Source organism: Daejeonella sp., from assembly GCF_044348475.1.
Classification (GTDB): Bacteria; Bacteroidota; Bacteroidia; order Sphingobacteriales; family Sphingobacteriaceae; genus Daejeonella.
In genome coordinates, this window is sequence record NZ_JBIKSU010000014.1 from 1 (window position 1) to 52249 (window position 52249).

The following is a 52249-nucleotide window of genomic DNA, read 5'->3' on the forward strand; positions in this document are numbered from 1 at the left end:
TTTATGTTGGAACTAAAAACTTAATGAGAAATGTACCTGTAAACAAGGTTAAAGCATTTGAACATGAGTTTATCCAGCAATTAGATCAGCGCTACCCTGAAGTATTACAGGGGCTAAAAGCAGGTAAATTGGATGACACCATTACAACAGCTCTTGAAACAGTAGCTAAGGAGTTGGGTGATAAATATTAATTGAGATATCAGACATTAGATTTGAGATTTGAGAAAAGACATTGGTCTTATATCTCAAGGCTCACATCTTGCATCTAATAACAATGGCTAATTTAAAAGAAGTAAGAAATCGTATAGCATCTGTCTCTTCAACTCAGCAGATTACCAAGGCCATGAAAATGGTTTCTGCAGCAAAGTTGAAAAGAGCTACCAGTGCAATTGTTCAGTTGCGTCCTTATGCAAATAAGATGAGAGAAATCTTGTCGAATTTATCTGCAAGTATGGATGGATCTAACTCTCCTTTTACTCAGGAACGCGAGCCGAATAAAGTGTTGATCATTGCCGTTTCTTCAAATCGGGGTCTTGCAGGTGCATTCAACATGAATGTGATCAAGACTACAAATAATTTGATCGCCGAGAAGTACGCTGAACAATACCGTAAAGGGAATGTCCAGATCGTAGCTATTGGTAAGAAGGTTCAGGATTTTTACGAGAAGCGTAAATACAATGTGATAGGGAATAACAATGAACTATACGCCAATCTGAGCTTCGAAAACACTTCGAAAATTACCGAAACCGTTATGGCTGGCTTTGCTAAGGGTGAATATGACAGGGTTGAACTGGTATATAATCAATTTAGAAATGCCGCTGTTCAGATCCTGACTACAGAACAACTATTGCCAGTTCCAAAGTCAGATAATCTGAATGTGAGCAGTACGCAAACTGATTATATTTTAGAGCCTACTCAGGAAGAAATCGTAGAACAATTGATCCCTAAGTCAATAAAAACTCAGGTATTTAAGGCTGTTTTAGACTCACATGCTTCAGAGCATGGTGCTCGTATGACGGCTATGGATAAAGCAACTGAGAATGCAGGTGATCTGTTGAAAGCTCTTAAACTTTCATACAACCAGGCAAGACAGGCTGCAATTACAACCGAGCTTACTGAGATTGTGAGTGGTGCGGCAGCGTTATCTAATGGATAATTAATTTTGAACTGAAAAATAGATTTGTAAATTTATACCTTCTCAATAAACAGAAATGGAAGATTCATTAAATAAAAATAACGCAACTGCTGAAGCTAACAATCCTGCTCATTACAGTACTATTATAGTAGGTATAGTAATTGGTTTGATTGGTATATTTCTACGTTTCACAGGTTCATGGCCTATGATTAGTACTGTATCCAATGTTTTATGGGTATTAGGAGCAGTAATCTGCCTGAGAGCAGTGGTTAAAATATTGAAATAAGTAATTTATTATATCAATGAAGGCTCATAACCACTTGATGGTTATGAGCTTTTTTTTAGAATGTCATTTTTTTACGATCAATTGCTGAAGCTTTTGATCTGTCTGTAATTTCCTTAATGCAGCTTCGTAAGCAAGCCAGTAGATTTCTTCAGTTTTTTTCACATCAAACACACTAGTTGCACCCATACCATGAGGTTCAATTATTACATCGCAATATTCTGCTTTTACGGCCATATCCGAATTGATAGACATAATTATCGATCGTTCAATGAGCCTACGATAGCTTTCTATAGTATCAGTATCAGGAAGATGGTTACAAGATGATCCGATAATAAAGTCGCAATCCGACCTGAGCGGTTCTACCGGAAAATTATTTAGGATACCCCCATCTATGTAAATTTTCCCATCAATTTCAATCGGTTTAAAAAACACAGGTATAGCACTAGAAGCTAAAATGGGATTAATTAATTCGCCAGAACTGAAGTACTTTACTTTACATTCATTGAAATTGGTAGCGGTAATAATCATGGGTGTTTTCAGGCCCTCAAATGAATTATGAGGGATATATTCCAAAAGAAGAGCTCTGATTTTATCCAATGACATGAGCCCTTTAGCTCTAAAAGCTGGTCTGATATACTTATAAAGGTGGGTCTTCATAAAAACCTTTAGAATTTCGGCAGGTTCCATTCCCTGAGCAAACAATGCACCCACTATTGAGCCAGCGCTCGTTCCACTAATCCTATTGAATTTGATTCCGGCCTCAGATAGAGCTTGTAAAACACCTAAATGGGCAATTCCACGGATGCCTCCGCCAGATAATACTAGTCCGATTTTCATACGTATTGATTACAGGCTTGTGAGATAATAAGATTAATTCCTTGGTTTATAGTTGGAATCTGTCAATATTTTTTGCGAGTCTTTTTCAAGCATCAATTGTTGAAGACTAATCTCCGGATTTTTTTCCATGTATTTTCTGACAATCTGCCAACCGGTCCAAATCCCTAATTTAGGGGCAGATGACGAATTTTCGCCTACTCCAGGTGTGAAAGGGGCCTCAGCCAGATATTTCTGGATCTTCATGTAATCTGACTCAAACAAAAGTTCGTTTTGCAGCAAATATGCCCAAATGCTAGCCTCATTTTCACTACACCATTCCAACTGTTCTTTGGTATAGCCGATCTTCAGTGAGTCATTTGTTTGAGGCATTACTGCATCCATCAGATAAAGAATCTTGCCATTGTAGATCATTTTAGATAATAGATTTCGGTCGCTGTCCTGATCTGGAAACATCTCTTCACGGATAAACGATTCAATAACCCTCGGACTAATATTTTGAGGATTAAATCTTCTGGCAATATAACCAGGTATACTTTGCCTCAAGGCAGGGTAGAAGCGCGATCCGCTTTCGCCTAGAAACATGTCAAGCCCTATTCCAATATAGTCGTTGCCAATGGGAGTTTGTACCGCAAATCCAGACAAGAAACTGATCAATCGCGGTAATTTTTGCTTTGGATAATAGTATCGAATGTATTTAAAAGCCCTATTGATTTCTTCTTCCTGCTGTTTGAGGTTAGGAAAGGTTTTATCGACAGTCGATTTAAGTTCTAAGTAGTCTTTATTTTGAATTATTGACTTTAGATTAGTGTAATAAACAGTGTCATTTACCAAACCTACACTGATTATTTTTTCCATGTAGTCATCAAAGAACCAGGTATATTTTTTTCTCAGAGCAGGAACCTTTTCTGAAATTTCATCGGGTTGAATACTGCCAAGCTCTTGATCAAATCGTTCAATCTTCATATTCAGCTTAATGTTGCTGATATCTGGAGCCTTTTTGTCATTACAAGACAGGAAGATCAGGCATATTAAAAAAAACAGGTAAATTTGCTTGGGTCTCATAGGTACAGATTAACTGCTAAATTATGAAAATGCCTAGTAAATTAGGTATTAAGCTTTTAAATAGGTAATTGAGCCTTTGATGTTAAAGAATTAGAGAATGAAAATAGCCCTTGCGCAACTTAATTACATTATTGGTGATTTTGATTACAATACAAACAAGATAATTGATGCTATTCAGTCTGCAAAACTGCAGGGTGCCGATTTGGTTGTGTTTGCCGAATTGTCTGTTTGTGGCTATTCGCCACGTGATTTTCTGGAATTTACTGAGTTTATTGATCGGTGTGAATTATCTGCACAAAAAATTGCGGCCGCATGTAAGGGTATTGCCTGTATCATTGGTTTACCAACAAAGAATCCAACCATTAAGGGTAAGGATCTCTATAACTCGGCTTATTTTATTGAGGATACTCAAATAAAATCTATTGTCAATAAAGCATTACTACCTAATTACGATGTTTTTGATGAGTATCGCTATTTTGAGCCGGCAGTAAATTTTGCTTGTATTGAGTTTATGGGGCATCGAATAGCCCTAACAATCTGCGAAGATATGTGGAATATCAACGATAATCCGATGTATGTTATTTCGCCAATGGATATGCTAATTAATGAGAATCCCGATCTGATGATCAATATTGCAGCATCTCCTTTTGCGTATAATCATGATGAAGAAAGGGTGCAGATATTAGGAGATAATTGCAGAAAGTATCGCCTACCACTCTTTTATGTTAATCAGGTTGGGGCTCAAACCGAAATTATTTTTGATGGGGGCTCATTGGTCTTTGATCAGGATGGTTCTTTGCTTGATGAATTTCCTTATTTCTCTGAAAGCCTAAAAATTTATTCGTTTGAATACGGAAGAATAATTGGCCATAAACCAATAGCTCATGATTCTCAAAACGATATTCAGCAAATACATGATGCATTGATTCTTGGGATACGGGATTATTTTGAAAAATCTGGATTCAGCAAAGCTATTCTAGGGTTATCAGGAGGCATTGACTCTGCACTCGTTTGTGCACTTGCTGCCAAAGCACTGGGCCCTGATAATGTGATGGCAGTATTGATGCCTTCAGAATATTCAAGTGATCATTCCATTCAGGATGCATTAGATCTGGTTAGTAATTTGGGATGTAAACATGAAATAATACCAATTAAAGAAGCCGCCGCCGCATTCGAGAATATGATGAAACCTGCATTTAAAGATCTTCCATTTAATGTGGCAGAAGAAAATATTCAGGCTAGGAGCAGAGCAATTATTGTGATGGCGATGTCGAATAAATTTGGTTATATACTTCTCAATACATCTAATAAAAGTGAGTGTGCTGTTGGGTATGGAACCTTATATGGTGATATGGCGGGTGCCATTGGCGTGCTTGGCGATTTATATAAAACACAGGTTTACAAGCTTGCTCATTATATGAACCGGGAAAGGACAATTATTCCTGAGAATAGCATCGTTAAACCTCCCTCTGCAGAGCTTAGGCCAGGGCAGAAAGATTCTGATTCCTTGCCAGAATACGATATACTTGATGGGGTATTGTATCAGTACATTGAGCTTAAAAAGAGCGCTGCAGAACTAATTGCAATGGGATATGATGAGGCTTTAGTAAAACGTATTTTGCGTATGGTTAATGTTGCCGAATTCAAACGAAATCAAGCACCGCCAATATTAAGGGTATCTCCAAAGGCCTTCGGAATTGGAAGAAGGATGCCTATTGTGGGGAAATATTTGAGTTAGCAGGTATCTGTTATCAGTTGTCTGTTATCAGTTATCTGTTGTCAGTTATCTGTTATCAGTTATCTGTTATCAGTTGTCTGTTATCAGTTATCGGCTAGTTAGTACTCAATACTCTCTACTCAATACTATTTAGTTGGTTAGTTAGTTAGTTAGTAGTTAGTTGGTTAGTTAGTAGTTATCAGTTGTCTGTTATCTGTTATCTGATGTTGGTTGGTTAGTTAGAATTGCTTTATACTACCTCATTTCAATTGATTGCTCTTCTCTACTTTTTGCTTTCAGCTTTCCCCTTTTTGCTTTCAACTTTCCCCTTTCAACTTTCTCCTTTCCCCTTTCAGCTTTCCCCTTTCAACTTATAACCTACAACCTATAACTTACGACCTACAACCTATAACTTACGACTTACAACCTAAACTTAAAAATCCCTATCATTAGAAATAATGCAAACAGAGCACTTCCTGCAGTTCCGGCTTTTGCGATATAATCGCCATGCTTTACATAGAATGTAATTTCCGCATTCAAATTAATATCCTGTTTCAAAACGCTGGGCATCCACCATTTTGTACGTTGTATAATGGTACCGCGCTGATCAATAAAAGCTGATATTCCTGTATTGGCAGAGCGAGCTACCCATCTTCTTGTTTCAATTGCTCTGAGTTTGGCATATTGCAAATGCTGGTCTTTACCTGAGGTATTACCCCACCAGCCATCATTGGTAATAATTGCGATGAACTGTGCATCTTTCTTAATGTAATCAGCAACATATTCTCCCCAGATTGATTCATAACAAATTACAGGGGCTAATCCAATTCCGCTTTGTGAATAGAATACAGATGGTTCACTCTGTTTACCATAACTTCCCGATGATCCACCAAAGGCTGCGAATGCAGGCTTTAAAAATGCCATTGAATTTGAGAATGGAGTTTGTTCTACTCCCGGAACGAGTTTCGATTTATGATAGAATTGAAGTTTTGCAGAATTCTCAATCAGCACAGCTGCATTGAAAACATCATAATAGATATTTGATCTACTGTCATATCTAGCAGTTGCTGTTATTGCTGTATCATAAATGGCAAAACTTTCTATTCCTGTTACGAGGTTTCCGTTTTTATAATTCTTTAAGAATTTCTGTATTTGGATAAAATTCTCATCTCCTCTGAAACTTCTTTCTTCTGTGCCTCTTGAAATGGCAGTTTCAGGCCAAATAAAAAATTCCGTATTGGTCTGACCTATTGATTCTGATAGCTTAATCAGTTTTGCTACTTGATCAGAAGCAGATAATTTTCCGAATTTCTCATAAGGATCAATATTAGGCTGAACTGCAACTATATTCGCAGGATTGGCCTTTTCCTCATAATTAACGTAGATGAGAATGGAGCATAGTATTGGAATCAACACCAATGCAGCGGTTGAAATCTGAAGTTTGATCTGTTGTGTTTTTGTTGACTTACTTTTTATAGCAAGCAGTGTTTCAAAAACAAAAATATTACATAATAAGACCCACAGTGTTCCACCATATACTCCAGTATATTCATACCATTGAATGAGATAGTGCGCTTCTGCAAAGCCATTTCCAAGATTCATCCAGGGGAATGCCAAATCCCATGTTTGATGCAGGTATTCATACCCTATCCAGAAACAGATTAGTCCGGCATAACTCCATATTTTGCTTGTTATCAGTCTCAGGCGGTAGTAAAGCCAAAAGGCAAGGGTCATCAGCACTGCGCCAAGACAAAAAGGGATCTGTGCAATAATAATTGCCAGCCATGCAGGCATTACTGCGTTTAGAGAGTTGAAAACCCAATATATACAGGTAGTATTCCAAATAAAAAAACAAATAATAGCAATTCTCCAGATTAGTCGGCCTTTCTTTTTTTCTTTTGATTGAATAATGTTTTCTGCGGCCTGAAGTAGCGGCACTAATGCCACAAGCAGGATAAGGGCAGTGAATGGGATTGGCGGCCATGCCAGCCACAGCAGAAATGCGCTAAGTAATGCGAGCTGGTAATTTTTTTTCATTTATAATTGAGATAAAATATCTGCTTTTTTACGTTCGTATTCGTCCTGACTGATGAGTTGCTTCTCAAATAAAATTTTTAATTTTTTTAATTTTTGAGTAAGATCATCTTCCATATCTTTTATTGTACTTTTTACTGTTGAATCTTCATCTTTAACTTCAATGTAAGAGGCATAATCATCACTTAAATTTTCATTTTGTAATGCAGTTTCTGGCCCTGAAGGAATTAATTTATGCTTTTCAAGTTGCTCATTGCAGTATTGAAATAGTTTTCTTGCCTGAACTTTGGGTATATAATCAATGCTTATATTTTCACCTCTTTGAGGGATGGTGATAAACTTTGATCCAAAAAATTCTTCTTTAAAAGATACTTCTTTGACCTCTGCCCAAGTAAATGTGATATAATTGGTGGTAAGTCCAAGGTTTTCTGGAATACAGAATACAATCCGTTTATTGGTTACCGCAATACAATCTGGAATGAGAGTTACAGCTGGTCTTTTCTGAATAGCCAGATAAATTACAGCCTCGCCCGAGGTAAGCATATCGCTTAATTTCCCTAAAACCTTTTCAGCAGTTTTTGGATCCTGATCATCAGATAAATAGTGTTCGCTTAACATAATTTTATTTTTTAATGGTTCTATTTGCCTGCAACGCAAATTACTATTTCACCTTTTAAGGTATGAATTTCATAATGCATTTTTATTTCGTTTAAAGTTCCCCTGACTGTTTCTTCAAACATCTTAGTCAGTTCTCTTGATACGGAAGCCTGCCGATCTGTACCCAGATATTGCCCTAGCTCATCCAGGGTTTTCAGCAATCGATGCGGAGATTCATAAAAAATCATGGTACGTGTTTCGTTTGCAAGCTCCTTCATGCGTGTTTGTCTACCTTTCTTAACCGGTAAAAAACCTTCAAAAGTAAATCTGTCGGCAGCTAATCCTGAATTGACCAATGCCGGTACAAATGCCGTAGCTCCTGGAAGGCATTCTAATGGTATTTCATTTCGGATGGCTTCACGCACAAGTAAAAATCCGGGATCTGAAATGGCTGGTGTTCCTGCATCAGAGATCAGGGCTATTTGTTTGCCTTCTTTTAAAAAGCGAATAACCTCGGTAACTGATTTATGCTCATTGTGCTGATGATGAGAAAAAAGCTTTTTATCAATGCCAAAATGTTTCAGTAAAGGTGCACTGGTGCGGGTATCTTCTGCAAGAATGAGGTCTACCTCTTTCAAAATGCGGATAGCCCTGAAGCTCATGTCCTCAAGATTTCCAATCGGTGTTGGTACAAGGTAGAGTTTACCGCTCATGGTTTCTTATTTTATTTGGGCAAAAATTGAGGAAAAACTCCAAAATCAAAGCCCAAACTCCAAACTGTTTATATCTTTGTCTAAATTTATTAAAGATGCTGCAAGTTAGTTATATCCGTGAAAATAGGGATGAAGTTTTAAATCGTTTATCGGTAAAGAATTTTAAACATCCTGAGCTGGTTGATAATATCATTAAATTAGATGATGACCGCCGGCAAACACAGACGCAATTAGACTCTATTGCTGCTGAGGCCAATGCATCTGCAAAAAAAATTGGCGATTTGATGCGCCAGGGTCTCAAAGATGAAGCAGAAAGCATAAAATTACAGTCAAATACCAATAAGGAGCAGTCTAAAATTCTGAGTGATAAGTTAAGCGCTATTGAAATTCTATTGCAGAATGAGCTCGTCTTGCTTCCCAATTTACCTCATATTTCAGTTCCCAAAGGCAAAACCCCAGAAGAAAATGTGGTGGCTTTAGAAAACGGAAAGATTCCTAAGCTGATGCAAAATGCGCTGCCCCATTGGGAGCTGGCAACAAAATATGATATTATTGATTTTGAACTTGGAAACAAGATAGCCGGTGCCGGATTTCCTGTTTATAAAGGTAAAGGCGCTAAACTTCAGCGTGCGCTGATCAATTTCTTTATGGATCGTGCCGGCGTAGCTGGATACCGTGAAATGCAGCCACCTATCGTGGTAAATGAAGCCTCAGGTTTTGGAACCGGACAGCTTCCAGATAAGGAAGGGCAGATGTACCATATTGGCATTGATAATCTATACCTGATTCCAACTGCAGAGGTTCCGATTACTAATTTATATCGTGATGTGATTTTGAAGGAAGATGAGTTGCCGGTAAAAAACTGTGCATATACTCCTTGTTTTCGCAGAGAAGCAGGTTCATACGGTGCGCATGTTCGTGGTTTGAATAGATTGCATCAGTTTGATAAAGTTGAGATCGTGCAGGTTGTTCATCCATCTCATTCTTATCAGGTTCTTGAAGATATGAGTGCGTATGTTCAGTCACTCCTACAGGCCTTAGAACTTCCTTACCGTGTATTAAGTTTATGCGGAGGCGATATGGGATTTACTTCAGCTAAAACGTATGATATGGAAGTATGGTGTGCCGCACAGGCTCGTTGGCTTGAAGTATCCTCAGTGTCAAATTTTGAAACCTATCAGAGTAACCGCCTGAAACTACGTTTCAAAAGCAAGGAAGGCAAGTCTCAGCTTGCACATACTTTAAATGGGAGTGCGCTTGCATTACCCAGGATAGTAGCTTCTTTACTGGAAAACAATCAGACAGAAAATGGGATTAGAATTCCAGCAGCATTGGTTCCATATACGGGTTTTGAGTGGATCAACTAGTGTGATCATGTTTGTCTTCTGAATAACGGTCTGGATAATAATAAAAAGAGAATTGATTTTTCAATTTCTGCTATCATATTTGGTTAGGTCAGGTTGTTGTTTCATATCATTTTTTTTCATTTTAGAGGTTACAATTTTCATCCATTGGGTAAATAATATATTCTGCGCATTTTAATTTTGCGTTTCTGAATTTCAGCACATTATTATTTCCAATTCTTTATTTTTTCGAAATCTCATAGTCGATTATTGCTTTATATAGTGATTATAAATAGATTTTGAACCGAATCGTATTTTGGTATATATTTTTCTATCTTAGAAATTAATTGTTTAGAGTTATGAATATTAAGAAAATACTGATCGCAAACAGAGGGGAGATTGCGATCAGAATTAGCCGAGCGTGTAATGAGCTGAATATCCGGACAGCAGCAATTTATACCTACGAAGATCGTTATTCACTTCACCGTTATAAGGCCGATGAGGCCTATCAGATTGGTGAGGATAATAACCCTTTAAAGCCATATCTTGATATTCAGGCCATCATAAAAATGGCTAAATACTGCAAAGCAGACGCTATTCATCCTGGATATGGCTTTTTATCTGAAAATCCGGAGTTCGCACGTCAATGTGCCGAGAATGGCATCGTATTTATCGGTCCCAGACCTGACGTTATGATTGCGTTGGGAGATAAGATTCAAGCAAAAACAGTCGCAAAACAAGCTCAGATTCCTATTATAGAAAGTAATGTGCCTGATCTTAATACGCTTGAAATAGCACTTTCTGAGGCACAAAGAATTGGTTTCCCCATGATATTAAAGGCTGCTTCGGGTGGTGGTGGTCGTGGTATGCGTGTGGTTAGAACCGATGAAGAGCTTAGAAAAGTATTTCCTGAAGCCAAGAGTGAGGCTAAAAATGCATTTGGTGACGATACGGTATTTCTTGAAAAATTCATTGAGCGTCCGCGCCATATTGAGGTACAGATTGTAGCGGATAACCATCAGCAGGTGATGCACCTTTATGAACGCGATTGTTCAGTGCAGCGGCGTTTTCAAAAGGTAGTGGAAGTTGCGCCTTCTCTTAATTTGAAAGATCAGACTCGCGAAAAACTATATCATTATGCGGTTAGCATTGCAAAAGCTGTTAATTATAATAATGTCGGTACTGTGGAGTTCCTGGTTGATTCTGATGAGCGTATTTATTTTATAGAAGTTAATCCTAGAATTCAGGTTGAACATACGGTTACAGAAATGATAACTGGAATTGACCTCATAAAAACTCAGATCTATATTGCTGATGGGTACAAGCTTTCTGACCCTGAAATTGGTCTTTCTGATCAGTCGAAGGTGATGAAAAATGGCTTTGCCATGCAATGCAGAATTACCACCGAAGATCCATCTAATGACTTTAAGCCTGATTATGGCACATTAATTACCTATAGAAATGCTACCGGATTTGGTGTGCGTCTGGATGAGGGAAGTACTTATCCGGGAATGAAGATCAGCCCGTTTTTCGACTCTATGCTTGTGAAGGTTAGTACTCAGGGGGCAACTTTACTCGATGCGGCACGTAAGATGAATCGCGCCTTACGTGAGTTCAGGATTAGAGGGGTAAAAAATAATATTCAGTTTCTGGAGAATCTTATTAATCATCCTGTTTTTGTTGAAGGAAAAGCTACAGTTAATTTTATACAGGAGTATCCTGAGTTATTTGCTATTACAAAAGGTTTGGATCGCGGTACTCGTGTTTTATCATTTCTTGGTGATATTTCATTGAATGGAAATCCGGATGTTAAGAACTTTGATCCTGAAATTCGACTTGAGAAACCCATTGTGCCCGAGTTTGACCATACATCTAGCTATCCTAGAGGAACAAAGGATATGCTGAATGATATGGGTGCAGAGGCCTTTTGTACCTGGTTAAAGAATGAAAAGAAGATTTATTATACTGATACCACGTTTAGGGATGGCCACCAATCATTGCTGGCAACACGCATGCGTACTTATGATATGCTTAAGGTTGCTGAAGCTTATGCCAAAGATCATCCTCAAACATTCAGTATGGAGGCATGGGGTGGTGCTACATTTGATGTTTGTTTAAGGTTTCTGCATGAAGATCCATGGGTTAGATTACAGAAATTAAGGGCTGCCATGCCTAATATTCTTATTCAGATGCTGATAAGAGGGTGTAATGGAGTTGGATATTCTGCCTATCCCGATAATCTGGTTGAGTCATTTGTTCAAAAGAGCTGGGAGAATGGTGTGGATGTATTCCGCATCTTTGACTCATTAAACTGGATGGAAAATATAGCCCCATGTATTGATATGGTGCGTAAAACCGGAGGAATTGCCGAGGGTTCTTTATGTTATACCGGCGATATTCTCGATCCAAAGCGAACTAAATATAATCTTGATTATTACTTGCGCATGGCAAAAGATCTTGAAAATGCAGGATCTCATATTTTAGGCGTTAAGGACATGTCAGGGCTTTTAAAACCCCATGCAGCCAAATTGCTGATTGAAGCATTAAAAGACACTGTAAAGATTCCTATACATCTTCATACTCATGATACTTCCTCCCTTCAGTCGGCAACTTACCTCATGGCTATTGAAGCTGGTGTGGATGTGATTGATTGCGCGCTTGGTTCCATGTCGGGAATGACTTCTCAGCCGAATTTTAATTCTATAGTGGAGATGATGCGTTTTCATGAACGTGAGAATCCATATAATGTAAAATCACTGAATCAGTTTAGCAATTATTGGGAAACGGTTCGTGATTATTATCATCCTTTTGAGTCAGGTATGAAATCAAGTTCTGCAGAAGTTTTTCAGCATGAAATACCTGGTGGACAGTATTCAAACCTTAAGCCGCAGGCGATCGCACTTGGGCTTGGAGATCAGTTTGAAGAGATAAAAGAACGCTATGCTGATGTGAATGAGCTGTTTGGAGATATCGTAAAGGTAACTCCTAGTTCAAAAGTTGTTGGCGATATGGCCCAGTATATGGTAGCAAACAACATAAGCAAGGAGGATATATTTACCAAAGGCGATCATATATCTTTCCCGGAATCGGTAGTTTCTTATTTTATGGGTGAGATAGGTCAGCCAGAAGGAGGGTTCCCCCAAGAGCTTCAGCGGATAGTATTGAAAGGTAAAACTGCCATGACTGAACGTGCCGGTAAGAGTTTGCCAGCGCTTGATTTGGATCAGGACTTCAAGGATTTTAAGAAACAGTTCGGTGATGATCTTCCTTATACAACTTATTTATCATATAAGTTTTATCCAAAGGTGACAGAGGATTATCTGCATATGTTCCGTAAATATGGAGATGTTGATGTGGTCCCAACCAAATATTTCTTTTTTGGTATGAAACAGGGTGAGGAAACCACCATTGAGATCGCTCCCGGTAAAACATTACTGGTGAGGCTTCAGTCTATGGGGCCTGCTGATGATAAAGGTATGCGAACTGCTTTCTTTAAGCTGAATGGACAGACCCGTAATATTGAGGTTCAGGATAGGTCTATCAAAGTAACCCGTCAAGAAAATCGTAAGGCCGATAAGGCAAGTGCGCATCATATTGGCTCTCCTTTGCAGGGCATGCTTTCAAAGGTTTTTGTCAAGCAGGGCGATGAAGTGAAAAAAAATCAGCCATTGTTTATGGTTGAAGCTATGAAAATGGAAACCAATATTGCTGCGAGTGCGGATGGTATTGTAGGTGATATTATATTATCTCCTGGAACATTGGTTAATACAGATGATCTGGTACTGGAGTTTAGATAGTGAGTATAAAAGTTTCAAAAAAATATTCATAATCGGACAGAATGATTTTTTTAAAGAAAGCAGCACTGAATGATTTGTTTAAAGAAAGCAGCACACGCGACACGCGTGCGCTAACGGGCTCTTGAAAGCAGCTAAAAACCACCCCTCGCAGCGCTTAAAGGATATCGGTTCGCTTGCCAGAATGTGATTAATAATGGAGTTACTCATAAATTATAATCTATAACCCTTTGCGTCTTGGCGTCTTTGCGAGCTCTTCTATTTTAATTTCATGGGATTCTGTCATTGTATTTAAAGATTTTCTCGCAAAGACGCAGAGACGCGGTTGTATGACGGATAAGGAAATTGCAGGTTAGTTTATAGCAAAATTTTCTTAGCCGACCAGTGTCCACCGCAGGCGGGGGAATAAAAGGGGGTGGTTTTTGATATTACATTAAAATCCCTGCATTTTTACCCCTGTCGTTTTCCAACGATCTGGCTCAGGTATTCAAATACTAGCTGCCCCATGGTGGTACAAGTTTTAAATGCCGGGTTTTTATGGTAAGAGGAAAGCTCTTTGCCTAATTGCCTGACTTTTTCATCCGGTGCAATGGTATCAATGTCCATTACCCTAAAAAGTTCTTCGATACGGTAATTCCCTGTACGAAAACGGTTTGCGATCAGGCTTCTTTCTTCCTCCTGATACTGCCTCATGGTGGTTAAGTCCATATGTTGCATTCCAAGCTGTACCAGAGCCAGGTTCTCTTTGAAATAATGTGGCAGGTACATTTTCAGTCTACCTTCATACGATTGCTGGTCAAAGTCGATGGCCCGAAAGCGGTATTGATTTCCTTCAATATCTGGAGTGATATCGACAACAAAATTATAAGAACGCATATCTCCAAGTAACCTAACAAAACAGCGTTCATTGAATTTCACAAACTCCTTACAAATTCGAATCTGATTAAATTTGGAAGTACCTAAGCGTCTGCTGATAAATTCATCGCCAGGTAAACCAGGAATATGTTCTTCGATCAGGGTATTGCCATCCGTTAAATAACTGATCCTGTTGGGTGAGAGAATATGCTCCAGCTCCAGTCCGTAAACCCGCGAAGCATCGGCCACTTTGACGTAAAAATGATCATAATTATCATTCAGGCGGTTGATGATGCGAACCCGAAATGGCCTGGTATTGGCAAAGGTGCAATAGTCGATACGCGCTACCGAAAGGTGTTCCATAACCGCGGTATCACCATCTGTATTCATCAGTGCATAGATGTAAGTAAGATTTGGGAAAAGTTCCTTCATTTCACTTTCATCATAATAGACGGTATACCAAAGCGTATCGCGACCTTCTTTATCTCTTAATGGAGTTTTCAGGTTAAAACGCATCAAGTCTGAATACTGTACCGGAAGCTTCACCTCACGGTCGAATTTTAAAAGATAATCACGAAGCTCAGGCCTTATGGCATAATGCTGTTTCTTTTTAGAGGGAACAACATCTCTTGGCTCTTTTTGGTGTGAATGCATTTTATTCGGTTGTCAGTTGTCAGTTATCTGTTATCAGTTGTCAGTTATCTGTTATCAGTTGTCTGTTATCAGTTATCTGTTATCTGTTATCACCCGATAGCTATCGGGTTAACAGTTTGGGTACGGCAGCCAGACAACACATTTCAGTTATCAGTTTAAGTACTCTAGTCATATCTCATGCCTCCTAAAATAAAGGTATAAAAAAAGGCCCTCTCAGGCCTCAATTTCTATTCTTCAACAACTTCGCTGTGGGTGTATACTACCTCTTCTTTCTCTTCTTTGAAATATCTTTTTTGATACAATAAAATCATAATCACTCCAATGGATATCGCAGAGTCGGCTAGGTTAAATACGGGTCTGAAAAAAATAAGTTCTTGCCCGCCCCAAAATGGAAACCATGAAGGGTATGCCCCTTGGATTATGGGAACATAGAACATGTCAACTACTTTACCATGAAACAGGCTAGAATAGCCGCCTTCAACAGGAAATAATTTTGCGGGTTCATAATAAGAACTTTCGTTAAATAGTACGCCATAAAAGGTTGAATCGATGATATTTCCCATTGCACCAGCAAAGATGAGTGATAAATTCATGATCAGCCCGCGGTGGTATTTATGTTTAATCATATATACCAATCCGTAACCTATTCCTAAAACAGCCACAATCCGGAATAAGGTTAATACCAGTTTTCCGGTTTCGCCGCCAAACTCCATGCCGAATGCCATTCCATTATTTTCAGTAAAATGAATGATCGCCCAGTTGCCAATAATTTTATACTCCTGCCCTAAAGACATGTTCAGCTTGATCCAGAATTTTAAAACCTGGTCAGCAATTAATATGAAGAAAATCGCAAAAAAGGGCTTAGTATAAGCTTTCATTTAGGCCTGTTTCATTTTAGCTTCCATACTTAATGTTGCATGAGGAACTGCACGCAAACGTTCTTTCGGTATTAATTTTCCGGTTTCTCTGCAAATACCGTAGGTCTTATTTTCAATACGCACCAAGGCATTCTCTAGGTTATCTATGAATTTGCGCTGACGGGCAGCCAGCTGATTGATTGATTCCTTTTCAAGGGTAGCTGATCCATCTTCAAGAGTCTTGTAAGTACCTGCGGTATCATCAGTTCCGTTCATATTTGGATTACTTAATGATTGGCTTAAAGCAGCTAATTCTTCTCTTGAACTACGTAATTTATCGGTAATAAGGGTTTTGAATTCCTGCAATTCTGCATCAGAATATCTTGTTTTTACGTGCTTATCCATTTCTATCCTTTATTTATTAGTATCATTAAATTATGCTCATCAATACTTACCAATTCTCCCTCATTTAGCTCATTTACAAGCTCTAAGGAGTTGGCCAGGATTTCGGCGCAAATATATGATAAATTATTTTTTAGGGCTTCCGAAATATACGGATGGTCTTTAACCTGTACCCTAATCTTATCTGTAACCTCAAAACCCTGATCTTTTCGCATGTTCTGGATGCGGTTAACCAGCTCTCTTGAAATACCCTCTTGCTTTAAATCTTCGGTAATGGTAATATCTAGTGCTACAGTTAAGGCTCCAAGATTTGCAACCTGCCATCCTGGAACATCCTCAGCTAAGATTTCTACATCTTCAACAAGAACCTGATAAGCAGTGTCGCGGATATTTATTTTGCCCTCGTTTTCAAACCGGCTAATTTCCTGTTGGGTTAAGGTGTTTAATGCTTCTGCCACAATTTTCATATCCTTACCAACTTTTGGGCCTAAAGCTTTAAAGTTTGGCTTTATTTTTTTGCTGATAATGCCAGAGGTATCTGTAATGTACTCAATATCTTTAATGTTTGTTTCTGAAAGGATCAGATCTTTTATTTTTTCAACCCTTGCTTTGAAAGTTTTATCCAAAACTGGTATAAGTGCTTTACCTAATGGCTGTCTTACATTAATACCAACTTTTTTTCGCAGCGAAAGGATTAGTGAAGAAATATCCTGAGCAAGCCCCATGCGTTCTTCCAAGGCTTTGTCTACCAAGCCTTCATTGTATTCCGGAAAATTGGCCAGGTGTACAGAAAGAGCCTGTTCTTTACCAGTAGCATTGTTTAGGTCAATGTATAAGCGATCACTGAAAAATGGCGCAACCGGTGACATAAGCTTTGCAATGGTATTCAAACATGTGTAAAGTGTTTGATAAGCTGATATTTTATCTTCAGAATATTCACCCTTCCAGAAACGGCGACGGCATAAGCGAACATACCAGTTGCTCAAGTGCTCATCCACAAAGTTCTGGATAGCACGAGTGGCGCGGGTTGGTTCAAAGTCGGCATAGTGTTTATCAACTTCCAGAATTAATGAATTTAATAATGAAATAATCCAACGATCAATTTCTGGGCGGTCTTTGACATTCTCTTCCTGATACCTAAAGCCGTCTATATTTGCATAAAGCACAAAAAATGCATAGGTGTTATGTAATGTTCCAAAGAACTTGCGGCGTACCTCATCAATTCCTTCGATATTGAATTTTAAATTATCCCATGGCGATGCATTGCTGATCATGTACCAGCGAGTAGGATCTGCGCCGTATTTTTCAATGGTTTCAAATGGATCAACTGCATTGCCCAAACGTTTCGACATTTTATTGCCGCTTTTGTCTAATACCAGCCCGTTAGATACCACATTTTTAAAGGACACGCTATCATTGAGCATTACACCAATGGCATGCAGGGTAAAAAACCATCCGCGAGTTTGATCTACTCCTTCGGCAATGAAATCGGCAGGATATATTGATCCAGCTTCAGAATCAGACCCCGAATGAGTGTTCCAATAATCTAAAAAATCTTTTGCACTAATGTTTCCATTTTTACCTTCTTCGGTTGGGGGAAGACCCCATTGCGCATAAGGCATAGCACCTGAATCGAACCAGACATCAATGAGGTCGGGTTCACGAAACATTTTTTTGCCGGATGGAGAAAGTAAAACCACATCATCCACAAAAGGGCGATGCATATCATTAATCACAAATGTAGGATCCATAAAACCAGCATCTGCAGATTTCTTGATCTCGGCTCTCAATTCATTAACTGACCCGATACATTTTTCTTCTGAACCATCTTCAGTACGCCAGATTGGCAAAGGAGTACCCCAGTATCGTGATCTGGATAAATTCCAGTCAACCAGATTTTCTAGCCAGTTTCCAAAACGCCCGGTACCCGTTGATTCAGGCTTCCAGTTGATGGTTTTATTGAGTGCAACTAGGCGTTCTTTAACAGCTGTAGTTTTGATAAACCAGCTATCTAGCGGATAATATAAAACAGGTTTATCTGTTCTCCAGCAATGCGGGTAACTGTGTTCGTATTTCTTAACATCAAAGGCTTTGTTCTCTTCCTTTAATTTGATGGCGATTAACACATCAGTAGGCCTGAAATCAGGATCTTTACGTTCTTCATCGCTATAATATTCTTCTTTTACGTATTTACCGGCAAAGTCACTGACCTCTTGAACAAATTTCCCCTTTCTGTCAACCAGCGGGAATTCGTTGCCTTTTTCATCCCTGATCATAACCGATGGTACATTGTTTTCGCGGCAGGCCCTAAAATCGTCGGCGCCAAAAACAGATGCGGTATGTACGATACCGGTACCATCTTCTGTGGTTACAAAATCGGCAGGAATAACGCGGAATGCATTCTTTTCAAGATCAGCATTGGTTACATAGGGCATTAGCTGATGGTAATGCAGATCAATAAGGTCTGATCCCTTGAATTCGGCCTCCATTTGCCATGGAATCAGTTTGTCGCCTTCCTTGTAATCTGAAAACTGGATGGTTTTTGCCTCTTCTTTAAAATATTTTGAAACAAGATCCTTTGCTAGAACCACACTCACGGGCCTGAACGTATACGGATTAAATGTTTTAATTTTTACATACTTGATGGATGCACCAACAGCCAGCGCACAGTTTGATGGTAAGGTCCATGGTGTAGTGGTCCAGGCCAGAATAGTGGTATCTTCAGTTTCTTTGTCAAAAAGAATCTTCATTAATGGATGGTCCTGATCCTTTTTTATGTGGAACTGGGCAACTATGGAGGTATCTTTTAGCATTTGATACGTCCCGGGCTGGTTTAGCTCATGTGAGCTTAGTCCGGTTCCTGCTGCAGGAGAATAAGGCTGAACAGTATATCCTTTGTATAAAAGTCCTTTTTCATGAAACTGCTTCAAGATCCACCAGAGGGTTTCTATATACTCATTTTCATAGGTGATATATGGATTCTCTAGGTCAACCCAATAGCCCATTTTCTCGGTCAGGTCGTTCCATACATCGGTATATTTCATAACCTCGGTACGGCAGGCAGCATTATATTCTTCAACGGTAATGCTTTTACCGATATCGTCTTTGGTAATACCCAGCTTCTTTTCTACAGCCAGTTCAATAGGTAGCCCATGCGTATCCCATCCTCCTTTACGATTTACTCGAAAGCCTTTGAGGGTTTTATAACGACAAAAAATATCCTTAATGGAGCGGGCCATAACATGATGGATTCCCGGCATCCCGTTCGCAGATGGTGGCCCCTCATAAAATATATAAGGTTTAGAAGCAGGCCGGTTAGAAATACTTTTTTCAAATACCTGGTTTTTTTTCCAGTATTCTAATATCTCTTTACCGGTTTTTGATAGATCAAGTTGCTTATATTCTTTGTACATCAGTGCTTTAACTCCCAAATTTAAGGATGCAAAGTTAAGAATTTTAAGTCTTATAATGCAGTTTTTTGGAATCATTCATCCGCGAAAATTTGCCAAACAAGTAAGGCCCGTATTTTGTGTAAATTAGCCTCTAAGTTTTTAGATTATGAGAAATATATATATGCGCCGTGGCATCTGGCTGCTATTTTTAGGGATAGCCTTAAATTTATTGGGATATTACCTGATGGGAGAGGAGATATACAAGTATGGCTGGGCCATGGTAAGTGGTACCCTTGCATTTGGTTTTGGCTTTTTATCGGTAATTTATAGCTTGATACGTAAAATGGACCGAAAAGCTATTTTGAAAGAACGGGCAGAAGAGTAGTAGGTTGATTATTGTTTGTATTTTTTCTATGGCGACGAAATTAACGTCATTTCGAACACCTAAAAACTAGTTTTCAAAGAAAATAATTAGTACAAGGTGGAGAAATCTGTTCACCAAAGCATATTATTTCAATCGAAATTCTCTTTTCACTCAACAGATTTCTCCACGCATTAAAGACTGTGCAATATTAAATATAATGCCTGCGTGTTCGAAATGACGGATTTAGTAGCTATAGAACTCTATCTTAAATATCCCAGGTATCTCCATTGGCCTTAGCAATCTTTTTTCTTTTTCTTTTATCGAGCAATAACAGTAAAGCAGGCAGCAGGGTCAGGTTTGATACCAGTGCGATAATCAGCGTGATAGAAAGTAGTAATCCCAATATCATGGTGCCGCCAAAGGTGCTGGCTGTAAATATTCCAAACCCGAAGAACAGAACCAATGCAATGTGTGTCATGCTAATGCCGGTTTCTATTATGGTATCAGAAATAACTTTTGATGTGCTAAAATCTGTCGACAGTAATTCCTGTTGATACCTGGTTAGAAAATAAATGGTTTGGTCGGATGCAAGTCCGAAAGCGATTGTAAATATCAGAATCGTTGAAGGCTTAAGTGGGATATTGAAAAATCCCATTAGCCCTGCCGTAATAATCAATGGAATAACATTAGGAAGCAATGAGATGAACATGATCCTCACATCTTTAAATTGTGCAAGGCGCAGCAGCGAGATCAGAGCAATTGCCAATAGAATACTTTCCATCAGGTGCATCAGCATGTAATCGGTTCCTTTAGAAAAAATAATACTCGATCCAGTTAGCAGTACATCATAACGCTCAGGTTTTAAAATAGAGTCGATACGAGGTTTTAACTCTTTAAGTAGCTCATTCATACGTTTTGAACCAACATCAGCCATCTGGAAACTGACTCGTGTAACCTGCTTATTGCTATCCACAAAACCTTTCAGCATGTCATTGTTTCCTCCCGAATTTCCTAGGTAACTCAAAACGAAGTTCTTCTCCATGTCATTGGGTATTCGGAAAAACTGTGGATCGCCGTTATAAAATGCTTGCGATGCGTACTTTAATGCTTTATTCAAAGATACTGAACGTGAGAATTCAGGGTATTCAGAGATCATTTCTTCCATTCTATCAACTTTTTTAATAGTCGATAAGTTCAGGATACCATTCTTTTTACGTGTATCAATGCTTACCTCTAGGGGTAAAATTCCTTCGAAGTTCGTTTCAAAGAAATTAAGGTCGCGGATAATGGGAGAGTTCTGCGGAAGATCATCTACCACATAGCCATTCACATTGATCTTTAATACTCCAATCATAGAGATCAGGGTGATGATCATCGTAACACTATAAATTAGCTTGCTGCGATGATGTACCAGATAGTCGGTTTTCACCAATAATTTATGCAAAATGCTGTTATCATGCTCTTCTTGAGCTTTCAATGCCGGTACTGGCAAATAGCTGAAAATAATTGGGATCAGGCACAGGCAAATAAACCAGGTAGCCATCACATTCAAGGCAGCAACTACTCCAAATTCAACCAGTAGGGCACTACCCGTGAAAAATAATACACCAAATCCAATAGCGGCGGTAATATTGGCGATTAGGGTAGTTTCAGAGATGCGCAGGATAGTAACATGCAGCGCTTTGGCTTTGTCGCCATGTTTACGAAGTTCATTATGATATTTATTCAGCAGCAAAATACTATTCGGAATGCCAATGATCACAATCAAAGGTGGGATCAGTCCGGTGAGGATGGTAATCTCATACCCGAACATAACCAATGTTGCCAAACTCCAGATTACGCCAACGATCACCAGCAGAATTGGGAAAATTACAGGGTAAAGCCGGCGGAAAAATATAAACAAGATCACGGCCGCAACTAAAATAGATAGACCAAGGAAAAGTACAAACTCTTTAGATACCAATCGACTTACTGCGGTGCGTATGAAGGGTAGTCCGGAGTAATGCACTTCCAACTTATTCCTTTTACTGAAAGCACCAGCTTTATCAAGGATAGATTGAATAATCGGAGCCCTTTTTTTGGTGTTCAGTATTTTGAAGTCAATATTAATCGCCATTAAAGTAGCATGGCTTTCTTTGTTGTAGAGTAAACCCTCATAAAACGGAAGCTCATAAATTCGTTGCTTGATACTGTCCATTTCAGTATCGCTCAGCACGGTGGTTCCACTCAGCTGTTTTAATACAAACCGCTGATTGCTGGTGTCTTTCTGTAAGTCGTATAGATTTCCAATAGAAAGAACCTGTTTAATTCCTTCAATCTTTTGGATGTCTGCAGCCAGTGCTTGCCATTCATTAAATTGTTCTTTTTTCAATAGATCAGGAGAACTTACCCCCAAAACCATCATGTTTCCATCTTCGCCAAACTGGCTTTTGAAATTATTATACTTGATGAAAGCAGAGTCTGTTAAAGGAAGAATTTTACTTCCCATGAAAGATAGCTTGACATAACTAGCTTTCCATGCCATGAACACTGTAATTAGAAAGAAAACTACGAGAATAGCTATACGGTTAGAAAGTATAAATTTGGAAAAGTTATTCCACATACTGCACGTTTTAGGATAAATGCGAAAGCCAGAGCGTAAAACTACAAAAATTCTTAATTTGGACTTTCAATAATCTTTTATTTCAGTATTTATACCGTAATAATACCATTTTTGACCTTGATTCTGATAAATTATACATCCTAAGGGTAATTTAAAATTAAGCATGAAGAAGTTTTTTAAAGGATTTTGTTTTGCATGTAAGGGAATCAGCTATTCGTTCGGCACGCAGCTGAACTTCAGAATTCATTGTCTAATTGCATTATTTGTTATCAATGCAGGATTTTACTTTGCCCTGAATTCTGTTGAATGGTTATGGATCATTGCAGCAACCGCTGTGGTATTTATTGCCGAGCTTTTTAATACGGCCATAGAAACCCTGGTGAATTTAGTTTCGCCAGATTTCAATCCCAAGGCGGGTCTTATCAAGGATATTTCAGCAGCAGCAGTTCTGATTGCTGCCTTCATGGCTCTGATAATTGGAGTTTTGATATTTTTACCAAAAATCATCGATGCTGTATAAGACCAGGGGTATAGTTTTTAAAATTACTGATTACTCTGAAAGCAGTGTGGTTGTGCAGGTTTTTACTGAAACATTCGGTCTGCAGTCGTACCTGATTAACGGAATCAAGAGGCCCAAATCAAAAATCAGGCTAAATAGCTTGCAGCCTTTGCATTTGCTGGATATGGTGGTGTATCATAAAACATCTGGGAATATTCAGCGCGTTTCGGAGCTCAGGCATCAGCCGGTATTTTTAAGCATACCTTATGATATTGTAAAAAGTTCGATTACGATGTTTTTGAATGAGGTTCTTTACAAATCATTGAAGCAGCATGAGGCCGATGAGGTTTTGTTTGAATTTTTGTTTCATGCCATCGAGATTCTTGATAGTATCAGTAATGGATTAGCAAATTTCCATCTCTATTTTTTATTACGCTTGACTCGCTTTTTGGGGTTTTATCCGGATATGACCTTGGCCGATACAGGCACTTATTTTGACCTTAGGGATGGGGGATATACTAGAATGCAGCCACCGCATGCTCAAATTTTGGAACCTCAATTTGCAGCTGTGTGGACAAGTATTCTGAATTCAAATTTTGATGATCTGGATAACTTAAAGATTTCGTCTTCAGACAGAAAATTCTTGCTCGAGAAGATTCTGGATTATTACCGGAACCATATTGAAGGGTTTGGTCAGATCAGGTCGCATGAGGTATTGGAGGAGGTGTTGAGTTAGTAGAGAGAGAGGATTGGTTCTATCAACATTGAATAGCATAATTGATAAAAATTGCAATCAATATTGGAATTTTCAAGTTTACCGCAAATTCACTATCCACCCAGTGTCTGCCGCTGGTTTAAAGGCCTCCATTGGAGCGGGGGAATAAAAAGGGGCTGGTTTTCGCATTCAAACAAGCTATAATAATTATAATGCACTAGTTTATAGCTAATTAAATATATTTTGAAATTAATTTTGTGAAAGTAAACGATACGTCTATATTTGCACTCCCAATCAGGGAGATTAGCTCAGCTGGTTCAGAGTATCCCGATTACATCGGGAGGGTCACTGACTCAGTAAGTTAAAAAAAAAGGGAGATTAGCTCAGCTGGTTCAGAGCACCTGCCTTACAAGCAGGGGGTCACTGGTTCGAACCCAGTATCTCCCACACTGAAAATCAGGCGTTTACATTCAATTGTAAGCGCCTTTTTTTATGTGGTTTACACATTGGTTTACACAAACCCTGTATTTGCTCCTATGCTTCTTAACTTTAATTCTCCCTAAATGCTTAGCCTAAATCATAAAGTTGTACCCTGGCGGATCTGTCTGATTGGCAGATGTGATCTTTATGAAAAAGAGAGATGGTGTGCCTACCCCTACAGATAATTGTCCCTTAAGTTACTAATCGCCTTATTCACCTGTTATATCTTATATATATAGCTTTAGTCTATTATAATCCTTGATTTAGGTATAAATGGGTTTAAAATAATAAAGCTCCAACAGTATAAAGCAAAAGCTTTGAAATTTAAAATTATACTTTTGATTGGCCCGAACAATAGGGAAGTTTACAATCTATAATTGTATGTTTACTTTTTTATTTTGTACGTAGTAATAATTTAATTTAATTTGTCAAATGATAAAGAATTATGGAAAAGATAATAGAATTTATAGACAAGAATTTTTTTTTCAATTTGTATAAACCTGAATTAGTAAGTGATTATTGGGATTACGATGCAGAGAATTTTAAAGATTGGGATAGTATACATAAAAATAAAAATATTGATTACAGAAATAATTATTATGGCTTTGTATTTCCAAGTGTAAAATCTAAAAGCGATTCAGAGTTTGATTTTGGGTTTATAAACGAAAAAGGCGAAGAACTATTGGAGATGAAATTTGATTCTGCTTCAAAAATAGTAAATGGAATATCCGTTGTAAAAAAATCAAATAAATGGTTCATACTAAAAGTAAAAGAAAATATTTTTAAAGAAGTTAAGTATGAAAATGTATCCTTTTTCAGTGAAGGTTTAGCAGTTGTAATGAATGAGGAGGGTAAATATGGATATATTAATGAAGATGGCATAGAAATAATAAAATGCAAATACGATAATGCTGATTCTTTTTCTGAAGGATTGGCAAAAGTGGGACACGGAGGTTGGTCAGATAGAGTTTATGGGTTTATTAATGAAAAAGGCGAAGAGATAATTCCACTTAAGCATGATGAATTTATTGAATCAGTTAAAGAAGGTCTTATTTGTCATAGTGATTCTAATAATAAATATGGGTATTTAGATAAAAAAGGAAATGTGAAAATTCCATTTCAGTACGATTGGGCTGGAAATTTCAAGGACGGATTTGCTAGAGTTAAAATAGAAGGCAAATGGGGTTATATAGATTATAATGGTAAAATTATAATCACCTGTGCATTTGAGCAAGCGTCTGATTTCTCAAATGGGCTTGCATTAGTAAGAAAAGATTATGATGACTATTTCATTAATATCAAAGGCGAAAATGTAATTTCATGCGATGATTATGTAGATATAAATTCATTTAATAATAATCTAGCAGCTGTTTCAAAGGCAGATATTTATGGGCTGAATATTATGTGGGGATTCATAGATAAGAAAGGAAAACTTATTATTGATTGTATATTTGATGAGGTTTCTGATTTCTGTAATGGATTTACTAAAGTAAAGAAGGATGATAACTGGGCAATAATGAACTCAGATGGTGTCCTTTTGTCAGAATATTCATATTCATCAATTTCCGAATTTAATGAAGACTGTTTTGTAGTGGGAATTCCTGCCAAATCAAGCGAGCTAGATATCAAAGAAGAACTTACTACTTTTTTTAATGTCGAATTTGGAAATAAAGACTGGCAAAATGTTGTTTACCCAGAATTTCTTCATAGACCTACCATAGGGATTTATAATGCTGGTAGTCAAGAACTTATTGCATTGGGATTGGGTAGAAAAGACAGAATTTTTACTGTTGGGCTAAATTTCAAAAATAATAAAAAAACTCACTTGACATCTCTAAATGAGAAACAATTGAATACATTTACTCAATATGATTATGCGAATTTAATAAAAAGAATTATGAATCGTTTTGAAGAAATTGGTTCACTTCACGAAGACTCATGTTACACAGATGATGAAGAAGTACGAGATGGTCTTATCAATGAGATGAATGAAGAGATAGAAATACTCAGAGAGCTTATTCCGAGTATTCCTGAAATTGACGAATTAAGTCCAGGGGATTTTTAAAAAGTGTTTTAATTTTATTTATAATATTTTGCACTATAATATGCAAGTTGTCAGCTTAAAATTGACGATTTATATGTAAAGACTTCATTGTTCAAATAATAGATTATATAATTGCCAAAAAATCGGAAGTTACTTAAGGTTTTACTGAGGGGTATTCCTGCAAATTAGTTTTCACGCTTTGAATTATGTATATAAATATCTCTATGCGTTCAGGTTCCGGTGCTTGGCGTTGTTGTGGTTCGGTTCTCTGAACCCTTTCTAGTACAGGGTTATGTCGTTGTTGTTCACTTCTATCAATTCTTTCCGGAGCAGGTGTCTGACGTTCTTGAGGGGCTGTTCTTTGATTCTGACCTTGATTCTGTGCCTGTCCAAAACGTTCAGTTTACACTATTCCTAGCCATATTTAATATTGAAAACAAGAGTTTTCGCTCAAATGTGGGTATATATAATCAATTAAATCTCCAGATAGAGGGGAATACATCGAAGAACATCTGCGTTATAGCAGCAGCAGAACGAGAGAAATCTATACCCCCATTTGTGCGAGAAAAATCTCCAGAACATTAAAAGTTCTTTTGATACTATATCTTCTATGAAACTTTACTAAACCCGAAACACAATTTCGCAAAGCGAACTTGATTTGGTTGAGTGGAAGAAATTTTGTTACAGGTATATTTTTGTTATGCACAAGCCCAAAAAATAATTATATTCAAAACTTAAAAAAATAAACAAATAAAATCAAAATGGCAAAAACAACAACTATCGCTGGCAATACCTTTTTGTTTACCGGCAAATTAAATGAATTTAAGCGCGAAGATGCAGAAGCACATGTAAAAGCTGAAGGCGGTAAAGTATTAAGCGGCGTTAGTGCCAAACTAAATTACTTAGTTGTTGGCGAAGACGCGGGCAGTAAATTAGCAAAAGCCGAAGCTTTAGGAACGGTTACTATTTTGCATGAAAAAGAATTTTTGAAAATGATGCATTCAGGTTCCTAAAAAGCGGCATCACCTAAAAAAGCTGTGCCTAAGAAATCTGCGCCAGAAAAATCTAAAAGTTCAAAAGAAACTAATGATTTTGGAAATATGCCTTTTGTATGTTTAAATGAATCACAATTTTAAAAAATCTACGGTGAACTTATGGCCGATTACAATTGTTTAAATCATGTTCAAGGAAATTTAACCATCTAAAAGTAAAATTCATATGTTATTGAAAAAAATTTGATCCAATATTAACAAAGGAAGTGCACACTTAACTAAAAAATAAACCCTGAAACTCCATATTGGAAAGGAAATCATAATTGGGATGGGATGGTAAAATTCCGCCAACAAATAAGTGCAAGAAAATAAATCCGGATTTAAAAATACAGATCAAAATTGTATACTTAAAAGGGGTGGAATTAGTAATAAAAAATAAATTATGAACATATCACAATACAAAACAAAAGTTGCCTCGCACTATTTGCCATTAGATCCTGAGCAAATAGGGCTAAAAATAATGGAGGCCGATTATTATTTTACATCCATAAAACACGATGGTTATTTTGCAGCTTTAGAAATTAAAAATGGCAAAGCCACATTGTATGATCGTAATGGTAATGCAAAAGAAATAAATGCCATCACTACTGCTGCTAAATCTATTAAAGAGGATGTTATGTTAGCGGGCGAAATTTGTGTTTTTAAAAATGGCAAATCTTCCAACAATCGCGAAGTGGCCGCAGCGTTATATGAACCTGAAAAACATGATATACGTTTTGGTGTGTTTGATATTATTTCATACAAAGGCGAAGAACCAACTTTGGATGAAAAAGAAAAAACAGCCTTGATAAAAAAATTAGCTATTTCAAATGAAGTATTTGCCATTGAGCAAACCTTGATGGAAAGTAGAAAAGACATTATTGCTTTTTATAAGGATATAGCAGGCAAAGAAGAAGGCGCTGTTGTGCGTTCGGCTGATGGCATAATTTATAAAATAAAACCATCCATTACTTTAGATTTAGTAGTGCTTGGTTATGCCATGAGTTCGGGCGAAGATGAAATATTACGCGAATTATTACTTGGCGTAGCTTTAGATAATTTTGATTTTCAAATAGTTACAAAATGCGGTAATGGTTTCTCTAATAAAGATCGTCAAGAATTGGTAAAAAAATTAAAACCACTAACGGTTGCGAGCGAATACACCGAAGTTTCAGGTGCTAAAACTGCTTTCGTAATGGTGGAACCATCTTTGGTAATGGAGCTTTCTTGTTTAGATGTTATTTCAGAAACTACTAAAGGTTCCATTCACAAAAGTGTTTTAAATTATTCTAAAAAAGAAGGTTATACCTTTAAAGAACAAGCTGCAACCATCAGTTGTATTTCGCCAGTATTTGAGCGTTTTCGTGATGATAAAAAAGCAACTTCAGCCGATGCTGGAGAAAAACAGTTTAGTTATTTAATTGAGGAAAACGCAAAAGAGGAAAGTGCGGATTTAAAACCTTCAACTATTAAGTTACGCGAAGTGTATACCAAATCGGGTAAAGGAGGCACAGCCGTTCGCAAATTTTTGGGTATACAAACTCATAAAGAAAAAACTGGGAAATACTCACCCTTTATTGTGTTGTACACAGATTTTAGTACAGGCAGAAAAACACCATTGGAACAAGACATTTTTTTATGTGCAACAAGCAAAGACATGGAAATAAAAATGGCGCAATTGATAGAAGAAAATATTAAAAAAGGTTGGGAAAAAATTTAGACAACACGTATGGCAAAAGCAATTCAATTTGTAGCAGGTAAACTAAAGTTTGCAGCAGCTCTCACCAAAATAGACCGAGATAAAGTATACGGTTTTATTGAAGTAAAAGTAAATGACGATAAAGGAGACCCGTGTATAATGGGCAGTTTATTGGATGATGGGAGAACATTAGTTTTAAATGGCGCAACTGCCCTTAAAACAGTTGATGCATCACATAATGAACTTGATAAAAAGGAATTAAAAGTTATTTATCAAGATGGTAGCGATGCAGTGCTTGTTGCTTCGAGTTATGAAGTTGAGGTGAATTTAACTAAAACTAGCTTAGATGATTTATTTAATTTAGAAATCACTAGTGTGTATCAATTAGATTTTGAAGATGCATCACAAAAAAAATCAGTTAGTGATTATTTAGCTGATGGAAAAGTAGCACGTTTTGTATTTAATTACCGTGCTGATTACGAAGGTGCAGATGCCATATTAATTGCTAATGCAGATGGTATTTTTGCTTTAACTGGTCGTATCATTGATTTTCCTTATTTAGAAAATAAATTAGCGCAAGTAGCTGCAAACTTAGTTGAGGAAACGATGGAAGAAGAAGCAATGGATTTTGGAATGTTATAAAAAATAAAAGAGATGTCAACACAAATAAATTTAGCGGATAACAAAGGCCGCAATGCGGAAGTGATTTTTAAAAGTTTCACAAAAAAACCATTTGTAAAAACGGTAACACCAAAAGGTGAGGCAACGCAAACTGTGCGCGTGTTAAAATCAGTCGCACAAAATTCATACGAAAATTTATTAAAAGCAAATGAAAGCGATGAGGCAGTTGCACAATTACTGATAACAGCCGATCCTGAATTTGACAATTCAATGACTGGCCTCTTTGTTGAAGAAACTAGTAAGGTTTATATTAATTCAGATTTGAAACCAGTGTTTAGAATTCACAAAACAGAGGCTGTTTATTTACCCGATGGTACATTAAAAGAAGAACGTACTCCAAAAGAAACCATTGCAAATATTCTAGCAGAACATCCCATAAAACCAGCAGGGAAATTATTGCCGAAAATAGAAGTGTATAACAAATTTGTATTTTCAAAAAAATATCAGCTAACACATATCAATGGTTTAACTTTTGATTTTTTATATGAAATGGCTAAGGATCTGCATGAAAACGATTCAATGATGATGTTAGCAGGCGGTGCAAAAGGCAATGAGCCATTAGTATTTAAAGATGGTGGCAAAACATATCGTGCTTTTTTAGAAGGCAGAGTAAAAGATAAATCCTACATTTTATTGATCCATCTATCTAATTTAGAATTGAAGGGGATTAGTAAATAAAAAACAACAGTGCATAAAAGCGACTACAAATCCTATGAAAGCTTATCGTACTGCCGCTTTCCCGAATACACGAATATTCTTGATATCTACATTACTTTTGGCACGGAATAGATCGTAGCTTGAATAAACTATGTGAGTTCACCTTAACACACTATCCGTAGAGTTTAGCGCAGCACCTCTACGGATTGTCCAATGATGAGGAGTCTTCTGACTCCTTATTGAAAAAAATCTTCTTGATTTAAAATTTTGATACTTTTACAGGTAATTAGTAACCGATTACATCTGGTTTTTAAATTTAAAACGAGTCTGAAGATTCTTGAATATTAAATAATCCGTAGAGACGTTGCACTTAACTCTACGGATGGATGATCAATTTGCTCCTTCTAATTGATTGATGGTCTTTCTAGCAGCTTCCAATCGAATCTTTTTATTTTTCTCCACCATAATATCGGTCATCCATTTTTCCAGCCGATGATGCACTGGTATAAGTAAGGCTCCGATACTAATCAATACAAGTAGCATTAATACAGGTAAGTGATTTGTTGCTTTTTCTAGGTAGGGATGAATAAATAAATTAATGAACTCAAATACAGCTAACAAACCGAGAATGCCAAAAAACTCAATGAACTTTGTTTTTACGATAATGCTGCGGCTGAGGGCAAAAAATAAGATAATAAAACATATCAATCCAATGGCTATGGCGGCATATTGTAGATCATGTTTCCGTTCTTCTTTGGCTTTAAATTCTGCTGTGGCTAGTTCCTGCTGTCGAAGCTGTTCATCAAAAATCAGGTTTTGTAATTGCTGCGTTTTTTCTTTAGTTAACCCCGAATCAGTGGCAGCTTTAGCCATTTCCAGATAAAATAATGCGCTGTCTACATTCCCTTTGCTCTTATGAATGGTATACAATAAAGTACTTAAATTAGGTGCTATAATTTCTCCTCTTTTACGGCGAATTGCTATCGCCTTATTAGCATAATTCAGAGAAGAATCTAGTTGGCCTGTTTTTTTGAAGACAGTGGCCATTGCGAATGATGACCAACTTAAGCCATTTCCTCCTTTTTTCATTAAAGGAATACTTAAGCGGTAATACTCTAAAGCCACTGTGTATTGCCCAGATAAAAGATTGATATCGCCCATTTGAACTAATGAGCCACCAATTATTCTGTCATAATTAATCTGGCGCGCTAAATCATAGGCCTGTTGAGTAAATATCCTGGCAGAATCTAGAATATTTAAATTTTTGTATACCCCTCCGATAACCAAATCGGCAATACAAATCTCCTGCTTCCAATTTAGCTTTTCTCTTATAGCTTTAGATTTAAAATGATAGCGTAATGCCTGACGGTAATCTCCTAAACCATTTAACATATCTCCCATAACTCCTAAATTATTTGAAAGTCCATCTAAATAATTGTTCTTTTCATTAATCTTTAAAGCCTGGAGAAGTTGTTCCATTGCTTTTAGAGTATTACCTTTTCTTCTATATTCATAGGCAATCATGTTTAAACTCTTTGCTTCGCCTTTTAAATAGCCGATACGACGAGATAATTCCAGCGCTTCAAAGACTAAGGGCCCACTTTTTTCAGGCTTAGTCATTACATAAGAATAGGCCAGTTCATTCATAAGCAAGATACGTGTGGTATCCTGCTTTTCATTTCGTAGCACTGCTTCAAGGCTGTCTATGTTGGTTATTTGAGCATAGGTCTCAGCTGATAAGCAGAGAGTGAGGAGTAGTAACAGGATCTTTTTTAGCATAGTTTAATAATTTTTAACAGCTTTTTGCGGCAGTTTCTGTTTTTTTATAGGGTGCACTTATCCGGGACGGATTATATGACTAGCTATGTAAGGTTCAAGCCCAGTCTATTCTTAACCTGTAATGTCCTATAATAAAAATACATAATTATTAGTTAGTTTCAACGGCAGTGGTAATGATAGAGGATACCTTTGGACTGCAGCTGATTTGAAGCTCAATAAGACCTACATGAGTGAGACCTTTTACAGGCATCTTTCAAACCATAAAGGGTTTACCGGCTGTGCGCCGGATTGGGATCTAAGGTGGAGTAAAGAGTTCGAGAGTAAGATGCAGGCGCTTCAATTTGAGCGAAAAATAAAAGGTTGGAAGAGTAGACTTATGATTGAAATACTTATCTCTGAGTCATAAAGAGCTGGTTCAGAGCATCCCGACTAACAGTCGGGAGGGTCAAGGTTCGAACTCTTATCTACCACGAATCCCGAAAGAAATTTCGGGATTTTTTTATTTTAGAGAAATGTATTTTATCTATATCATTTACTTTAAAATCAATCGATATGCTATCGGTTTTACCTCCAATATAACCTACCTTTAGAGAAACATACTATCAATCATTCAGGCTTCAAGAGTAAAATAGTTGCCTGGGTATTAATATTTCACTAATCTTTTCATACAAGCTATTATCCCCAAAATAAATATGAAAAAATTATGCCTAATACTGTTCCTGCTTTTATTCAGTATTTGTTCTTTTGCCCAGAGCCGTTATGTTTCAGTTACCACAAAAAAGATAGTTTATGCCAGAGATGGAGGTTCATGTCGTTGCTGTGGAAGTTCCTTAAACTTAGAATATGATCATATTACCCCATTTTCTTGCGGTGGTGGTAATGATGTTTCAAATATTCAGTTGCTTTGCAAAAGATGCAATCGAAGTAAATCAAATAGTTGTACTTGCAAAATACATAATAGAATTGTGGGTGTTAATTGTTGTGATAGTAGCGTATCTAGAACTGGATCATCTGCATCAACAAGCAGGAAATCAACAAGCACTGCATCGCAATGTACTGGAACAACAAAAAAAGGTGCAAGATGTAGAAATAGAACAAACAGTGCTAATGGCCGTTGTTATTTACATTAATAATTGATAAACAAATAAAGAAAAAAATAGATATGGATTTATTGTTTGCAATAGACATTGATAAAGAAGAAATTATAGTTTCAGAATCTCCTAAGGGCACTAATCGTATTGATTTTGTTGAACGAATAAAACGGCAAGAAAATGACATGCTATTCCATGCTGTACTAACTTTAACAAGCATTTCGAAATCACCTGATTTTGATGTTAAGATTTTTAAAGCAATGGATAAAGTTTGCCAAATGCTCTATAACAAACATAAAGGCAATTAATTATCCATTTATTTAAGGGCAATGTTTTCTTTGTTAGATCCTACTACTTGCTGTTTAACCAGGCAGTAATAAGACAGATTGTGCTGGTTATGCTAGCTTGAGAACAATACCAATGCAATGAGTATTAATTTTCTTTAGTTTAGATATGCCTTCTGTCAATCGTTTTTTTTAGCTTTAAAAAAATAAACAGATTATGTCAAAGACAAAACTTACCATTAATAATAACGGTTCTGTAAAGATAGAGGGCGATTTTGAGATCGTTGACAGGAACGGAAACGCATACGGACTTCAGGGAAGAACCATACTTTCAATTTGCCGCTGCGGATTATCAAAGAATAAGCCATTTTGCGATGGCGCTCATAATGGTCACTTTGAGCATGAAGCCATCGCATTTGATCTTCCTCCAAAGAAAGTTTAATACGCTAGACCCTATATTATAGCATATTAACATTTGATTGTATATTCGCTTCCTATACTAATACCTTAACTATGTCTGCTGAAGTAAATATTCCCCGTCTTGATTTAAACGATTATATCAAGGGCACCGCTGAACAGAAAAAGAGATTTTCTGATGATATTGGCAGAGCGTTTAATGAAACAGGTTTTGTAACCATCGCCAATCATGGAATGACTAGAGAGCTCATGGATGAGCTTTATGCTGAGGTGAAGCGGTTTTTTAGCATGACTGAAGAGCAAAAACTAAAATATGAAATAGCCGGCCTTGCTGGTCAGCGTGGGTATACAAGTAAGGGAAGAGAGAAGGCAAAAGATTCTAAAACTCCTGATCTTAAAGAATTTTGGCAAAGCGGACAAGTAGTTACTGACGGTGATCCAATAAAAAGCGAATACCCTGATAATGTTTTGGTAGATGAGTTACCGGCATTCAATCAAATAACCCGCGAAGTTTATCAGCGTTTAGAGGATGCGGGTAAACATTTATTGCATGCTATTTCAATATATCTTAATCTTCCAGAAAACTATTTCGATGATAAAGTGCACAACGGTAATTCTATTTTACGTGCCATACATTATTTCCCGATTGTAGATCCAGATAGTTTGCCTGATGATGCCGTTCGTGCAGGTGCACATGAGGATATCAACCTCATTACCCTGTTGATTGGTGCTAGTGCCGACGGGCTTGAAGTTTTAACGCGCGAAGGTAAATGGTATGCAGTTAAACCGAACGCAGAAGATATTGTTGTGAATGTGGGCGATATGCTGCAACGTTTAACCAATAATAAACTTAAATCTACTACACATCGAGTGGTAAACCCACCTCGTGAACTTATGAAACATTCCCGCTTCTCTGTTCCATTCTTTTTGCATCCTAAAGGTGAAATGGATCTAACTACTTTAGCTTCATGTATTGACGAAAAGCACCCTAAATTGTATACAAACATCACTGCAGGCGAATATCTGGATGAACGTTTAAGAGAAATTGGGCTGAAAATGTAAAAAGTAGGAGTGCTTGGTGAACAACACTTAGTACAGGAAAATTTATTCAATCTCAAACAAATCATCCATTCACTGAACCCCCGTTCACCTCTCTTCCGCATTGACTGGTGCGGCACGCAACAATTAGCCAACCCACCGTCTTTAATAGCAGCAGGCGCAGCGGTAGCGTTTATTCGGTGTAGTTTATTGTTTTTTAAAGGCACTCAACTCCAGGAACAGGAAAACTCATATCAATCTCAAACAAATCGTCCATTCACTGAACCTCCGTTCACTTCTCTTCCGCATTGACTGGTGCGGCAATTACAGTCTTAGCCTTCGCAGAACCTTTCATAGCAGCAGGCGCAGCGGTAGCGTTTATTCGGTGTAGTTTATTGTTTTTTAAAGGCCCTCATGGTCTCGTCGTGCCGTCTCGGCTTGGTCCTTTTTTGCTACAGAAAAAGGACTAAGCCCCCGCGGCTATGAGCGGAGTGAAATTATGAATGAAAGCTAGCTAACTCCAATTACAGGAAAACTTATATCAATCTTAAACAAATCGTCCAATCACTGAACCTCCGTTCACCTCTCTTCCGCATTGACTGGTGCGGCAATTACTTAATTAGCCAACCCACTGACTTTCATAGCAGCAGGCGCAGCGGTGGGATTTTTGGTACTTTTTTCCTACAGAAAAAGGACTAGGCCCCCGCGGCTATGAGCGGAATGAAATCATGAATGCTTGGTGGGTACCACCAAGCACAAGGGAAATTAAGCATGTCGTATTTGATTTTTTAAATCGTTATGCACGTGTCATCCTGAACAAAGTGAAGGAACTTAGCTGCTACGAAAGCAAAATTATACTAAGAACTACGAAGGTCCCTCACCAGCTGAAGGCCAGGTTTCGGGATGACATTAGATTTTGATTGAAAGTTATTTTTAAAAATCGCTACGCACCTGTCATACCTATCGCCAGGCAGGCGCAGCGGTAGCATTTATTCGGTGTAGTTTATTGTTTTTTAAAGGCCCTCATGGTCTCGTCGTACCGTCTCGGCTTGGTCCTTTTTTGCTACAGAAAAAGGTAAAGCCCCCGCGGCTATGAGCGGAATGAAATTATAAAATGCTTGGTGGGTACCACCAAGCAAAACCAAACCCAATAAAATCTAAACCCCAAACACCATTCTGGAATTCCGCGTTGTAACTTCAGCAATCTGCTCCAAACTAACCTGCTTCAAATCAGCCAATTTTTGCGCAATATAAACCAGATAGCTACTTTCATTCGGTTTTCCCCGAAAGGGAACAGGCGTTAGGTATGGAGAATCGGTTTCAAGAACGAGATGCTCCAATGAAACATCCTGTACCACTTTATCCAAACCAGAGTTTTTATAAGTAAGCACTCCGCCAATTCCCAAATAAAATCCAAGACCAATTACTTTATTTGCCTGTTCTATAGTGCCTGAGAAGCAATGAAAAATTCCCCTGAGCTTATCATCTTTCAATTCGTTCAGAATTTCAAAGATCTCATCAAAAGCTTCACGGCAATGTATCACAATGGGCAGACCTAAATTCTTTGCCCAATTGATTTGGATCCGGAAAGCTTCCTGCTGTATACTTAATGTCGATTTATCCCAATGAAGATCAATACCTATCTCACCTATTGCATAGATCTTTCGTTGAGCAATTTCCTTGCTGATACTATCTAGCTCTTCTTTATAGTTCGCCTTTACATCGCAGGGATGAAGTCCGAGCATCGGAAAACAATGGTCGGGATATAGTTCTGATAAACCAAAAACTAAAGGAATAGATTCAGAATCTACATTAGGAAGAAACAGCCTGAAAACCTTATTATCAAGGCTTCTTTGCATCAGATCGGACAATTTTTCTGGATCTGTTTCGTAATATAAATGAGTGTGCGTGTCGGTTAAGATCATGGTACAAAATTAACAAAAATGCCTTCAGGTTTAGCTGAAGGCATGCAATCTTATTTGATCAGGTGTTTAAGCTGAATAATTTCTTTTTCCTCTAGGTATCTCCATCTTCCTCTTGGAAGATCCTTTTTGGTCAAGTGTGAATACACCACGCGGTCAAGCTTCACAACCTCATAACCAAGACTTTCGAAGATCCTGCGTACCACTCTATTTTTCCCACTATGGATCTGAATCCCAACCTCTTTCTTACTTCCTCCAGCCACATAACTTACCTGATCAGGCTTAATCAATCCGTCTTCCAGTTCAACACCAAATGCAATCTTATTCATATCACCTTGCGATAAACTCTTATTTAGTTCAACCTGATAAAGTTTAGTGATGTTATTTCGGGGATGAGATAATTTCTCAGCAAGGTCGCCATCATTGGTCATCAAGAGCAAACCGGTTGTATTGCGGTCTAGTCGCCCTACAGGATAAATCCGTTCACGGGATGCTTTTTCAACCAAACTCATCACTGTTTTACGCTCTTGCGGATCGTCTGTGGTCGTGATATAATCCTTAGGTTTATTTAATAATACATAAACATTTCTTTCACGCTTCAACGACTCACCATTATAGCGAACAGAATCTTTTGCAGGATCTACCTTAAATCCAAGTTCAGTTACGGGCTCGCCATTTACAGAAACCACTCCTGCCGCAATCAACTCATCGGCTTTACGCCTGGAGCAGATGCCTGCATTTGCAATGAAACGGTTTAAGCGAATAAGGCCGTCATCTTCCTTAAGTGGTGTCGGTTTTTTGCTGCGTTTATTTACAAAACGTTCTTCGGAGCTCCATTTTTGATCATCTGATCTTACTTTAGAACGATCAGATGAAGAATATTCTTCTTTAACCCTTGACTTGAAAGGCTTATCGTTAAATCTCTTTGTCGGAGCCTTTTTATCTGAGTATTTATTTTCGCGGGCTGCGAATGGCCTGCCACCTTGTGGCTTATCGCCCTGTGGTTTTTCAGTGTAAGATTTGTCGCCGAATGGTCTTTTCTCACCAGAAGGTCTGTTACCATATGGCTTGTCACCCTGCGGTTTGTCACCAAATGGCCTTTTCTCTCGTGATGGTCTGCTAGCGAATGGTTTGTCACTTTGTGGTTTGTCGCCGTATGACTTTTCGCCTAAAGGCTTTCTGTTATATGAACGCTCTCCTGAAGGTCTTTCTTCAGCCCCAGCAGATCGGCCAAAGCTTTTCGGACTTCTTTTCTCGGAAGAGAAATTTGATCCTGATTTATCATCCGACTTTTTAAAACCGCTTTTAAACGATTTTTTTGAATCATCCGAAAACAATTTCTTTTTTGTGTGGTTTGTACTTTCAGTTCGGTCAGATTTAAAAGAATTACTTTTTGCAGACGAACCAGAAGTGCGTTTTGATTTTTCGGATTTGTCGTCCCGACTGTTCCTGTTGTTTTTGAATGGCATGATAAACTTTTAATCCCTTTTAAAGAGGACCACAAATCTAATCAAAAATACCGAACCAGAGCTGGAAAATCGAGAAATACGCCTGAAAACATAGCCCAAGAATTTTTATTTAAAAATAGGTAGTTGACACGGGACATTCCATAACCGTTTGATAATTAGATATATATTTGTATCTTTGTTAAAATTTTACCATTTGGAATTAAAAAAAGAGGCTAAAATGATAAGGAAACACATCACAATGTGTTCTGGAATCTTTGGCTTACTACTAACCGCTAGGTTGTTTATTTTTAGTACACCTGTTGAGTTTGATACCTTCTTAAATTATCGTTTAGAGCCTCAAAAAAGCATAAATACGGTCGAACCTTACTTTGATACCTTAAGCTTCGCAAACGAGAATGTACCGCTCGGAGACCAAAGAATTGACTCCAGAATGAACGCCTCACTTCGTGCTCATTCATACCAAAAATTACAAACTTCGAAACTTCATAATCAAGCAGAAAAATGGTTTCCTATCATTGAGCCTATTTTGAAAAAATACGGTGTACCTGCTGATTTTAAATACATGCCCTTAGTTGAAAGCGGACTAAAGTCTGGTACCTCACCAAAGGGAGCCTCTGGTTACTGGCAATTTATGCCTGAAACTGCCCGCGATTTTGGTTTACGTGTTAATTCTGAAATGGATGAGCGCCATAATATGCAAAGGTCAACCGTTGCAGCTGCGAAATATTTAAAATCATTGTATCATGAATTTGGAAGCTGGACCTTAGCTGCAGCCGCCTATAACATAGGTGAGGGAGGTTTAAGGAAACAGATTAATAGACAAAATCAAGACAACTATTTTAAAATGAGGCTGAACAGAGAAACAGCATCCTACGTTTACAAACTGATCTCTATGAAAGAGATTATTGAAAATCCTTCCCGCCATGGTTACACCAGCAGAGCAAGCAGGCTCTTGGCAAAAAATGTGACCTATCAGGAAGAGCATTTTCCATTTGAACCTCAAAATAGTTATAAGACGCCGCAAATTTTTAAAAACTAACAATTATAAACTGGACAGAAAAGGGCTGAATGATTCGGCCCTTTTCTGTTTTAAAACGAATTGATTGGCTAATCTTCTAGAAGATCGAAAAATTAATTTTGTAAGTCATCTCACTAAAAATAAAATGACTGACAAATTTATTTTTATGACGCCTATGTAAATTTGTAAGACTTATCCTAATAAGCAGCAAATCTCCATTCATTTGTGACTCTTAAAAAATAATCCCTACCTGAAAAAATCGCATATTTGCAAAAATTCAGAGCGCTAATAATTTATGAACAAATCTAATCCCGATCTTGGCGAGCAAAGTGAAGTAGAAGTATTTGGTGCCAGGGTTCATAATTTAAAAAATATTGATGTTTCCTTCCCTCGAAATAAACTGGTTGTTATAACCGGATTAAGCGGGAGCGGGAAATCATCATTGGCATTCGATACCATATACGCCGAAGGACAGCGCCGGTATATGGAAACTTTCAGCGCCTATTCTCGTCAGTTTCTGGGTGGAATGGAACGTCCAGATGTAGATAAAATCTCTGGATTAAGTCCGGTGATTGCGATTGAACAAAAAACGACCAGTAAAAATCCTCGCTCAACGGTAGGAACCATTACAGAGATCTATGATTTTATGCGCCTACTTTATGCGCGTACAGGCGAAGCCTATTCCTATGTCAATGGACTTAAAATGGAACGCATGACCGAGGACCAGATCCTGAAAAGCATTCTCGAAAAATTTGAAGGTCAAGCGGTAAACATTCTTGCTCCGGTAGTAAAAGGGCGAAAAGGACATTACCGTGAGCTATTTGAACAGATACGTAAACAGGGTTATCTCAAAGTTAGGGTTGACGGAGAAATTTTAGACCTATCGCCTAAAATGCAACTCGACCGCTATAAAATCCATGATATTGAGATGGTTATTGACAGATTACTGGTCAGCACCGAAGATAAAAAGCGGCTTTATGACTCCATCCAGTCGGCATTGAAGGTCTCTAAAGGGATCATCAAGATCAGCGATAAAGAAAACAAGGAATTTTTCTACAGTAAATATTTGATGGATCCTGTTTCAGGGATATCCTATGATGAGCCTCAGCCCAATACATTTTCATTTAATTCGCCTTATGGTGCTTGTGAACGATGCAGCGGACTAGGTTATATTTTTGAAGTAGATCGTCATTCAGTTATCCCAAACCCAAAGCTCAGCATCATGCAGGGAGGTTTGGCACCTCTGGGTGAATACCGTGAAACCTGGGTTTTTCAGATTCTGAAGGCACTAGCTAAAAAATATAATTTCTTACTCTCCACCCCACTAGAAAAAATTCCTGAAGAGCTTATTGAGGTAATTTTAAATGGATCGGAAGATATCATTAGTGTTCCTGTGGAGTACAATAAATGGAATGTACAGAACTATCAGATTTCTTTTGATGGTATCATTAAGATGCTAGAAGAACAGACCGAGCGTCGTGGCGATGATGTTGGTGAAGATCTAGAGAATTTTAGAGTTCTGAAAACTTGCCCGGAATGTTTTGGCGCACGCCTTAAAAAGGAATCACTGCACATTAAGGTTGACGAGAAAAATATTTACGAGCTTGCCTGCATGGATATTGCCAGCCTGAGCAAGTGGTTTGAAGGGCTAGAAAGCCGATTAACAGAGCGGCAAAATACCATAGCCAGAGAAATTTTAAAAGAGATACGCTCCAGAATTGGATTCCTACTAGATGTTGGGCTGAATTACCTTACCCTAGACCGTACCGCCAAAACATTATCTGGCGGTGAAGCACAGCGAATTCGTTTGGCAACACAGATTGGATCGCAATTAGTAAATGTTCTTTATATCCTAGATGAACCCAGTATCGGATTGCATCAACGGGATAATGCCCGATTGATCTCTGCATTAAAAAATCTGCGCGATATCGGAAATACGGTACTCGTTGTGGAGCATGATAAAGATATGATCATGAACGCTGATCATGTGATTGACATGGGCCCAGCAGCGGGTGAGCATGGTGGCGAAGTTGTTGGGCAAGGCACTCCTGAAGAATTTTCAAAAGCTCAAACCTTAACCAACGACTATATCAGCGGAAGGAAAGCAATAGCCATACCTGCTGCTAGAAGAAAAGGTAATGGAAAATCGCTCATCCTGAAAAATGCAAGTGGCAATAACCTTCGTGATGTTTCTGTTGAATTTCCATTGGGAAAACTGATCTGCGTGAGCGGAGTTTCAGGAAGTGGCAAATCTACCCTGATCGCCGAAACACTCTACCCTATTCTTAACCATCACTTTTTTAGAGCTAAGAAAAAGCCAATGCCCTATAAAAAAATTGAAGGGCTTGAGCATATCGATAAGGTCATAGAAATTGACCAAACCCCCATCGGACGTACTCCTAGATCTAATCCATCAACTTATACCGGTGTTTTTTCAGATATCCGAAACCTCTATGTTATGCTTCCGGAGGCAAAGATCAGAGGTTACAAACCCGGTAGATTTTCATTCAATGTGAAAGGCGGGCGCTGCGAAACATGCCAGGGTGCGGGCATGAAGCTCATCGAAATGAATTTTCTTCCAGATGTACAAGTTCCATGCGAAGAATGTAGTGGCAAGCGATATAACCGTGAGACGCTCGAAGTTCGCTACCGCGGAAAATCAATCAGTGATGTATTAGACATGAGTATTGAAGAGGCTGTGGCATTCTTTGAACCTATCCCTGCAATTTACCGTAAAATCAAAACCTTGCAGGAAGTCGGGCTGGGTTATATTCGCCTCGGACAATCATCTACTACTTTATCAGGAGGCGAAGCGCAACGGGTTAAACTTGCCACAGAACTTTCTAAAAAAGATACCGGTAACACGTTTTACATATTGGATGAGCCAACCACAGGACTCCATTTTGAAGATATCAATGTACTATTAGGCGTATTGAACAGGTTAGTTGACCATGGAAATACCATTCTGGTAATTGAGCATAACCTGGATGTGGTCAAAGTTTCTGATTGGGTGATTGACCTTGGCCCAGAAGGCGGTTCAGGGGGTGGGCAGATCTTATTTGAAGGTACACCAGAAGAGCTGATTAAAGTTAAGGATAGCCATACGGGACGGTTTTTGGAAATGGAGTTGCGTACTGGATCAAGCACTAAATAACCAATAGAATTAAGACATACGCAACACACCTGCGCCAGTACTGTCATTATTTAGCCTTAGATTAATTTATATAAAATAGGACTATATTTGTCTAAATACTTAAAAATAGGACTATATTATTCTAATATGAAATTTTTTTTTCTTTTAGCACTTTCCATTATAATTTTCTCGCAAAGCGCATTTTCTCAAACTAATGGCAGCATTGCGGGTAAAGTAATTGATAAATCAACCCAAAAACCTTTATTTAATGTAAATATAGCCTTGGAAGGTACAAACAAGGTAGCAATGGCTGATACAAACGGAATATTCAAGATATCAGGTATTACATTAAGAACTTATAATATAATTTTTACTTCTATTGGGTATAAAACTGAAACACTTTACAATATTGCTATAAATGCAGGAAACGAAAATTACGTAACCATAGAATTAGAACCCACAACGAGTGCATTAACAGAGGTGGTATTTAAATCAAATAAACGCACCGTTGTAGCTGCAACTTTAGAAACACCTTTAAGTGTGCAGCGATTAACAACTGAAGAGATTAAAGCCAATCCAGGGGGCAATTTTGATATTAGCAAAGTTATTCAGTCTTTGCCCGGTGTGGGTGGCGGAGTTGGCGGTGGTGGCTTTAGAAATGATATCATTATTCGAGGCGGTGGCCCCGGTGAAAATGTTTTTTATTTAGATGGAATTGAGGTTCCTGTAATTAATCATTTTCAAACTCAAGGAAGTTCAGGTGGTCCGCAGGGAATATTAAATGTATCATTTATTGAAGATGTAAAATTAAATTCAAGTGCATTTGATGCCAGATATGATAATGCATTGAGTTCTGTATTTCAGTTCAAGCAAAAGAATGGGAATCCAAATAATTTTCAAGGAAACGTAAGGCTAAGTGCCAGCGAATTAGCTACAACTTTTGAAGGGCCACTTTCTAAAAACAAAAAAACAACATTCTTGGCTTCGGCAAGGCGTTCGTATTTACAATTACTTTTCTCTCTAATTGATTTACCAATACGTCCTAATTATTGGGATTTTCAAACAAAAATCACTCATCAATTTGATAAAAAAACGACCCTGTCGTTCATTGGTATTGGAGCAATTGATGAATTTGAATTTGCAGAAATAAAGAGCGCAAGTCCTGAAAAATTGTACATAATAAATTCTAATCCATTTATATTTCAAAATACTTATACTTCAGGATTTACTTTAAAGAGGTTACTCAATAATGGTTTTCTCAATATAGCTGTAAGTCGGAATTGGTTTAATAATGATATTAAACAATATGAGGATAACAAACTACAATTACCATCTCAACGAATACTATCTATAAACTCAACCGAAGCTGAAAATAAACTACGCGTTGATGTAAACAAAACTTATAATGGCTGGAAGATTGCCTACGGTGGAATGTTGCAGTTAGCAGAATACGACAACAATACCTATACAGTTTTAAGAAAAGAGATTAAAGACAGCAAGGGGGCACTAATACAACCTAATGTTTCCATCAATTTCGAAAGCCCGTTGAATAACTTTTTAAAATATGGCGCATTTTTACAAGTAGGTAAGCGCCTTTTTGATAACCGCTTAGGCGTAAGTGGAGGTTTGCGTGCCGATATGAACAGCTTTACGACCGACGGAAATAATCCCTTGAAAACACTTTCGCCACGAATTTCATTGAGCTATGTATTGGCAAACGAATGGACGGCAAATGCCTCAATAGGTAGCTATTATAAAATAGCACCTTACACTATTTTAGGTTTTGCAGATAATAATAATAATCTGTTGAATAAAAACAGCAAGTACCTAAAGAGCGACCATTACGTAACAGGAATTGAATATTTACCGAATGATGGACTTCGGTTCACCTTAGAAGGCTTTTATAAAAAATACAATAATGTCCCTGTTTCTGTACGCAATGGAATTTCATTAGCCAATCTTGGTAGTGATTTTAATGTATTGGGTAACGAAGCTGTAATTACAAACGGAAAAGGTAATACTTATGGCTTTGAAGTATTTGCACAAAAGAAACTGACAGACCAATTTTTTGGTCTGTTATCCTATACCTTATACAGAAGTAAATACAGCGGAGCAAACAATGTATTGATACCCAGCAGTTGGGATAATGAACAATTATTGAGTGTTACTCTTGGCTATAAATTTCAACGCAATTGGGAATTGGGTTTAAAATTCCGTTACCAGGGTGGGGCCCCGTACACACCATATAATGAATCCGAATCAAGAATAAATTATTTATCTCAAGGACAAGGAATATTTGATTTCACAAAATTGAACACACTTCGATTAGGTGGCTATAATGGCAGTGATATTCGTATAGACAAGAAATGGAATTTCAAGAAAACCACTATTGATTTGTTTTTAGATGTAAACAATTGGTATGCTGCAAAAAGCGTTGCAGTACCAACATACACGTTTAAAAGAACTGCAGACAATAATGCATTTGCTACAACTGATGGTTCATTGATTAAAGCAGATGGTAGTAATGCAATACCAACTTTATTAAAAAATGATGAAGCCCAGTTTACACCTACCATCGGATTTATTGTTGAGTTTTAATGGGTTCAGGTGATGCAATAATACAAGAGATTTTCTAAGCCCTAAAGATTATCATTTCTCGGCATCTTAAAGAATTTGATCGTCTTTTTGGCCCATCCAAATTCTGGTAGGATCAGGTAAATCTGGCTCTAAAAAAAGCATAAGAATTGAAGCTTTTTATCCTCCTAAAAAATAAATATACCGGTATTTTTGAACCGCAATTAGAAATTAAAACTCGAACAAGTGCTTTTCTGCATGATAAGAAGAACGCACCAATGGCCCGCTTTCAACATATTTAAAACCCATCTCCAATCCGATACGCTTATACTTCTCAAACTGCTCTGGAGTGATCCAATCAATAACAGGATGGTGACTCCGTGATGGCTGCAGGTATTGCCCTAAAGTTAAGATATGAACACCAACTGCAAGTAAATCAGCCATTGCTTCAAGAACATCTTCTTCCGTTTCTCCCAATCCAAGCATAATGCCTGATTTTGTTCTTAAACCGGCTTCATTGATTCTGCGAAGACATTCCAAACTACGGTCATATTTTGCCTGAATACGCACTTCTTTTGTTAAACGACGAACAGTCTCCAAATTATGCGAAACCACTTCAGGACGTGTAGCCAACAGGCGATCAAGATTATCCCAAATGCCCCTAAAATCAGGAATAAGAGTCTCTAAAGTAGTATCGGGACTTTCTCTTCTGATCGTATTGATGGTCTCAGCCCAGATAGTAGAACCACCATCTTTCAGATCATCGCGATCAACAGAAGTGATCACGCAATGTTTAACCTGCATTAACTTTACCGAATTGGCAACACGGTTAGGCTCATCGGTATCTACCGCTAAGGGCCTGCCGGTTGCAACAGCACAAAAAGAACATGAACGGGTACAAATATTCCCAAGTATCATAAATGTAGCTGTTCCTGCCCCCCAGCACTCACCCATATTAGGGCAATTGCCACTCTCACAAATGGTATGTAGTTTATGGGTATCTACCAGGCTGCGAACATGAGCGTACTCTTTTCCAACTGGAAGTTTAACACGAAGCCAGTTTGGCTTGCGCTGCATTTGATTAACTGGGATAACCGGTAATTCGATCATGAAGCAAAAGTAAAGAATTTTGGTAAGATTTGAGTGTCAAATACACCGTTCTAATTTTTTGACATTGGAGTGTTATTATGCCAGTGGATCTTGAAAATGATTGCTATACACTCAAAATTTTTTATTTTTGACCATACACTCATTTACGATCTGCAAAATGGCAACAATTGAAACTACCTACCTGGGCGAGCTTAGAACTGAAGCAACGCATGTTTTATCCGGTAATGAACTAATTACTGATGCACCACTTGATAATCAGGGTAAGGGAGCAGCATTTTCACCAACCGACCTCATGTCGGCATCATTAGGAAGCTGTATGTTTACGATTATGGGAATTGCAGCCAGAGAACATGGAATTGAAATTGACGGTAGCACCTGCTCAATCACAAAAATTATGGCTGCTGAGCCAAGAAGAGTGAGTGAAATTCAAATCAGCTTCAACTTTCCCGATATCAGATATACCGAAAAGCAACAAGTAATTTTAGAAAGAGCGGCAAGAAATTGCCCGGTTGCAAAGAGCCTCCACCCTGATCTTATTCAAAACATCAGCTTTAATTTTCAGGATTAAATAGCCAAAAGCGCATTGTTTTTTACGCCTGATAGGCCATCTGTTCTGCAAGCTCTTCTGCAGAAATCTCTCCATGCGAAGTTTCGTAAACACATTCGCCATTTTTTATTAAAAGAAGTTGAGGAGATTCATGATGCACACTGAATTTCTGTGCAATAGTATTAGACACTTCCCTGTTACTGATAAGGTCAAGAAAGTATATTGAAGTTTCGGCAGGAATTGCATCCCAATCATGCTCAAACTTCTTTTTTGCCATCAAACTGACAGAGCAACGCGTACTATGCTTGAAAATTACGCTAAAGCCATCAGCTTGACCTATGTTTTCTAATTGCTCGAGATTAGTTAATGGAATCCAGTTCATGATCAAACACCTTTTTAAGAAAAAACAAAAGTATTAAAAGAGGATGACTGGCTGGTCAAATTCCAGTCAAATTGAATTAATGAAAAATGCAGGATTAACGTCTTGGCTTTGGATAAGTTCCATAAGCAGGGCATAGTTTTGAGGAACATGCCTGTAATACTGTTGTGGCTATAAATAAGGCTATCATGCCGATAACTACTTTTTTCATTTTTACTTTTTTTTAAAATTATTGAAATAAGTCCACTAATCAAAATATTTTAAACATCCAGTGAAGGCTTAATTCCAGCCATCATTATTGCAGTGACTGCAGCTTCTTCACCCTTATTACCATGCTTACCACCTGCTCTATCAAGAGCCTGCTGCAAAGTATCAGTTGTTAATACGCCAAAGATCACCGGTTTATTGTGTTTGATCGAAACTTTTGTCACTCCATTGGCAACAGCATTGCAAATAAAGCCAAAATGAGGGGTTTCTCCCTGTATCACACATCCAAGACAAATAACAGCATCCAGGTTTTTAGAGCCAAGTAAAATGTCAGCACCCGAAGTCAGCTCAAAGCTTCCGGGAACCTTTATGGTCATAATGTTTTGTTCCAGAGCACCATGCTTCAAGAGAGATGTATAAGCACCTTCATATAATGCTCCTGTTACCGTAGCATTCCATTGAGAAACAATAATCCCAAATCTGTATGACTCTGCTGATGGAACATCAATATGAGAGAAATCTGATAAACTCTTTAGGATTGTAGCCATGGCTGAAAATAATAAATGGCTGTTACCTAATTATCTAGTAACAGCCATTTGAGGAAATATTTTTATTGTTGTGCTTCTGCACGTGCAATGTAGGTATCGATAGAAGATGCTTCAACGCTTTCAGGAAAATCAGTTCTGATCGTGTTGTAGGCATCAGCAGCAGATTTAAAATCTTTCTGCTCCTCGTAAACTAAACCTAGTTTTTTAAGGAATAGCGGGCTTGTAAATGAATTTTTACTCTTATCGGCAGCTTTCTTGTAAAAAGTTATTGCCTTTGAATAATCTTTAAGTTCACTATACGCATCACCTAACATTCCAAGAACTAATGGATCAATGATTGGACTTCCAGTACTACTGTATTTACCCAATGCATCAGTTGCTTTTTGAAACTCACCTTTCTGTAAGTATAAGCCACCCAAATATGCATTTGCAAGATTAGCAGATTTTGTATTTGAATACTCCTCTACAATCTTTTCAAAGCCAGGATAGGAACCATCGCCTGAAATAGCTCTGTCTTTTAGCGAGTCGGTAGCTAAATATTCTTCTGCTTTAAACATTTCATTAGCTGCTTTCTCTGCGCGTGGAGCAAGATAGAAATTCTGGTAACCAAAGTATAAAAGCACTAAAGCTATGATGGCACCTCCAATTACGGCTAAGCTCTTTGCATTTTCCTGTACAAACTTGCCTGTATTTCCAAGCTCATTGCCTGTTTCTGTTACGATATCTTTTTGATCTTTTGACATTGGTATTTTAAAAATTGTAAACCTTCTCACTTAAACAATCCCGCAAAAATACATTTTTCAGACTAAGTATCAACTTTTAAATCAGAGAGATTGATTTTTTTTAATAAAGATACAGCTAAATATGGCTATGATAATTTTGAGATCTTTTAAAATGCATTGATTTTTGTGTATATACGTTTGTATGTGGCATTTATTGTTCAAAAAACATTTCTATTTTGCTGAACTAAAAAACATTCAGTTTTACGAACTTAAAGAAACGAAAAGAGTAAATTTGCTAATTAGCGTTCAGTATAGGCATGAATATGTGGCTCCAAAAATTATCCGTAATAAATTTCAAAAATTATTCTGAAGCTGAATTAGTGTTCTCGGATACAGTCAATGCCTTTACAGGAAATAATGGTGCCGGGAAAACCAATATCCTTGATGCTATCCATTACCTCTCTCTTTGCAAAAGTTATTTCAATCCCATTGACAGCCAACAAATTCGTCAGGGCGAAGATCTTTTTATGATTCAAGGAACATTTGAAAAAGACCAGAATGATGAAGTGATCTTTTGCGGATTAAAGCGTACTCAAAAGAAGAAATTCAAACGCAATAAAAAGGAGTATCTACGCCTGGCCGATCATATCGGTATTTTCCCATTGGTCATGATCTCTCCAAATGATATCAGTCTGATTATAGAGGGTAGCGAAGAAAGAAGAAAATTTATTGACAATGTAATTTCCCAAACTGATAGCCAATATCTAGATGAATTGATCAGCTATAATAAAAGCCTGATGAACAGAAATGCCCTCTTAAGGCAGATCGGCATTTCAGGGAAATATGATCCAGCATTGATGGAAATCTATGATGATCAGCTCATACTTTCAGGAAATAAAATCTTCGAAAAGCGAAAGGCCTTTATGATTGAATTTACTGAAATCTTCAACAAACATTATCAATACCTGAGTGAAGATGCTGAGCAAGTGGAATTGGTATACGATTCACCTTTACTTTTGAATAACTTTTCTGACATCTTGAAAAAGAATCTGGAGCGCGATCGTATTCTGGAACGAACTTCAAGTGGAATACATAAAGATGAATTGAATTTCACCATACATGGAATGGTATTGAAAAAATTCGGATCACAGGGACAGCAAAAATCTTTCTTGATTGCACTAAAACTTGCACAATATACATTTCTATTCAGGCAGAAAGGCTTCGAACCGTTGTTGCTACTAGATGATATCTTCGACAAGCTAGATGATGCCCGAACAACCAAGTTGATGAAAATGGTATCCGATAAAGACTTTGGACAAATTTTTATTACAGACACCAGCAGAAAAAGAATTGAAGCTATTTTCAGTGAACTGGATGTTCCGGTCAGTATTTTTGATATTGAAAAGGGTACTATTGTTGTTTAACATCGTTGAAAACCAAAATAAGTGATAAAAAACATGGGGCGCACAAACGATAGATCATTAAAGGATGCAATAGAGCAGATGCTTCAGGTTTACAAACTGAGACGGAAGTTTGATGAAACCTCATTGATCGTAGCCTGGCCAGAAATGATGGGCAAAGCTGTTGCAAACCGAACCAAAGATATTTTTATACGCGACCGTAAATTATTTATCAGAATGGAGTCTGCGGTAATTAAAAATGAATTGATGATGATGCGCTCAAACATCATTGAAAAAATGAATGAACATGCAGGAACCAGTATTATCGATGAGATAATATTCCTGTAAACTAGTTCACCCGTTCGCTATAGTTCTTTACCAAGAGATAGTATAGAACGGTAATAAAGAAGGCAATTGAAAATGCCTTCAATACAAATAAATAATCAATAGTACGATCCCAGCCTCCAAAATAGGAAACCGCACCAGGAACGATGAGCATTACCAGAAAAAAGATCAGATAACGGGTTTGTAATATCTTCATTTATTTGTAAAAAAGATCGCCCTGAACAAGCGTAAAAAGCTCATTTCAGGACGATTTTAAGGTTCTTTTAGAAACGCTCAAATGCAGTGAAGAAAAAGCTTCCTTCTATCTGCGCATTTTCATCCGAATCAGATCCGTGTATTGCATTCGCATCAATTGATTTTGCATATTTATTACGAATGGTTCCAGCTTCTGCCTTTGTAGGATCAGTAGCTCCAATCAGTTTACGAAAATCTTCAACTGCATTGTCTTTTTCAAGAATAGCAGCTACAATCGGGCCTGAAGACATGAAGTCGACTAGCGCATTGTAAAAAGGACGCTCACTGTGTACAGCATAAAACTGTCCTGCAGTATCCTTGCTCAAACGAGTGTATTTTAAGGCTATAACTTTAAATCCGCCCTTAATAATATCATCTAAAATAGCTCCGGTGTGGCCATTGGCTACAGCATCGGGCTTAATCATTGTAAAAGTTCTGTTCGTTGCCATCTTATTATTTGAAAATTGGTGCAAAAATACAGCTAATAAATCAAAGCTTAAAGGATTTTAAAAAATCAGCCTGAGTAAATCAGTATTTTTAATAGATTTGCATTCCTTTTGACCATACATGTTGGAAATAGCCCATTTAAAAGAGTTTTTAATCGAACCTAAGCGTATTGTTATCACCACTCATCCTAAACCGGATGGTGATGCAATGGGATCTTCATTGGGTTTATATACTTATTTGGTTCAAAAAGGTCATCAGGTACAGGTGATTACCCCTACCGATTACCCAAGTTTTTTACAGTGGATGCCAAACAATGCTGAGGTGATCATTTTTACTGAGAAGCAGGAAGAATCAAAACAATATGTAGCCGATGCAGACTTAATTTTCTGCCTAGATTTCAATGCACTTGTTCGGATTAATGAATTAGGTATTTATGTTCGTGAATCCAAGGCAAAAAAAGTTTTGATCGATCATCATTTGGAACCTGAGGGATTCGAAGATTATCGTCTTTGGACTACTAGTGCCTGTGCAACCGCACAATTGGTCTATGAATTCATTGTAAACATTATGGGCGACAAACATCTCTTAACTAAAGATGTTGCCAGCTGCTTATATACCGGAATCATGACAGATACTGGATCGTTCCGTTTCCGCTCAACTACCTCCAATGTGCACCATATTGTAGCTAACCTGATTGATTGCGGTGCTGATAATACACTGATCCATCAATTAGTATACGATGATTTCTCATTAAACAGACTTCGTTTTCTGGGAAATTGCCTTTTGAATAAACTGGAGGTCTTACCAGAATATAACACTGCAATAATTGTAATCACTGCTCAGGAGCTAGATCAATTTAAGATCTCAACAGGCGATACTGAAGGCATTGTCAATTATGCACTTTCAATTAGTGGAATTCGCCTGGCAGTATTGATTATTGAACGCCCAGATGTTGTAAAATTATCCTTACGTTCGGTCGGAGATTTTTCTGCAAATGAAATTTGCAAAAAGTATTTCAATGGGGGAGGGCATAAAAATGCATCTGGTGGATTTTCAACCGATAGCATAGATAGGGTAAGAGAAAAGTTTAATGTTATATTGCCGGAATACAAATCACTTTTATTAATATAGTACT

At 37.7% G+C, this 52249-nt stretch carries 44 protein-coding genes, 1 tRNA gene and 1 pseudogene; 27 read left to right on the forward strand and 19 right to left on the reverse strand.

All coding sequences use genetic code 11. The features are described 5' to 3' along the window. From ACIQZ6_RS05320 to ACIQZ6_RS05330, 3 genes and pseudogenes are all read left to right on the forward strand, one after another. Positions 1-191 (forward strand): annotated as a pseudogene (locus ACIQZ6_RS05320) (F0F1 ATP synthase subunit alpha); the annotation flags it as partial. A gap of 83 nt (positions 192-274) precedes the next feature. Then, positions 275-1156: an ATP synthase F1 subunit gamma gene (gene atpG / locus ACIQZ6_RS05325; protein WP_395808934.1), complete on the forward strand. Its 882-nt coding sequence runs from the start codon at positions 275-277 to the stop codon at positions 1154-1156. A 55-nt stretch (positions 1157-1211) separates the two neighbouring features. After that, a complete protein-coding gene (locus ACIQZ6_RS05330; RefSeq protein WP_395808936.1) occupies positions 1212-1421 on the forward strand; it encodes a hypothetical protein in 210 nt (69 codons plus the stop codon). A gap of 63 nt (positions 1422-1484) precedes the next feature. Here the strand turns inward: ACIQZ6_RS05330 and ACIQZ6_RS05335 are convergent, their stop codons facing one another. Both ACIQZ6_RS05335 and gldB read right to left on the reverse strand, forming a co-directional pair. Beyond that, complete coding sequence (locus ACIQZ6_RS05335; protein ID WP_395808938.1) at positions 1485-2258, reverse strand: patatin-like phospholipase family protein; 774 nt, start codon at positions 2256-2258, stop codon at positions 1485-1487. 33 nt (positions 2259-2291) lie between these two features. Further along, positions 2292-3320 carry a gliding motility lipoprotein GldB gene (gene gldB / locus ACIQZ6_RS05340; RefSeq protein ID WP_395808940.1) on the reverse strand — a complete coding sequence of 343 codons (1029 nt, stop codon included), beginning with the start codon at positions 3318-3320 and terminating at the stop codon, positions 2292-2294. A gap of 97 nt (positions 3321-3417) precedes the next feature. Between gldB and ACIQZ6_RS05345 the strand changes: the two genes are divergently transcribed. Then, positions 3418-5058 (forward strand): NAD+ synthase, encoded by a 1641-nt coding sequence (locus ACIQZ6_RS05345; protein ID WP_395808942.1) that lies wholly within the window; start codon positions 3418-3420, stop codon positions 5056-5058. Between the two features lie 399 nt (positions 5059-5457). Here ACIQZ6_RS05345 and lnt read toward each other — a convergent pair whose 3' ends face one another. The 3 genes from lnt to rsmI are packed head-to-tail and all read right to left on the reverse strand — an operon-like array spanning position 5458 to position 8381. Then, complete coding sequence (gene lnt, locus ACIQZ6_RS05350; RefSeq protein ID WP_395808944.1) at positions 5458-7074, reverse strand: apolipoprotein N-acyltransferase; 1617 nt, start codon at positions 7072-7074, stop codon at positions 5458-5460. Beyond that, positions 7075-7689 (reverse strand): PH domain-containing protein, encoded by a 615-nt coding sequence (locus ACIQZ6_RS05355; protein WP_395808946.1) that lies wholly within the window; start codon positions 7687-7689, stop codon positions 7075-7077. 20 nt (positions 7690-7709) lie between these two features. Continuing rightward, on the reverse strand, positions 7710-8381 hold the full coding sequence (rsmI, locus tag ACIQZ6_RS05360) for a 16S rRNA (cytidine(1402)-2'-O)-methyltransferase (RefSeq protein WP_395808948.1): 672 nt from the start codon (positions 8379-8381) through the stop codon (positions 7710-7712). A 95-nt stretch (positions 8382-8476) separates the two neighbouring features. Here rsmI and serS point away from each other — a divergent pair, with 95 nt between their 5' ends. Together serS and ACIQZ6_RS05370 are read left to right on the forward strand one after the other, a co-directional pair. After that, entirely contained in the window at positions 8477-9748 is a 1272-nt protein-coding gene (gene serS, locus ACIQZ6_RS05365; protein WP_395808950.1) for a serine--tRNA ligase, read from the forward strand. 335 nt (positions 9749-10083) lie between these two features. After that, on the forward strand, positions 10084-13521 hold the full coding sequence (locus ACIQZ6_RS05370; RefSeq protein WP_395808952.1) for a pyruvate carboxylase: 3438 nt from the start codon (positions 10084-10086) through the stop codon (positions 13519-13521). A gap of 447 nt (positions 13522-13968) precedes the next feature. Here ACIQZ6_RS05370 and ACIQZ6_RS05375 read toward each other — a convergent pair whose 3' ends face one another. The 4 genes from ACIQZ6_RS05375 to ileS all read right to left on the reverse strand — a co-directional run bounded on the left by ACIQZ6_RS05375 (position 13969) and on the right by ileS (position 19699). Then, positions 13969-15027, reverse strand: a complete 1059-nt coding sequence (locus ACIQZ6_RS05375) for a hypothetical protein (protein ID WP_395808954.1) — start codon at positions 15025-15027, stop codon at positions 13969-13971. A 227-nt stretch (positions 15028-15254) separates the two neighbouring features. After that, positions 15255-15905, reverse strand: a complete 651-nt coding sequence (locus ACIQZ6_RS05380) for a lipoprotein signal peptidase (RefSeq protein WP_395808956.1) — start codon at positions 15903-15905, stop codon at positions 15255-15257. Continuing rightward, a complete protein-coding gene (locus ACIQZ6_RS05385; protein ID WP_395808958.1) occupies positions 15906-16289 on the reverse strand; it encodes a TraR/DksA family transcriptional regulator in 384 nt (127 codons plus the stop codon). 2 nt (positions 16290-16291) lie between these two features. Next, positions 16292-19699, reverse strand: coding sequence for an isoleucine--tRNA ligase (ileS, locus tag ACIQZ6_RS05390; protein WP_395809018.1), 3408 nt, complete (start codon positions 19697-19699; stop codon positions 16292-16294). Between the two features lie 145 nt (positions 19700-19844). Here ileS and ACIQZ6_RS05395 point away from each other — a divergent pair, with 145 nt between their 5' ends. Further along, the gene (locus tag ACIQZ6_RS05395) at positions 19845-20063 is read left to right on the forward strand and encodes a signal peptidase (RefSeq protein ID WP_395808960.1); all 219 of its coding nucleotides are present in this window, start codon (positions 19845-19847) and stop codon (positions 20061-20063) included. A 244-nt stretch (positions 20064-20307) separates the two neighbouring features. Here the strand turns inward: ACIQZ6_RS05395 and ACIQZ6_RS05400 are convergent, their stop codons facing one another. Next, a complete protein-coding gene (locus ACIQZ6_RS05400) occupies positions 20308-22566 on the reverse strand; it encodes an RND family transporter (RefSeq protein WP_395808962.1) in 2259 nt (752 codons plus the stop codon). A 241-nt stretch (positions 22567-22807) separates the two neighbouring features. Between ACIQZ6_RS05400 and ACIQZ6_RS05405 the strand changes: the two genes are divergently transcribed. The 8 genes from ACIQZ6_RS05405 to ACIQZ6_RS05440 all read left to right on the forward strand — a co-directional run bounded on the left by ACIQZ6_RS05405 (position 22808) and on the right by ACIQZ6_RS05440 (position 30471). After that, a complete protein-coding gene (locus ACIQZ6_RS05405; RefSeq protein ID WP_395808964.1) occupies positions 22808-23164 on the forward strand; it encodes a diacylglycerol kinase family protein in 357 nt (118 codons plus the stop codon). Continuing rightward, positions 23154-23879, forward strand: a complete 726-nt coding sequence (gene recO / locus ACIQZ6_RS05410; RefSeq protein WP_395808966.1) for a DNA repair protein RecO — start codon at positions 23154-23156, stop codon at positions 23877-23879. Before ACIQZ6_RS05405 ends, recO begins: the two co-directional genes overlap by 11 nt. 351 nt (positions 23880-24230) lie before the next feature. Beyond that, a tRNA-Val gene (locus tag ACIQZ6_RS05415) sits at positions 24231-24305 on the forward strand. Positions 24306-24783: 478 nt separating this feature from the next. Further along, positions 24784-26403 (forward strand): WG repeat-containing protein, encoded by a 1620-nt coding sequence (locus ACIQZ6_RS05420; RefSeq protein WP_395808968.1) that lies wholly within the window; start codon positions 24784-24786, stop codon positions 26401-26403. Between the two features lie 740 nt (positions 26404-27143). Beyond that, complete coding sequence (locus ACIQZ6_RS05425) at positions 27144-27395, forward strand: BRCT domain-containing protein (protein ID WP_395808970.1); 252 nt, start codon at positions 27144-27146, stop codon at positions 27393-27395. A 421-nt stretch (positions 27396-27816) separates the two neighbouring features. Beyond that, on the forward strand, positions 27817-29133 hold the full coding sequence (locus ACIQZ6_RS05430) for a hypothetical protein (protein WP_395808972.1): 1317 nt from the start codon (positions 27817-27819) through the stop codon (positions 29131-29133). A gap of 9 nt (positions 29134-29142) precedes the next feature. Beyond that, complete coding sequence (locus ACIQZ6_RS05435) at positions 29143-29754, forward strand: hypothetical protein (protein WP_395808974.1); 612 nt, start codon at positions 29143-29145, stop codon at positions 29752-29754. A 12-nt stretch (positions 29755-29766) separates the two neighbouring features. Beyond that, on the forward strand, positions 29767-30471 hold the full coding sequence (locus ACIQZ6_RS05440; protein WP_395808976.1) for a hypothetical protein: 705 nt from the start codon (positions 29767-29769) through the stop codon (positions 30469-30471). Between the two features lie 369 nt (positions 30472-30840). Here ACIQZ6_RS05440 and ACIQZ6_RS05445 read toward each other — a convergent pair whose 3' ends face one another. Beyond that, entirely contained in the window at positions 30841-32229 is a 1389-nt protein-coding gene (locus tag ACIQZ6_RS05445) for a tetratricopeptide repeat protein (RefSeq protein ID WP_395808978.1), read from the reverse strand. 226 nt (positions 32230-32455) lie between these two features. On the opposite strand from ACIQZ6_RS05445, the gene ACIQZ6_RS05450 reads away from it, so the two are divergent. From ACIQZ6_RS05450 to ACIQZ6_RS05470, 5 genes are all read left to right on the forward strand, one after another. Beyond that, positions 32456-32635, forward strand: coding sequence for a GIY-YIG nuclease family protein (locus ACIQZ6_RS05450; RefSeq protein ID WP_395808980.1), 180 nt, complete (start codon positions 32456-32458; stop codon positions 32633-32635). 286 nt (positions 32636-32921) lie between these two features. Then, on the forward strand, positions 32922-33359 hold the full coding sequence (locus tag ACIQZ6_RS05455) for an HNH endonuclease (RefSeq protein ID WP_395808982.1): 438 nt from the start codon (positions 32922-32924) through the stop codon (positions 33357-33359). Positions 33360-33391: 32 nt separating this feature from the next. Beyond that, on the forward strand, positions 33392-33628 hold the full coding sequence (locus ACIQZ6_RS05460) for a hypothetical protein (protein WP_395808984.1): 237 nt from the start codon (positions 33392-33394) through the stop codon (positions 33626-33628). A gap of 193 nt (positions 33629-33821) precedes the next feature. Beyond that, entirely contained in the window at positions 33822-34046 is a 225-nt protein-coding gene (locus ACIQZ6_RS05465) for a CDGSH iron-sulfur domain-containing protein (RefSeq protein WP_395808986.1), read from the forward strand. Between the two features lie 71 nt (positions 34047-34117). Continuing rightward, complete coding sequence (locus ACIQZ6_RS05470; protein ID WP_395808988.1) at positions 34118-35083, forward strand: isopenicillin N synthase family dioxygenase; 966 nt, start codon at positions 34118-34120, stop codon at positions 35081-35083. A gap of 1133 nt (positions 35084-36216) precedes the next feature. On the opposite strand, the gene ACIQZ6_RS05475 is transcribed toward ACIQZ6_RS05470, so the two are convergent. Next, positions 36217-36984 (reverse strand): TatD family hydrolase, encoded by a 768-nt coding sequence (locus ACIQZ6_RS05475; protein WP_395808990.1) that lies wholly within the window; start codon positions 36982-36984, stop codon positions 36217-36219. A gap of 50 nt (positions 36985-37034) precedes the next feature. Beyond that, positions 37035-38450, reverse strand: coding sequence for a pseudouridine synthase (locus tag ACIQZ6_RS05480; protein WP_395808992.1), 1416 nt, complete (start codon positions 38448-38450; stop codon positions 37035-37037). Positions 38451-38667: 217 nt separating this feature from the next. Here ACIQZ6_RS05480 and ACIQZ6_RS05485 point away from each other — a divergent pair, with 217 nt between their 5' ends. The 3 genes from ACIQZ6_RS05485 to ACIQZ6_RS05495 all read left to right on the forward strand — a co-directional run bounded on the left by ACIQZ6_RS05485 (position 38668) and on the right by ACIQZ6_RS05495 (position 45199). Beyond that, positions 38668-39489, forward strand: a complete 822-nt coding sequence (locus ACIQZ6_RS05485; RefSeq protein ID WP_395808994.1) for a lytic transglycosylase domain-containing protein — start codon at positions 38668-38670, stop codon at positions 39487-39489. Between the two features lie 274 nt (positions 39490-39763). Further along, positions 39764-42622: an excinuclease ABC subunit UvrA gene (gene uvrA / locus ACIQZ6_RS05490; RefSeq protein ID WP_395808996.1), complete on the forward strand. Its 2859-nt coding sequence runs from the start codon at positions 39764-39766 to the stop codon at positions 42620-42622. Positions 42623-42748: 126 nt separating this feature from the next. Next, positions 42749-45199 carry a carboxypeptidase-like regulatory domain-containing protein gene (locus tag ACIQZ6_RS05495; RefSeq protein WP_395808998.1) on the forward strand — a complete coding sequence of 817 codons (2451 nt, stop codon included), beginning with the start codon at positions 42749-42751 and terminating at the stop codon, positions 45197-45199. A 207-nt stretch (positions 45200-45406) separates the two neighbouring features. Here the strand turns inward: ACIQZ6_RS05495 and lipA are convergent, their stop codons facing one another. Further along, complete coding sequence (gene lipA / locus ACIQZ6_RS05500) at positions 45407-46285, reverse strand: lipoyl synthase (RefSeq protein WP_395809000.1); 879 nt, start codon at positions 46283-46285, stop codon at positions 45407-45409. Positions 46286-46442: 157 nt separating this feature from the next. On the opposite strand from lipA, the gene ACIQZ6_RS05505 reads away from it, so the two are divergent. Further along, on the forward strand, positions 46443-46853 hold the full coding sequence (locus ACIQZ6_RS05505; RefSeq protein WP_395809002.1) for an OsmC family protein: 411 nt from the start codon (positions 46443-46445) through the stop codon (positions 46851-46853). A 22-nt stretch (positions 46854-46875) separates the two neighbouring features. Here the strand turns inward: ACIQZ6_RS05505 and ytxJ are convergent, their stop codons facing one another. The 3 genes from ytxJ to ACIQZ6_RS05520 all read right to left on the reverse strand — a co-directional run bounded on the left by ytxJ (position 46876) and on the right by ACIQZ6_RS05520 (position 48709). Then, a complete protein-coding gene (gene ytxJ / locus ACIQZ6_RS05510) occupies positions 46876-47214 on the reverse strand; it encodes a bacillithiol system redox-active protein YtxJ (RefSeq protein ID WP_395809004.1) in 339 nt (112 codons plus the stop codon). 257 nt (positions 47215-47471) lie between these two features. Then, positions 47472-47966 carry a 6,7-dimethyl-8-ribityllumazine synthase gene (gene ribH / locus ACIQZ6_RS05515; protein ID WP_395809006.1) on the reverse strand — a complete coding sequence of 165 codons (495 nt, stop codon included), beginning with the start codon at positions 47964-47966 and terminating at the stop codon, positions 47472-47474. A 62-nt stretch (positions 47967-48028) separates the two neighbouring features. Then, positions 48029-48709: a tetratricopeptide repeat protein gene (locus tag ACIQZ6_RS05520; RefSeq protein WP_395809008.1), complete on the reverse strand. Its 681-nt coding sequence runs from the start codon at positions 48707-48709 to the stop codon at positions 48029-48031. Between the two features lie 302 nt (positions 48710-49011). Between ACIQZ6_RS05520 and recF the strand changes: the two genes are divergently transcribed. Both recF and ACIQZ6_RS05530 read left to right on the forward strand, forming a co-directional pair. Further along, positions 49012-50112 carry a DNA replication/repair protein RecF gene (gene recF, locus ACIQZ6_RS05525; protein ID WP_395809010.1) on the forward strand — a complete coding sequence of 367 codons (1101 nt, stop codon included), beginning with the start codon at positions 49012-49014 and terminating at the stop codon, positions 50110-50112. Between the two features lie 33 nt (positions 50113-50145). Beyond that, on the forward strand, positions 50146-50436 hold the full coding sequence (locus ACIQZ6_RS05530) for a DUF721 domain-containing protein (protein WP_306549897.1): 291 nt from the start codon (positions 50146-50148) through the stop codon (positions 50434-50436). A gap of 1 nt (position 50437) precedes the next feature. Here ACIQZ6_RS05530 and ACIQZ6_RS05535 read toward each other — a convergent pair whose 3' ends face one another. Further along, positions 50438-50629, reverse strand: coding sequence for a hypothetical protein (locus tag ACIQZ6_RS05535; RefSeq protein ID WP_395809012.1), 192 nt, complete (start codon positions 50627-50629; stop codon positions 50438-50440). Between the two features lie 67 nt (positions 50630-50696). Continuing rightward, entirely contained in the window at positions 50697-51116 is a 420-nt protein-coding gene (locus tag ACIQZ6_RS05540) for a nucleoside-diphosphate kinase (RefSeq protein WP_395809014.1), read from the reverse strand. Between the two features lie 118 nt (positions 51117-51234). Here ACIQZ6_RS05540 and ACIQZ6_RS05545 point away from each other — a divergent pair, with 118 nt between their 5' ends. Then, positions 51235-52245 carry a bifunctional oligoribonuclease/PAP phosphatase NrnA gene (locus ACIQZ6_RS05545; RefSeq protein ID WP_395809016.1) on the forward strand — a complete coding sequence of 337 codons (1011 nt, stop codon included), beginning with the start codon at positions 51235-51237 and terminating at the stop codon, positions 52243-52245. Positions 52246-52249: the final 4 nt, after the last annotated feature.

Coding starts and splice junctions, on each gene's coding strand:
- ACIQZ6_RS05495 (WP_395808998.1), top strand. CDS start 42,749: ATGAAATTTTTTTTTCTTTTAGCACTTTCCATTATAATTTTCTCGCAA.
- uvrA (WP_395808996.1), top strand. CDS start 39,764: ATGAACAAATCTAATCCCGATCTTGGCGAGCAAAGTGAAGTAGAAGTA.
- ACIQZ6_RS05430 (WP_395808972.1), top strand. CDS start 27,817: ATGAACATATCACAATACAAAACAAAAGTTGCCTCGCACTATTTGCCA.
- ACIQZ6_RS05335 (WP_395808938.1), bottom strand. CDS start 2,258: ATGAAAATCGGACTAGTATTATCTGGCGGAGGCATCCGTGGAATTGCC.
- ACIQZ6_RS05475 (WP_395808990.1), bottom strand. CDS start 36,984: ATGATCTTAACCGACACGCACACTCATTTATATTACGAAACAGATCCA.
- ACIQZ6_RS05385 (WP_395808958.1), bottom strand. CDS start 16,289: ATGGATAAGCACGTAAAAACAAGATATTCTGATGCAGAATTGCAGGAA.
- ACIQZ6_RS05450 (WP_395808980.1), top strand. CDS start 32,456: ATGAGTGAGACCTTTTACAGGCATCTTTCAAACCATAAAGGGTTTACC.
- recF (WP_395809010.1), top strand. CDS start 49,012: ATGTGGCTCCAAAAATTATCCGTAATAAATTTCAAAAATTATTCTGAA.
- ACIQZ6_RS05345 (WP_395808942.1), top strand. CDS start 3,418: ATGAAAATAGCCCTTGCGCAACTTAATTACATTATTGGTGATTTTGAT.
- ACIQZ6_RS05370 (WP_395808952.1), top strand. CDS start 10,084: ATGAATATTAAGAAAATACTGATCGCAAACAGAGGGGAGATTGCGATC.
- ACIQZ6_RS05545 (WP_395809016.1), top strand. CDS start 51,235: ATGTTGGAAATAGCCCATTTAAAAGAGTTTTTAATCGAACCTAAGCGT.
- ytxJ (WP_395809004.1), bottom strand. CDS start 47,214: ATGAACTGGATTCCATTAACTAATCTCGAGCAATTAGAAAACATAGGT.
- ACIQZ6_RS05380 (WP_395808956.1), bottom strand. CDS start 15,905: ATGAAAGCTTATACTAAGCCCTTTTTTGCGATTTTCTTCATATTAATT.
- ACIQZ6_RS05460 (WP_395808984.1), top strand. CDS start 33,392: ATGGATTTATTGTTTGCAATAGACATTGATAAAGAAGAAATTATAGTT.
- ACIQZ6_RS05400 (WP_395808962.1), bottom strand. CDS start 22,566: ATGGCATGGAAAGCTAGTTATGTCAAGCTATCTTTCATGGGAAGTAAA.
- ACIQZ6_RS05395 (WP_395808960.1), top strand. CDS start 19,845: ATGAGAAATATATATATGCGCCGTGGCATCTGGCTGCTATTTTTAGGG.
- ACIQZ6_RS05355 (WP_395808946.1), bottom strand. CDS start 7,689: ATGTTAAGCGAACACTATTTATCTGATGATCAGGATCCAAAAACTGCT.
- recO (WP_395808966.1), top strand. CDS start 23,154: ATGCTGTATAAGACCAGGGGTATAGTTTTTAAAATTACTGATTACTCT.
- ACIQZ6_RS05505 (WP_395809002.1), top strand. CDS start 46,443: ATGGCAACAATTGAAACTACCTACCTGGGCGAGCTTAGAACTGAAGCA.
- ACIQZ6_RS05530 (WP_306549897.1), top strand. CDS start 50,146: ATGGGGCGCACAAACGATAGATCATTAAAGGATGCAATAGAGCAGATG.
- atpG (WP_395808934.1), top strand. CDS start 275: ATGGCTAATTTAAAAGAAGTAAGAAATCGTATAGCATCTGTCTCTTCA.
- ACIQZ6_RS05480 (WP_395808992.1), bottom strand. CDS start 38,450: ATGCCATTCAAAAACAACAGGAACAGTCGGGACGACAAATCCGAAAAA.
- ACIQZ6_RS05470 (WP_395808988.1), top strand. CDS start 34,118: ATGTCTGCTGAAGTAAATATTCCCCGTCTTGATTTAAACGATTATATC.
- ACIQZ6_RS05330 (WP_395808936.1), top strand. CDS start 1,212: ATGGAAGATTCATTAAATAAAAATAACGCAACTGCTGAAGCTAACAAT.
- ACIQZ6_RS05440 (WP_395808976.1), top strand. CDS start 29,767: ATGTCAACACAAATAAATTTAGCGGATAACAAAGGCCGCAATGCGGAA.
- gldB (WP_395808940.1), bottom strand. CDS start 3,320: ATGAGACCCAAGCAAATTTACCTGTTTTTTTTAATATGCCTGATCTTC.
- ACIQZ6_RS05465 (WP_395808986.1), top strand. CDS start 33,822: ATGTCAAAGACAAAACTTACCATTAATAATAACGGTTCTGTAAAGATA.
- ACIQZ6_RS05435 (WP_395808974.1), top strand. CDS start 29,143: ATGGCAAAAGCAATTCAATTTGTAGCAGGTAAACTAAAGTTTGCAGCA.
- ACIQZ6_RS05445 (WP_395808978.1), bottom strand. CDS start 32,229: ATGCTAAAAAAGATCCTGTTACTACTCCTCACTCTCTGCTTATCAGCT.
- ACIQZ6_RS05405 (WP_395808964.1), top strand. CDS start 22,808: ATGAAGAAGTTTTTTAAAGGATTTTGTTTTGCATGTAAGGGAATCAGC.
- ACIQZ6_RS05455 (WP_395808982.1), top strand. CDS start 32,922: ATGAAAAAATTATGCCTAATACTGTTCCTGCTTTTATTCAGTATTTGT.
- serS (WP_395808950.1), top strand. CDS start 8,477: ATGCTGCAAGTTAGTTATATCCGTGAAAATAGGGATGAAGTTTTAAAT.
- rsmI (WP_395808948.1), bottom strand. CDS start 8,381: ATGAGCGGTAAACTCTACCTTGTACCAACACCGATTGGAAATCTTGAG.
- ileS (WP_395809018.1), bottom strand. CDS start 19,699: ATGTACAAAGAATATAAGCAACTTGATCTATCAAAAACCGGTAAAGAG.
- lnt (WP_395808944.1), bottom strand. CDS start 7,074: ATGAAAAAAAATTACCAGCTCGCATTACTTAGCGCATTTCTGCTGTGG.
- ACIQZ6_RS05535 (WP_395809012.1), bottom strand. CDS start 50,629: ATGAAGATATTACAAACCCGTTATCTGATCTTTTTTCTGGTAATGCTC.
- ACIQZ6_RS05485 (WP_395808994.1), top strand. CDS start 38,668: ATGATAAGGAAACACATCACAATGTGTTCTGGAATCTTTGGCTTACTA.
- ACIQZ6_RS05420 (WP_395808968.1), top strand. CDS start 24,784: ATGGAAAAGATAATAGAATTTATAGACAAGAATTTTTTTTTCAATTTG.
- lipA (WP_395809000.1), bottom strand. CDS start 46,285: ATGATCGAATTACCGGTTATCCCAGTTAATCAAATGCAGCGCAAGCCA.
- ACIQZ6_RS05375 (WP_395808954.1), bottom strand. CDS start 15,027: ATGCATTCACACCAAAAAGAGCCAAGAGATGTTGTTCCCTCTAAAAAG.
- ACIQZ6_RS05540 (WP_395809014.1), bottom strand. CDS start 51,116: ATGGCAACGAACAGAACTTTTACAATGATTAAGCCCGATGCTGTAGCC.
- ACIQZ6_RS05520 (WP_395809008.1), bottom strand. CDS start 48,709: ATGTCAAAAGATCAAAAAGATATCGTAACAGAAACAGGCAATGAGCTT.
- ribH (WP_395809006.1), bottom strand. CDS start 47,966: ATGGCTACAATCCTAAAGAGTTTATCAGATTTCTCTCATATTGATGTT.
- ACIQZ6_RS05425 (WP_395808970.1), top strand. CDS start 27,144: ATGGCAAAAACAACAACTATCGCTGGCAATACCTTTTTGTTTACCGGC.